This window comes from Agrobacterium leguminum, from assembly GCF_015704895.1.
Lineage (GTDB): Bacteria > Pseudomonadota > Alphaproteobacteria > Rhizobiales > Rhizobiaceae > Agrobacterium > Agrobacterium leguminum.
Genome location: NZ_JADQWB010000023.1, coordinates 1 through 57478, shown reverse-complemented (window position 1 = coordinate 57478; position 57478 = coordinate 1). Strand labels below are relative to the sequence as shown.

The following is a 57478-nucleotide window of genomic DNA, read 5'->3' as shown; positions in this document are numbered from 1 at the left end:
GGCAACGCCTGAACGACAACGGCAAGATTCTCGCCGATACGGACTGGCATATCCATGAGCTCTATGCCGGCCTTCTCGAGAATGCGACAACCGTAAGGGCGACCTTCCATCGTTATGTGATCGACGCCAACCGCGACCCGGCTGGGGTCAGCCTTTATCCGGGCCAGAACACAACCGGGCTTGTTCCGGAGACCGATTTCGACGGCGAGCCGATCTGGAATGGAGGACAGGAACCCGCAGCGGACGATATTGCGTACCGTCTGGAAAACTTCCACGCGCCTTATCACGCGGCCCTTGCGGCGGAAATCGAGCGGGTCAAATCCATCCACGGCATCGCCATTCTCTATGATTGCCATTCGATCCGTTCGCATATTCCCTTCCTGTTCGAAGGCAAGCTGCCGGATTTCAACATCGGCACGGATATGGGCAAGACCTGCGATCCGGCCATCGAAAAGATCGCCGTCGAGGTGACCGCCGCTGCAGAGGGTTACGACAGCATTCTGAACGGTCGTTTCAAGGGCGGCTGGACGACGCGCCATTACGGAAAACCGCAAAGCGGCGTGCACGCCATTCAGATGGAGCTGGCGCAAGCCACCCATCTTCAAAGCGAGACGCCGCCTTTTGCCTATGACACGGGCAAGGCCGAACGGCTTCGCTCCCATCTCAAAACCATTCTCACGCGCATGGAAAAATTTGCGCTCGACACGAAACGATAAGGGGAAAACACATGAACAATCCACGCCACAATATTCGCGATGTCCGCTCGCCGCAGGGCACTGACCTCAATGCCAAAAGCTGGATGACGGAAGCGCCGCTGCGCATGCTGATGAACAATCTCGACCCCGACGTGGCCGAGCGCCCGCATGAGCTGGTGGTTTATGGCGGCATCGGCCGCGCCGCCCGCACCTGGGACGATTTCGACCGTATCGTCGCGACGCTGAAGGATCTGAACGAGGATGAAACCCTCGTCGTGCAGTCCGGCAAGCCGGTCGGCGTGTTCCGCACCCATAAGGACGCGCCGCGCGTCCTGATCGCCAATTCCAACCTCGTGCCGCACTGGGCGAACTGGGATCATTTCAACGAGCTGGATAAGAAGGGCCTTGCCATGTACGGCCAGATGACGGCCGGTTCGTGGATCTATATCGGTACGCAGGGCATCGTGCAGGGTACCTATGAAACCTTTGTCGAGGCCGGCCGCCAGCATTATGAAGGCAACCTGAAGGGCAAGTGGATTCTCACCGGCGGTCTCGGCGGCATGGGTGGCGCACAGCCGCTCGCCGCCGTCATGGCCGGCGCCTGCTGCCTTGCCGTCGAATGCGATGAAACCCGCGTCGATTTCCGCCTGCGCACCCGTTATGTCGATGCGAAGGCGCATACGCTCGATGAGGCGCTGGCGCTGATCGACCAATGGACCAAAGCAGGCGAGGCGAAATCCGTCGGCCTGATCGGCAATGCGGCGGAAATCTTCCCGGAACTCGTCCGTCGCGGCGTTCGTCCCGATATCGTTACCGACCAGACCTCGGCGCACGATCCCGTCCATGGTTACCTTCCGGCCGGATGGACCGTTGCCGAATGGCGCGCCAAGCAGGAAAGCGACCCGAAGGCCGTTGCGGCTGCCGCTCGCGCCTCCATGAAGGTGCACGTGCAGGCCATGGTCGATTTCTGGAACGCCGGCGTTCCGACGCTCGATTACGGCAACAATATCCGCCAGGTCGCCAAGGATGAGGGCCTGGAAAACGCCTTCGCCTTTCCGGGCTTCGTACCGGCCTATATCCGCCCGCTATTTTGCCGCGGTATCGGCCCGTTCCGCTGGGCGGCCCTTTCCGGCGATCCGGAAGACATCTACAAGACCGACGCCAAGGTGAAGGAACTGCTGCCAGACAACAAGCACCTGCACAACTGGCTGGACATGGCGCGCGAGCGCATCGCATTTCAGGGCCTGCCGGCGCGTATTTGCTGGGTCGGCCTTGGCGACCGCCACCGTCTCGGCCTTGCCTTCAACGAAATGGTCAAGAACGGCGAGCTGAAGGCGCCGATCGTCATCGGACGCGACCATCTGGATTCCGGCTCCGTCGCCTCGCCCAACCGCGAGACGGAGGCCATGAAGGATGGCTCGGACGCCGTTTCCGACTGGCCGCTTCTCAATGCGCTGCTCAACACCGCATCCGGCGCGACCTGGGTGTCGTTGCACCACGGCGGCGGCGTCGGCATGGGCTTCTCGCAACATTCCGGCATGGTCATCTGCGCCGATGGCACCGACGATGCCGCTCGCCGGCTGGAGCGCGTGCTGTGGAATGACCCGGCAACCGGCGTCATGCGCCATGCCGATGCCGGTTACGACATCGCCGTGGAGTGCGCAAAGGAACAGGGCCTGCGCCTGCCCGGCATTCTCGGCAATTGATCCTCTTTCGGCCGGAAAGAGAAACACCTCTTTCCGGCCGATCCCTCTCAAAAGTGGAAAACCATGACCCTGCTGCGCGCAAGCGACTATAAGCGAATGCCCTGGAAAAACGGCGGCGGCGAAACGGTGGAAATCGCCATCTTTCCACCCGCGTCTTCCGTCGAGAATTTCGACTGGCGCATCAGCATGGCGACGGTGGCGAGCGACGGGCCGTTTTCGATCTTCCCCGGCATAGACCGCACCCTCTCCATTCTTGAGGGAAACGGCATGGCGCTGGCAATTGCGGCAGGCGATCCGCTGCTGCTGACAATGGAAAGCCCACCCCTGCCCTTTCCCGCCGATGTTCCCGTGAATGCGACCCTGCCCGATGGCGCGATCACCGATCTGAACGTCATGACCCGCCGCTCGCGCTTTCGTCATGTCGTTAAAAGGCATTCCAGCCCGTTTTCGGGAAAAGCCGCCGGAAACACGACGCTTGTGCTGGCACTCGACCCGCTGACGATTTTAACCGGTGAAAGCAAGGACCGATTGGGAAAGCTGGATGGTCTGCTGATCGAAGGCGGTTTACCGTTCACCGTCGAAGGAGATCAAAGCGAAAGCGCGTTTTTCCTGATCACCCTCGAGCGTCTCTGAAGCCTTCCGGAAAAGGCTTCACAAGTTCCGTCCAGATAATGCCCAAACCGCTGCCGCCTCAGTCGAGCCCCAGCGGATCGGCCACCCGTGGCCAAAGCTCAAGGCTCGCCTTGCGATAGGGCGTTTTCGCCGGATCGGTCGGATAGGATGTCGGGGCCGCGATATAAACAATCTCGGAGGCGACCGGCGCAAACCCCGCATGGAAATGGTTGGTGGACTTGACCAGCAGCACGTCTTTCTTCGCAAAATCGACGCCGAGATTGGAAAAGATATCCGGCTCATAAGTTTGCGTGCGGCTGGTGATGAGGATGATATCGATCTGCGTACCGAGCGGCCGGACGACAGCGGCACGGCCGAGCGTGACCCGGCTGTTGCGGAAACTCTGCCAGCCGGCCTCGGCCGTGCGCATAACCTTTATGCGGAAATCGAGCGGCTCGCCGCCTTCCGGGCTGGATTTGCCGCCGATGCGCAGATCGATCTCGGCCCCCTCGCCCGCAGCGTGACAGAAAGACACCGCAATCGGGTCCCAGATCGTCGCGACGGCGATGTTGTCCATGCCGCGCTCCACCATGCGCCGCAGAATATGAGTCGCGTCACCGGCGACACCGCCGCCCGGATTGTCCCAGATATCCGATACGACGACCGGCCTGTCCGGATTGTTGCTGCGAATGGCAAGAACCTGGTCGAGACCGGATTCCGTATCCAGCATCGGCATGGCGGTCAGTTTCCGCATGGCATAAAGCTCATGGCCAAGCTTTTCGGCCAGCGCATCGCCCTTTGCCCTGTCATTATCGGTCACGACAACGATGCGCGTTCCCATATCCGGCACATCGCCCGCCATGAAACCGTGAATGACGGAAATCGACAGGATGCCATCCTTGCCTTCCATCGCCTTCAGCCGGTCGACGTAAGAGCGCATCGGCTCACGGCTGGTGGGATAAATGGTGATCATGCGGCAATCGAAAGTGGAGATGACCGGCTTGATCTCCCCCCGAAGCGTGCGCAGCGCCATTTCCACCACATGCTCACCACGCTCTTCGAAATCCGTATGCGGAAACTCCAGAAACGTCGCCATGATATCGAGATTTTTGACCCGAAGCGCCGTCAGATGGCTGTGCGGATCGAATTCTGCCGCGACCAGCACATCCGGTCCGACCAATGCGCGGACGCGTGACAGGAAATCCCCTTCCGGATCGTCATAACCCTGCGCTACCATGGCGCCGTGCAGACCGAGCACCACGGCATCGACCGGCAGGGCGGCACTGAGTTCGGCAAGAATGGTGTCCCGCAGCGTTTCATAGGTCTGGCGCTGGATAAGGCCCGCCGGTTCCGCCCAGCAGGAAGTTCCTTCTATTACCGTAAACCCTTCCGCCTTACCGCGACGGCGCAAGATCGGCACTGGCGATGAGCAGAGCGTCGGCGTTTCGGGATGTTCCCCCGGCCCGGCATAAAAAGCCGCACGAAAGGCGTCCATATCCGTCGGGACGGGTGAAAACGTGTTGGTTTCGGTGGCGAGTGACGCCGTGAAGATGCGCATGTCTCTAGATTCTCGTTACCGCAATCTGCCCTTCGGCAGCTTTATTTCAGGATTTAATTAGCCGGGTAATTTTTACCAGACCGTACCGCGCGCCGCGACCTGCTCAACCCGCGTCACGACGCCGTTTCGATGAAAAACCATCCTGTCGAAAAGATTGCTGACGACACAGGTGTGGTTCGGAACGACCTTGACCACATCGCCGATTTCAGGCCGGCCCGAGGCACAGCCGGATAGATCGACAACCGCATGTTCTTCCGAAAGCGAGATGATTTTCGCACCTTCGTAGCCTTCGAGCAGCCCGTAATCGCTGAAACCCAAAAGATCCGAGGTCAGTGCCTTGGAGCCGCAATCCAGCACCGCCCGATCGGCTGTCGGTCGCGATACGACGGTGGCAAGAACATGCATGGCGAGATCGCCCGCCGTGCAATGTCCGGCGCGCAGCATGGCACGATCATTATAGACATAGGTGCCGGCCCGATGTTCGGTGGCGGAAGGAACAAGATGGGCGGCGTAAAAATCCGGAGAACCGCCGCTGGATCGTACCGGGCAATCCATGCCCTTTGCCGCCAGCAATACCATAGTCTCGCGAAGGAAGTTTTCCACCGTCGCGGCTCCGCCCGGTGCCGGATAAGTCAAAATGCCCTTGAATGTGAGGCCCGGTGCCGCAGCGATCTTTTCCGCAAGCGCCAGTGCCGCTTCCGGCGTCTGCACACCGCAGCGCTTGCCGCCCGTGTCGCATTCGACCAGTACGGCAAGCGGCCTTGCCGCATCGAATGTATCGGCAAGCCCAGCAATCGTGACCGCGCTATCGGCAACCACGCTCAACCGGCCGATCCGCGCATTCAGCGCCTTCAGCCGCGACAGCTTTGCTGCACCGAGAATATTATAGGTGATCAGAATATCGTCGAAACCGGCATCCGCAAAAACCTCCGCCTCACTGACTTTCTGGCAATTAATGCCGATGGCGCCGGCCTGAAGCTGCTGCTTTGCGACAGCGGGTATCTTGTGCGTCTTGATATGCGGCCGAAAGGCCTTGCCGTGATCATCCAGATAGGATTGCGCTCTGAGGATATTGGCGGCGAGCCTGTCCTCGTCGATGACAGGCATCGGCGTCGAAATCGCATTGAGGGGTGTGCCCGCATCAGGCCAGGGATAGGTCATCGTCTACTCTCAAACATCGGCAAATTGGGCTTCAGGCCAGCGGCTTATAGGCGATAACGTCCATTTCCACCTTGGCGTCGACCATCAGCGGAGATTGCACGGTGGAGCGTGCCGGCGGATGATCGATGAAATATTTCTGGAAGACAGCGTTGAAGCTCGAAAAATCCCGGGCATCGTCCAGCCAGACATTGACCTTGACGACATCCGCAAGCGTACAATCGGCGAGCGCCAGAACATCCTTGATATTCGCAACCACCTGCTCGGTCTGCGCCACGATTCCGCCAGTCACGACCTCGCCATCGACGGTTGGCACCTGCCCGGAAACATAAACGAAATCGCCGGCGCGGACGGCCTTGGCAAATGGTCGCCGCTGTCCGCCAGCCTGATTGTCCGCCGCCTCATATCGCATCAGTTTCGGCTTTTGCATGAATCCTCGCAAATTATTTTCATAATTTCAGAAATTTTCGCGATTTGTAGCCGATTTCATGACGCATTTCCATAAGCAATGTAAATTATTTAGCAATCGCGCACATTACCTGCGAAATCCGCTGCGGTGCTTACCGCCGATACATTATAGGGAAGTGTATGGCTCATGGTCGATATATGGCGTGATTCATTGGGGAACTGCATGCTTATAATGCGGTCCCCGTGGGCATTCGCGCTGCGTTCCACTCGCCAAATTCGGCATCCATGGAATTTCCAGCACATTATTCAGAGAACAAGTTTGCCGCGGCTAACCTCTTAGGAGAGGTACTGGACACGTCTCGCTTCGGCCGGTCCTTCAACCAGCTCACCCCCGTGCGGAAAGCCGATCGCTCGCTGTCACCCTATCCGTGATCTCTTGCGCGATCTTCTGCGCCTGCACACGAATATCCGGAACAGCGGTAATTTCCCAGAAGCGGCCCGCCGTCAGCGCACCGGCGGCGAAAAGACCGGGCCAGCTTCGTCCGTCCGTCCGCAGCAAACGAGACTGGCCGTCGACTTCCACCCCGAGCCCGAAGGGATCGAGCAAAATAACGCCGTCAGCGCGCATCGTTTCAAGAAGCCGCGAATGGCCGATGCCGGCCCGCTCCATTCCCGTGCAATTGATGACCCAATCGACCTGCAGTCCTTTCAATATCTGCGTATGCCTGCGGCGGTAACACACGACGATCCCCTCCTCTCCTTCTTCTATGGAGCGAAGGTAACCCGCATGAATTTCAAGAACACCATCTGAAAGCAACTTCCCGAAAGCGCCAGACACTTCAGGCGCGATACGGTGCCGATGGATGTTCCACCACGGCAAGGCATGTCGAAGGAACCGGCTGCGCTGCGCAGGTGTAAGACGTTGCCAAAGCGATTGGGTTTGCGGCCGCAAGCCATCCATGACGGTGCGCCACGGCGCACCATCGCGCACCTGCTTGCGCAGAGAGTGCACCAACCGGCTGATCTCCGTCGAGCCTTCGGGTAAATTCGGCCCCACAGGCTGTGACGGCGGGCTGACATGCGGATGCGGCACCAGACCACGACGGGACAGGACATGGATTGGCCCTTGATGTCCTTTTCCCCTCAGAGTCAAAACCTGATCGATCATCGTCAGGCCCGACCCCAGAATACAGATGCGATCCCCGGCTTTAATTTTGGACAACCATCCCGGCTGCCAGCAGTGGCCGATGACACGTTGTGGCCCCTCTTCTTCCTTTGCGACAGTTTGCACCGGCAAACTCGCCGCACCAACACCCAGACACAGAACGACATTCTGCGCGCGCAGCTGCTCACCATTTTCCAGCGTAAAAGAAAATCCGCCCGTGCCATCCGGCCGACAGGCCGAAGCCTTGGCCCGAACGAAGTCCACCCGGGCCCGTTGCTCCCTGCTTCTGAGCAGGCCGGCCAGCCTGTCGCGAAGATAAAGACCATAGTCACCGCGCGAGGCGAACAGCAGGGGATTGTCCGCGATCCCGTTTTCCGCCAACCAGTCGACAAAGTCATCAGGCCTGTCAGGGAAGACACTCATTCGCCCGGCTGGCACATTCAGACGATGATAGGGCAGTTCCGTGCGATAGGCGGTGCCCCGCCCGAAATCCGACTCATCGCCGACGATAGCGATAGAGGCTTCCGCAGGCAGGGACGATAAAAGATGGGCGGCGGTACAGATGGCCGAAAAACCCGACCCGACGAGAGCGACATCATAGGACATTCATTCCTCCAACCTGCGACAGCTTGAACAGCCAGACGACGGGTGTCGAACCCAACGATACTCTAGTCAACGAGTAGAGATTAAACAGATGCGAATGTCTACCCTTCACTTTCTGGCGCCGGAATTATCGGAGGCATAGAAGGTCAAGCACAAAAGTTAGCCGCGGCAAACTTCCGCACGAGGCGGATACTCCGCACGCCAAAAAGACACGATCACGCCCCTCAGTGTGATCGCCAAGACGAAGTTAGCCGCGGCTAACCGTCAAACTGTCACAAAAAGCAAATGTGATTCTTCCACAATGCTTTAGCGGCACTTTCCAACCTGAGAAAAAAGCCTATTGCGCCAAAAAGAGAATCGGCGCTTATATCTCAGTTGCGGAAAAAACCGCCTTTTTCGAAAAAAACCGCTACTGCAATTTCGAGCGAAAGAAGACCGATGACACAGAGTGCCGATTTAAGACGTGCCGCAGGAGCACCCGACCTGACGAGTCTTATACAACAGCATTCGGCTGCGTTGTCAGCCCAATTGCAGGCTCATAATGCAAATACATTTTCACCGCACACCGAAAAGAGCATGCGCCATTTTTCGCCGGCGGAAACCGCACGGTTGATCGGCATCGGCGAAGCCTATCTTCGCCAGATCGCCGCCGAGCGTCCGGAACTCGATGCGGCGCAGGCTTCCGGTCGTCGTTCCTATTCCGTCGAGGATATGGACGAAATCAGAAAATTCCTCGATCAGGGCGCGCGTGGCACACGCCGTTATCTGCCGCATCGCCGTGACGGCGAAGAGTTGCAGGTCATCGCGGTCATGAACTTCAAGGGCGGTTCTGGAAAAACCACGACATCGGCGCATCTGGCACAATATCTGGCGCTGCGCGGTTACCGGGTGCTTGCCATCGATCTCGATCCGCAGGCCAGTCTGTCCGCTCTCTTCGGTCATCAGCCGGAGATCGATGTCGGTCCGAATGAAACGCTTTATGGCGCGATCCGTTACGACGATGAACGCCGGCCGATCGCCGAGATCGTTCGTGGCACCTATATTCCCAATCTCCATATCGTTCCGGGCAATCTGGAGCTTATGGAATTCGAACACGACACGCCCCGCGCCCTGATGCGTCGCGCGCCGGGCGATACGTTGTTTTTTGCCCGCATCGGCCAGGCGATAGCCCAGGCGCAGAACTTTTATGACGTTGTGGTCATCGATTGCCCGCCGCAGCTTGGTTACCTGACGCTTTCAGCGCTGACGGCTGCCACATCGGTTCTCGTCACCGTTCATCCGCAAATGCTTGATGTGATGTCGATGAACCAGTTCCTTGCCATGACCGGCGATCTTCTCGCTGAAATCGGCAGGGCGGGAGCGCGTTCCGACTATAACTGGATGCGTTACCTGATCACCCGTTTTGAACCGAGCGATGGGCCGCAAAACCAGATGGTCGCGTTCCTGCGCTCGATTTTCGGCGAAAACGTCCTCATCCACCCGATGCTGAAGAGCACGGCCGTCTCGGATGCCGGACTGACCAACCAGACACTTTTCGAAGTGGAAAGAACCCAGTTCACCCGGTCCACCTATGACCGTGCGCTGGAAGCCATGAACAACGTAAACGCTGAAATCGAAGGACTGATTAAAAAAGCGTGGGGTAGGGCAGCATGAGCAGAAAACAGATCTTCGCCAATCTCGGTACGCCGGGCACCGACAGCAACGAGACTGCCACCGAGCGGTCGCGTCCGCGTATCAGGCCCATCCTCGGTTCTCCGGAACTCGTGACGGATGTTCTGAATTCCCCGGTCGGCATGATCGGCCAGTCGCTCAACGAAGTATCGGAACGCGCCAAGCGCGCAGAAGAGATCGAAAAGCAGCTCGCGGAAGGTCTTACGATCGTTTCGCTCAACCCTGCCGATATCGATCCCTCTTTCATACCCGATCGTATGCCAGCCTCGGAAGAGGCGGATGCAGGTCTGGTAGAGGCCATTCGTGAACAGGGCCAGCAGGTTCCCATTCTGGTGCGCCCGCATCCCGAATTCCCCGGCCGTTATCAGGTCGCCTTCGGCCATCGTCGCCTGCGCGCCGTCTCCAGCCTCGGTATTCCGGTCAAGGCGGTCGTTCGTGATCTTAGTGACGAGCAGCTCGTCGTTGCCCAGGGACAGGAAAATAACGAGCGTCGCGACCTCACCTATATCGAAAAGGCACGTTTTGCCCAGAAACTGCAGATGCGGTTTCCTCGGGATACGATCATGGCCGCCATGTCGCTGCACAAGGGCGATCTCTCCAACATGCTTTCGGTTGTCGGCCGCATTCCCGAAGATCTGGTCGATCTGATTGGCCCGGCTCCGACTGTTGGCCGTCGTAACTGGATGGATCTTGCCGATCAGCTTTCCTCCTCGCAGGTCAAGGAAGCAGCCCGCGCCTATGTCAAGGATGCATCGGTTGCCGCCCTGCCATCGGAAGAACGTTTCAAGTCGCTTCTGGATTTTCTGAAGCCCAAGGCGCAGGCGAAAAAAACCGGCGTCTGGTCATCGCAAACCGGCGGCCGACTGGCAAAGGTGGTCGAGAGCGACCGCAAGCTGGATATCTCCATCGACAAGAACGAAGCTCCGGAATTTGCCGAGTTCGTTCTGGAACATCTTCAAACGCTGTTTGCCGAATACCGGTCCAAGCAGTGATTTTTAACTCGAACGACTAACAGGAGACGCATCACAAAAGAAAAAAGCCCCCGAACGTTGCCGCGCGGAAGCCTTTCTTTGATTTAAGCACCCGAAGAATCTCATTTCCGCGAATCATAGTCAAGAGTCTTGGCATCGAATTTTTCGGTGAGCGATTTTCTTTTGCCTTGTGAAAGGTGAAAGACATGGACAGCACATGTGTAACGACGCCCTTTGGGCGGCGAGCGATGTCGTTTGGCGTCCTCGCAACCCAGTTCGCCGCGCAGAAAAACAAGAAAATCGAAGCGGTCGATAAATGGAAACTCTATCGTTCGGTCTGCGAAGCCAGGCCATTGCTCGGCGTGACTGATCGCTCACTTGCGGTCCTGAACGCGCTTTTGAGTTTTTATCCGAAGAACGAACTTTCCAACGAAGCCGGATTGGTTGTCTTCCCGTCGAATACGCAATTGTCACTCAGGGCCCATGGCATGGCCGAGCAGACATTGCGCCGGCATCTTTCGGCTCTTGTTGAGGCCGGTCTCATCATTCGCAAGGACAGCCCGAACGGAAAACGATACGCCCGCAAGCACAGGGGAGGGGAAATCAGCGAGGCTTACGGTTTTTCGCTGGCGCCGCTTCTTGCCCGCAAAGCGGAAATCGAGGAACTGGCCGAACGCATCGTCAGCGAGCGGCTCGATCTTCAGCGGCTTCGTGAAAATATCAGCCTTTGCCGCCGCGATATCCAGAAACTCTGCGAGATGATTGCCGCGAGCGGTGAAGTCGAAACCTTCGAAGGGTTTCAGACCCGCTACAATGCCATTGCCCGCTCTCTCGGCCGCAATTCCAAGCCTGCGGAGCTTCGGGAAATCGCCGGATTTTTGGCCTCTTTGCGCGCGGAAGTGACCAACTATCTGGAAAATATTGAAAAATCGGAAAAAACGGGCGGCAATGACTGCCAAAATGAGCGCCTCATAAAGAATTCAGAATCCGAATCCATATCTGAACGGCAAGATTTGCGCGAACCGGCAACCGTTGCACCTGCCAGCACGGCAAGCACCCAGCCGGCATATGTGGCACCCGTCAGTCCAAAAGCTTCGCCTCAGTCAGCAAAGCCTGTTCTTCATAAGCAATTTTTTGTTCCTGATATTGTTTTGGTTTTGAAGGCTTGCCCGGATATCTCGCTCTATGCCCCAGGCGGAGCGGTTACCGGATGGCGCGATCTTGAAGTGGCGACATCCGTCATCAAAACCATGTTCAACATCAGCCAGTCGGCGTATCAGGATGCGCTTGTCACATTCGGCCGACAGGGAACGGCAGCCATTCTCGCATGCCTTTTGCAGAAAGCGGACCAGATAAGCTCGCTTGGCGGATATCTGCGTAATCTGACCCGTAAGGCGCAGGACGGCGGCTTCGATGTGCAGACTATGCTTCTGGCGCAGTTGCGAGGACGTAAGGACACCATGGAGGCGAACATGCTTTCGTGAGTTCACACGGGCCTCGGGAAATGGTCATCGCTTGCGGAAAAAGCAGACGGAAGTTACATTAACGCCGTTTCCGCAAGTAGAAAGAGATTCGCATGAGGCTGCTGTAGCAACAGTGCAGCCGGTGGATTTCTATGGTTAATGCAAGGTAATGAAAACTAAGCTCGGTTTAGCTTTCGTTTGCGTTTTTCCGTGATTGGTTTCAATCGCTTGAGTCGAGGCTGTTTTTCGTCGAAATTGCGACGAGAAGAGCGGAAAAGCGCAATCTGTATGCACGGAGCACCTGGCAAAACAGGCGTGTGGTACTGAATAGAAGCGCATGCCCGGGCGCCGCAAGACCGAGATATGGCCATCGGAAGTGAATGCACGGTCGACAGACAAAGCCTCGCGCCGAGGCGACGAAGTTGAACTTTCTGCGAGGTCCTGCGTTTGCGCTCAATTGCTTGAACGGATGGCTGAGCTGATGAATTTTCCGGATGACATGGAACTGGCCGTCGCCCTCTACATGGCGGATAATGCCTTGCCTCGGGAAAGGGCTATCGAAAAGCTCCTGAGGGCGGAGCTCGAAAACACTGGCCATCTGCCCGGTGACGAAGGTCGGCCGCCGGAGATCGTCGGTGGGCAACCGAGCGCGGACTATGTTCAATATAGCTCCTACCTTGATGGGGATGGCTGACGAGCGGCGGAACCAAAGCGGGCGAGGGCTGTTTATGGCGCAGATAATTGTGCCAGGATATGCGTCCCATGTTTCCCAGATCATTTCTTCTTTCAGCCGCACTCGCCGCGATGACGAGCCTGCCGGCAATTGCCCAGCCTCTCGAGGTCAGCACGCTTGCGGTTTCCAGTGCCGACAGCATTCCGCTTTCGCCAGAGGCCGCGACCCCGAACTACATTACCGACGTCTCTGGGAAGAAAGTCCGTCTGGTTGGGCCGCGTTTTTATCCCGACAGTGCGCGGGCGCTGGAGTTTCCCGGCCGAAAGTCGAACCCGGTTGCATCGGGCAGCGAAGAGGCTTTGTCGCAACGGTGAGGGGCATGGTGAGAAGACCGGTCGAAATATTGCGGCGGAGGTGGAATGAGGACCAGGGGTGAGCTTCAAGGACGCAAAGCGGATGCGGAAAGCTGGATAAGGCAGGAGGGCCAGGACGCCGGCAAGGCCAGTTTTCCCGAATTGTTCTTCGATCTGGTCTTTGTTTTCGCGCTGATCCAGCTCTCCCACGCGCTGGCCAAGGATTTTGGGCCCACGGCGGCGCTTGAGGCCGGCATCCTGATATTGTCGCTCTGGTGGCTATGGATACACACCACCTGGATCACAAACCTGCTGAACACGGAAAAGGAGCCAGTCAGGATCCTGCTGTTCGTGCTGATGTTCGGCGGCGTTCTGCTGGCCATCGCGCTGCCGGAGGCTTTTGCGGAACAGGGCCTTGTCTTCGCCCTGATCTACAGCGTGATGCAGGTCGGTCGAAGCCTGTTCGCTCTCTATGCGTTCAGGGGTGAAGACCGGCAGTCCTTTCTGGTCTTCGTGCGCGTGACGATCTGGCTCGTGGTATCGAGCCTGTTCTGGCTGGCCGGTGGGCTCGTCGATCTGGCGGATCGCATTCTCCTGTGGGGCATCGCACTTGCAATTGAATATGCCGGCCCTGCCTGCCGTTATGTCGTGCCGGGCGTGGCCTCGAGCGACGAGGACAGGCTGCATCTTTCCGGTGAGCATCTGGCGGAGCGATGTGCGCTTTTCGTCATCATCTGCCTTGGCGAAACGATCCTGACCACGGGACGCACGGCCACCGAATATATGAATTCGGGCCTGACATTCATCGTCTTCTGCTCCGCTTTCGTCAGTACCGTGGCGATGTGGTGGATTTATTTCCATCACGGGCAGGAGGAGGCTTCGAGAAAAGCCGAGAATGCCGAAGAAAAGGCGAAGATCGCCCATAATCTTTTTAACTACGGGCATTTGCCCATCGTGGCCGGTATCATCCTGACGGCGGTGGGTGAGGATTTCAGCCTCTCCCATGCGCGGGATGGCGCAACGATGCGCGAAGCGCTCGCCATTCTCGGCGGTCCGGTCCTGTTTCTGGCCGGCAATATCGGCGTCAAGATCGCCGTCGCCTATCAGCGACCGGTTTCGCATTTTGCCGGCGTGGCGGCGCTCTGCCTGCTTTTGCCGGTGCCGGGTATTCCCCTCTTCGTGCTGCAACTGGCGAGCACGGCAATTCTTCTGCTTGTCGCCCTTTGGGAATATCTGGCGCTGAAAAGGGCGGTCGCCAATGCCTGACCCTTGATCAGGCGTTGACGAGATTGCGCGCCCTGTCGTTCCAGAGCCGAAGGCTGCGGGCATAGGCTTCCTCGAAGGGCAGAGCCATATCGTTGACCAGCATCAGCGCGATGGCCGTCGTGGAGATGATAGTGGTTTCTGCCCTTTCGTCCCTTGCGGCACCCGTCCAGACCGCCCGCCAATATTCGAAGGTTGTGAACATGGTCGGCATTTCGGCGGGCGGCGTTTCGCGTGCGGGAACGATGAATTCCACATCCCTGCCTTTCGAAAGACCGAAAATCCGGGTGCTGCGAAACGGCGTGAATTGCGCGAAATCCCGCGTATTGCCGAGAATGGCGAGGTTTTCCACCGAAAGCAGCCGCGCCGTGTCCCGATGAAGTTCCTGATAGGACGGGCGGGCGACGCCGATGATCGTGCTTCTGGCGCGAAGCGGATTGAGAAGATGCACGACCGTATTGAGCGGCAGGCGCATCTCCAGAATGCCGTACAGGCCAAGCAGGCTTTGAAACTGCAGGGACAGACCACCGATCGGCAGGTAGGCGATGCGTTCCGAGGCTGTGGCTTTCGCCGCCTGCGAAAGCGAGTGGCAAAGGGGAATGCCGCAGGCCTGTGCTGCAAGTTCAAGCTTGCCGCCGTTTTCTCCCTGCCCCACATGCCCGTGCAGCAGGACGCTATATCCCGCCATGGCGACAAGACGCGCGGAATGGAGGAACCACGGCGCATCGCGATGTTTCGGCGACATATAAGCGGGCCAGTCGAGATCCACCGATGCAGGTCCTTGCTGGTTCCTCTCTATATGTCGCCACATGGCTTCGATGAAACCGGCAAGCTCCGCCGCGGTCACGCCGCGATAATGCATGGTGGCGAGCAAGGCCCCGATCTGTATCGGGTCGGCATCGCCATCGAGAATAATCGAGAGCGCATCCATCGCTTCCACCTGGCTGAGCGGGCGGCTGTTGCCGATGCCCATCGCGCAGGTTGCGATATATTTGGCAAGCCTCTGCTGCGGATCGGCATTGTGGCCGATGCGCGCGAGACGGTCGGCGATGTTTTCCGGTGTCGGCTGACCTTCCAGAAGAACGCTGGGGCGAAGCGAAAGCGGCGGCGCCTTCATCAGCACAGGCCGCTCCCAGCCGCTTGCACTGGCGTTGGCCGGGGCGGCGGGTTTTTCCTGCGAATAGTCGATCAGGTTCTCGGCCTCCGCCGCCAGCGAACGAATGCGCAGCCGCATGTTTTCGGCAAAGGGGGTGGGACGCAGGCCCTGACCGGTGCGCAGAAAAAGCTGGTCGCCGTATCTTTCGCGCAGCTGCTGCAAGATGCGGCTCATGGAAGATGTCGGCAGTCCCATGCCCGCCGCCGCGCGGCTGACGCTGCCTTCCCGCAACAACGCATCGAAAGCGACAAGTAGTTTCAGCTGCCCAAGCCTGTCGGGTTTTGTCGTGGAGGCTGGTTCATCTTTTCTCTTGCCGGTTGTCATCTTGCGATTTTTTTACTCCGCCGCTTGTCCGGGGAGCCCTTTTTGCAATTTCTGGAATTTAGAACTGTTCGAAAACAAACGCGTTGCGCCCGCACTCCCTCCTAAATAAGTGGGGTTAAATTCTCAAGTTAAATGCGGGGGCGTAACATGGAATTGAAGTACCGCGGTCGAGATATGGCCGCGACGATAATAAAGGCCGGTCTTTCGGCAGCAATGGCGGGAACGGCTCTCAGCATTGCTCTGCCGGTTTTTGCGCAGCAGGCGTCTGAGGGGAACACGGTTCTTCAGCAGATCGTCGTCACCGCATCCGGTTTCGAGCAGAATGTAAAGGACGCTCCGGCTAGCATCACGGTTGTGACGCGGGAAGATCTGGAAAAGGGATCCTATCGCGATCTCACCGATGCCCTGCGGGAAGTTCAGGGCGTATCGGTCACCGGTATTGCCAATGAAAAGGATATTTTCATTCGCGGTCTGCCCGGCGCTTACACGCTGGTTCTGGTTGACGGCAAGCGGCAGAGCACGCGCGATGCCCGCACCAACGGCAATTCCGGCTTCGAACAGAGTTTCGTGCCGCCGGTTTCGGCGATCGAGCGCATCGAAGTGGTGCGCGGGCCGATGTCCTCGCTTTATGGTTCGGATGCCATGGGCGGTGTCATCAACATCATCACCCGCAAGGTCGGCGATGTCTGGTCAGGTTCCGTCACCACCGAAGGCACGGTTCAGCAGCATTCCAAATTCGGCAATAGCGGCCAGGTCTCCTGGTACGCCAACGGACCGATCCTGAAGGACCAGCTCGGTCTGCAGCTCTGGGGCAGGGGTTTCACACGCGGCGAAGACCGTATTCTGAGCGGCACCACGGGCGCCAAGGAATATGATTTCAACGGTCGTCTGACGTTTACGCCGAACGAAGATCACGACATCTATCTCGAAGGCGGCAAGACGCGGCTGCGCCGCAACGCCGAGCCCGGCGACACGCTGGCGGCGACGGACGCAAACGGCACCTACAATACCAATACGCGCGACCACTGGTCATTGTCGCATACCGGCCGCTGGGGGCCGACCACATCCGAATTTTCGTTCCAGCAGGAATGGGCGGAGCGCACCAACTTCACCAGAAATATCCGCACCGGCCGCGTGACAGAAAATCCGCGCTCGCCGGAAGTGCGCAACACCGTTCTCGATGGCAAGTTCACCACGCCGTTCGAATTGTTCGGCAACCACACGCTGGTCACGGGCGGACAATATTTCGAGGCGCGGCTGACCGACCAGAACCCGGGACGCCGCACCGGCCGCGACGAGACATTTTCGGCGACGCAATGGGCGCTCTTCCTCGAGGATGAATGGCGCATTGTCGATAATTTCGCGCTGACGGGCGGTCTTCGTCTCGATAATCACGAGAAATACGGCAATCATTTCAGCCCGCGCCTTTATGGCGTCTGGAGCGCGACCGAGGAACTGACCATCAAGGGCGGCGTCTCTACCGGTTTCCGCGCCCCGGAAATCCGTCAGATCGCACCGGGTTACGCCTATACGACGGGTGGCGGCGGTTGCACCTATGGCCCGAGCGGCACCTGCGGCGTGATCATCGGCGACCCCAACCTCGAAGCGGAAAAGAGCACGAGCTATGAAGTGGCCGCGCTTTGGGACAATGGCGACGTCGCTCTCGGCGCCACCTATTTCTACACCGATTTCAAGGACAAGATTTCCAATGCGCTGGTGCTCAATCCGGATGGAACGCCTGCTCGCTGGAGCGAAGACCGCAACTATCGTCTCTGGTACAATTACAACATCGACGATGCGGTCATTCAGGGTGTGGAACTGACGGCGACATGGTATGCGACGCCGGACCTGACGCTGCGCGGCAACTATACCTATACCCATTCCGAACAGAAAACCGGCGACTATGAAGGCTTCCCGCTGGCGCGCACGCCGGAGCATATGGCCAATCTGCGCGGCGACTGGGTGACCCCAATCGACGGTCTGGAAGCCTGGGCCTCGCTGAATTACCACGGATCGGAAATCAATGCCGGCCCGCGCATCGGCACCAACGGCACGCCTGTGACGATCAACGGCAAGGCCGGGCGTAAATATGACGCCTACACCACGCTGGATATCGGCGCGAAATATGCGGTCGCCGAAAATGTCGATCTCAACGCCGCCATTTACAATGTCTTCGACAAGGATGTCGGCACCGATGATTTCAACACCGTCATGGAAGGCCGCCGTTTCTGGATCAGCATGACAGCGAAGTTCTGATCCGTCGCCACATTCACGAAATTTGGAGGCGCCTTTGGGCGCCTCTTTTTTGGGCTATCGCCTATTGACCTCAACTATGGTTGAGGAATTATACCGGCTGCTCTTCACTATGTTTCCGCGTTTTCCGAGCGGAAATCGTTACGGAAGCAGGAGCCAGAATGGAAAATACCGTATTCAAGCACAGCCTGACGGTTGGGGAGGTTGCCCGCCGCAGCGGCATCGCCGTGTCCACCATCCATTTTTACGAGGCGAAGGGGCTGATTGAAGGCTGGCGAACCGCCGGTAACCAGCGCCGTTATCATCGCGCCGTCCTGCGGCGTATCGCCATCATCCGCATCGCGCAGCGGGCAGGTATACAGCTCAGCATCATCAGGGATGCGATGGCCGACCTGCCGCAGGATCGGGTGGCGACGACGGCCGATTGGCGCAGGTTTTCCCAATCCTGGCGGGAAATGCTGCAGCTTCGCATCAACAGCCTTATCATGCTGCGCGATCAGCTTACCGGCTGTATCGGTTGCGGGTGCCTTTCGCTGGATGATTGTCCGTTGCGCAATCCGAACGATGTTCTGGCCGATGACGGCGCAGGTCCGCGCCGCCTCGTGTCCGCGGAATGAACCGGATTTCCGAACCGGAACGATTGTTCCTCACTCGGAATCGGCTGCAACCCAGACGCTGACGCTGCCGCCATTGGTGGGAAAGACGCCCTTGCCGCTCTCATCGAGGGTAATCCGTTCTTCACGGTGCCCGAGAAAGTCATGCCAGACCGCCCCGGCGTGATCGGGACCGAGATCGATCTGCTTTTCCGCCGGCTCGCCATTCGACATCACCACCACGCAGCCCGGCGCATCGGCGGTGCCGTGGCGAATAAAGGCGATGCAGCTTGCATCGTCGAGAATATCCGTCTGGGCTCCGTTGGCGAAACGGCTGCGGGCTTCGATGAGTTTCGGCAGGCATTCAATGGCGGGCATATCGATTTTATATTCGTTGCCGTCATTGCCGGTGTCGGTATAGCTCGTGCCGAACAGATCGGGATAAAAGACGCAGGGCACACCCTCTTCGCGCAGCAGGATGATCGCATAGGCAAGAGGTTTGAACCAGGGTTCCACCGGCGCTTCCAGCGATTGCAGCGGCTGCGTGTCGTGATTGTCGACCAGCGTGACGGCATGGTCTGGAACGGCGGAGACAAGCGAACCATCGAAGATGCTGCGCATATCGAAATCGCCGCCCTGTTTCGAGGCATCGTGGAAGCTGTGATGAAGCGCGACATCGAAAAGCATCAGCTGCTTGTCGACGAGTTCTAGATAGCTTTTCAGCGCCTCGAGATCGGGGTGCCAATATTCCGCCACGACGAAAAGATCGGGATCGACCGTTTCGCGCATATGGCCGACCCAGTCGCGGAAGAACCAGGCCGGAATATGTTTGGCGGCATCGAGGCGGAAGCCATCGACCTGCACCTGCTCGGAGAGCCAGCGGCCCCAATATTTGAGCTCTTCGTAAACCGCCCGGTTCCTGAACTCGACATCGGCACCCATCAGATAATCGAAATTGCCGTTTTCCTGATCGACTTCCTCATTCCATTCCCCATCGCCATACTCATTGACGAGGCGGAATATGCCGTCTTCGGTCGGCTCTTCGATGTGGTCGACGCCGCTGAAGCACTTCAGGTCCCAGATGAATTTGGAGTGTTTGCCGCTGCGGCCGGGAAAGGTGAAGCGGGTAAAGGCCTGCGCCTGAAAGTCTTCATCGTCGATTTCGGTACGGTCTTCGGGATTGACGCGGCGAACCCGCACCTTCTCCTTTTCATCCGCACCCATCTTGTGATTGAGAACCACGTCATGAATGACGCGGATGCCGTTTTCCTTCAGCGTCCGGCCCGCATGTTCGAGGGCGGCGCGATCGCCATATTTGGTGGCGACGGTGCCCTTCTGGTCGAATTCACCGAGGTCGAAGAGATCGTAGGTATCGTAACCGACCGAATAGCCGCCGGCAGCACCCTTATAGGCCGGTGGCAGCCAGATATCGGTGATGCCCATTTTGGCAAGGCTTTCGGCCTTTTCGGCCACCTCGCTCCATAATTTCCCTCCGTCCGGATAATACCAATGGAAGAACTGAAGCAAGGTCCGTCCGGCCATATTTCCCTCACAGTCGTTAGCAGGTCGCGCCATAAACGGCCCGGCGGCGAAAGGGTTCCGCCGCCGGCCATACGCGATCTGCAATTGTGAGGCCGGCTGGCCGTTCGTATATTAGCCGGCTATGTCGAGAAGGGCTGCGCCCGCCTGCAGATAGTCGCCTTCCTTGACGATCAGGCGAACTTTGCCCGCCTTGGTGGCGACAATCTGCGTTTCCATCTTCATGGCTTCCATAACGGCCAGAAGATCGCCTTCGGAAACCAGGTCACCGTCTTTTACCTTGAAGGACTGCAGCGTGCCGGAAACCGGGGCGGTGATTTCGCCTTCCTTTTCCTTGGTGGCGGCGGTGCCGGGAACAGCCGTGCTACTGCCACTAACCGCACCGAGGCTGGAGAGCAGCAGACTGGGCAGACCGACCGATACACGCTTGCCGTCGATTTCCAGAAAAGTGCGGGTGACGGAAGGGTCTTCGGCCGGTGCCGGGCGCTCCATGGCATCCGGCATGGCGGCGAAATCGGTCTCGATCCAGCGGGTGTGAACCTTGAAGCCGTCGGTGCCGATGAAATCATCGGTTTCGATTGCGGCGCGATGGAAGGGCAACACCGTGGCGATGCCTTCGATACGGAACTCCTTCAGCGCGCGGCGGGCGCGGCGCAGGACCTGATCGCGGTCGGCACCCGTGACGATCAGCTTTGCCATCAGCGAGTCGAATACGCCCGGCACGCTGGAGCCGCTGACGACGCCGCTATCCACGCGAATGCCGGGACCGGAGGGGGCATCGAAAAGCGAGATCGAGCCGGGCGTCGGCAGGAAGCCTCGGCCGGGATCTTCGGCATTGATGCGGAATTCCATCGAATGTCCACGCGGTTCCGGCGTTTCGAGAACCCGCAGTCTATGGCCTTCGGCAATACGGAATTGCTCGATGACGAGATCGATACCGGTGGTTTCTTCGGTAACGGGATGTTCCACCTGCAGGCGCGTGTTGACCTCGAGGAAAGAAATCGTGCCATCGACGCCGAGCAGGAATTCGACGGTGCCGGCGCCGGAATAACCGGCAGCGGCGCAGATAGCTTTGGCAGCCGCATGGATTTTCTGCCGCTGTTCGGCGGAGAGGAAGGGGGCGGGAGCCTCTTCGATGAGCTTCTGGTTCCGGCGCTGCAGCGAGCAGTCGCGGGTGCCGAGGACAAGCACATTGCCATGCTTGTCGGCGAGAACCTGCGCCTCGATATGGCGCGGCCGGTCGAGGAAGCGCTCAAGGAAACATTCGCCGCGGCCAAAGGCGGCCGTCGCCTCGCGCACGGCGGATTCGTAGAGATCGGCGATCTCTTCCATCTTCCACGCAACCTTCAGGCCGCGACCGCCGCCGCCATGGGCCGCCTTGATAGCGACGGGCAGGCCGTGTTGTTCCGCGAAGGCGGTGACTTCGGCAGCGGAAGCGACCGGGCCGTCACTGCCGGCGACCAGCGGTGCGCCGACGCCGGTGGCAATGCGCCGTGCCTCGACCTTGTCACCCAGGGCCTCGATGACATGCGGATCGGGGCCGATCCAGACGAGGCCGGCATCGAGAACGGCACGCGCAAATTCAGCGCGCTCGGACAGGAAGCCGTAACCGGGATGAATGGCATCCGCACCGGCGCGTTTGGCAATCGCGATCAGCTTGGCGATGTCGAGATAGGTCTCGGCCGGGCGCACGCCCTCCAGCGCATAGGCCTCATCGGCCAGCCGGACGAAGAGCGCTTCCTGATCGGGATCGGCATAAACGGCGACCGATTGCACGCCGTAATCGCGACATGCGCGGATGATGCGCACCGCGATCTCGCCGCGATTGGCAATCAGCACTTTTTTCATCGCTCTTCTCCTCGGAATTATGTGTTCTTGGCCGCGATTTCGGCGAAGGGGCCGATCGGGCGGAATTTGATTTTGGCGTTGACGGGGATTTGCCCGGCAAGATCGAGATGATATTCGGCGACAGCACCGATGACGGGATAACCGCCGGTCAGCGGATGGTCGGCAAGGAACAGAACCGGCTGGCCGCTATGGGGAATCTGGATCGCTCCCGTCGCCGTGCCTTCGCTCGGCAATTCGGCGCTGTCCTTGCGCTCTACCGGCACTTCGCCGGCAAGGCGGATGCCGACCCTGTTCGATTGCGGTGTGACCTGCCAGAGCTGGCCGGTCAGCGTCTCGATGCCCTTTTGCGTGAACCAGTCCGTTCGCGGTCCGAGAACGACGTCCAGCGTGACGACCTCGCCGGTTGCCGGCGCTTCGAAGGCCTGAACCTCGTCGATCGATACGCTGGAAAGGCCAGTCTTCTCGCCCTTGAGGGAAAGGATGGCGCCCGCGCCCACCGGCTCGGGACCGACGATAGCAAGCGTGTCGGTGGCGAAGCTGCCCAGCACCGGCTCGACCTCAAAACCGCCGCGCACCGCAAGATAACAGCGCATGCCCTTTGGCGGCTGACCGAAAGTGACCACATCACCAGGTTCGAGCGACACCGGGCCATGGGTCTTGGCCGCGAAACTGCGATCTGCCGTGGTGATGGTGACGGGGCAGGGCGCACCTGCAATGCCGATGACGGCGCGGCTCGTGCTCTTAAAGGAAAATCCGCCGAGCGTCAGTTCGAGACAGGGCGTGTTGACGGGGTTGCCGACGATGCGGTTTGCGGCATTGAACGCGCCGCGATCCAGTGCGCCTGAGGCAGAAACGCCCTGTCCCGTCTGGCCGAAGCGGCCGAGATCCTGGAAGATGGCGGGCATGGGGGCGGCGAGCACCTTGAAATGCGGGCCTGCTTTTGCCCGGTCTTTCCCGGCGCTGCGCGGTGCTGAGACGGGGATGTCGACCGTTTTGCCGGCCTTGTCCATGTCGAAGAAACGCACGCGGTAACCCGGCTGAAAAAGCGCGCCGGGATCGCGGTCTATGTCCCACATCTTCACCGGCGTGGTGCCGATGATCTGCCAGCCGCCGGGGCTGTTTTGCGGGTAGACGCCGCTGAAGGCGCCGGCCAGCGCCACCGAACCTGCCGGAATGCGGGTGCGTGGGCTTTGCCGACGCGGCACATGCAGCGCCGGATCGCCACCGACCAGATAACCGAAGCCGGGAGCGAAGCCGCAAAAGGCCACGGTGAATTCGCTTTCGGTGTGGCGGCGGATGACCTCTTCGATGCTCATGCCGGTCAATTCGGCAACATCGGCGAGGTCCTCACCATTGTAGTGGACGGGAATTTCCACGAGATTGTCCGAAGGCGCGATTTTTGCGGAGAGATCGCGGCTTGCCAGCCGCGCGGCCAGCGCTTCGGCACCGATCTTCTCAGGGCGAAAGCGGATCATCAGGGTGCGGGCAGCCGGCACCGTCTCTTCGATGCCTTCGACCGGATCGTTCTGAAGCGAGGCGAAAAGCGCCAGCGTTTCATCGAGATCGGCGAGTTCGACAAGAATGGTGGTGAGGCTGACGGGGAGAAAACGCATCATGTCCTCACGCGTGATAGGCTGAATCGGGAATATCGGTGATGAACATGTGTCCCGGCGCATGGGTGATCGCAAAGGGCACGCCCGACGCCATCACGGCGGCCTGGGGTGTGACGCCGCAGGCCCAGAACACCGGAACCTCGCCCGGCTCGATCCGCACCGCATCGCCGAAATCAGGCTTCGAAAGATCGGTAATGCCGATCTCTTCCGGTGCGCCGACATGTACGGGTGACCCGTGTACGGCCGGAAAACGTCCCGAAATGGTCGCAGCATCGGCCACGCGCGAGGCCGGGATCGGCCGCATGGAAACGACCATATTGCCCTTCAGCCGACCGGCCGGGCGGCAGGGCCGATTGGTAAGATACATCGGCACATTGCTCTTGTCGGTCATATGGCGGATTTCGATGCCCGCTTCCACCATCGGCGTTTCGAAGGTGAAGCTGCAGCCGATCAGGAAAGCGACGAGATCGTCACGCTCCGCCCAGGCGGCGGTGGCGTCAGCCGTTTCCTCGACGAGCTTGCCGTCCCGCCAGATGCGGTAGAGCGGCAGGTCGGTTCTCAGATCAGCGCCGGGCGCCAGAAGCGTGGTGGGCGAACCGGGATCGGAGACATCCAGCACCGGGCAGGGTTTGGGATTGCGCTGCGCATAAAGCAGGAAATCGAAGGCCCAGTCGCGCGGCAGCACGATCATGTTCGCCTGCGTGAAGCCGGGTGCAATGCCGGAAGTTGGGGCGACGAGGCCGCCGCGATAGGTGGCGCGGGCTTTGCGCGCGGCGTCCGCGTCCGTGTGGTTGAGATAGGATGTCGGTATCGTCATCGGCTATCCTTTCAGCGATTGGATGCGAAAGAGCGGATGTCGATGCCATCAGCCTCGAAACGGCGGCGGATTTCCTGGGCTATGGCGACCGCGCCGGGGCTGTCGCCGTGCACGCAGATGGATTGCGCTTCGATTTTTATGATGCTGCCATCTATCGCCTCCAGCGTGCCCTCGCGGGCAAGCTGTACCATGCGGTCGGCGATTTTGGCTGCGTCGTGCAGCACGGCACCGGCCTCGCGGCGGGAGACGAGCTGGCCCTGAGGCGTATAGGCGCGATCCGCGAAAGCTTCGGCGACGACGGCGAGACCCGCCTTGCGGGCGAGATCGAGAATGGGCGCGTTGGCGAGGCCCATCAGCACCAGCGAAGGATCGATGGCCTTGATGCCGTCGATCACGGCCTGCCCCTGTTTCGCGTCATTGGCGATGCGGTTGTAAAGCGCGCCATGCGGCTTGACGTAACGCACCGTTGTGCCGGCAGCGGCCGCGATGCCTTTCAGCGCGCCGATCTGGTAGATGACATCGGCAATCAGTTCTTCCGAGGTCGCGTCCAGATCGCGGCGGCCGAAGCCGACGCGGTCCGGATAGGAGACATGGGCGCCGATGACCACGCCTTTTTCGGCGGCGGCCTTGACGGTGCGGTAGATACCGGCCGGATCGCCGGCATGAAATCCGCAGGCGATGTTGGCGCTGGAAACGATAGCGAGCATCGCTTCGTCGTCTCCCATGCGCCATGCGCCGTAACTTTCGCCAAGATCGCTGTTGAGATCGATAGCGGCCATGTTTGCCTCCCTTTAGAGCATTTCCAGCAAAAGTGCGTAGCGGTTTTGCGTTCGGAAAATGCGTAAAAACACTAGTTTATTACAGGCCGAGCAGGCCGAAGATGGTGCCGGCGGACTTGTAGCCCATGTACCATGTCAATGCGCAGGTCAGAACGCCAAGCACAAGCAGGATGCGCGGGTAACGATAGCCGCCCATCAGGTCTTCGCGCTTCCATGCGGCGAACAGGAAGATGCTGAGGCCGATGGGCAGGATGAGACCGTTCAGGCCGCCGACGAAGACCAGCATGGCGGCGGGTGGCGTGGTGATCAGCAGGTAGCAGACGAGCGAGACGGCGATGAAAACGATCGTCGCCATGTTGCGGGCGCGTTCGGTCATGTCCTGCTTGAAGACGGGCAGGAATGAAACCGACGTATAGGCCGCGCCGATGACGCTGGTGATGGCCGCTGCCCAGAAGATGATGCCGAAGAGCCGGAAGCCGAGATCGCCCGCAGCCGAACGGAAGGCCTGTGCGGCAGGGTTGGCGGCCTGGCCCGACGTATCGATGATGACGCCGCTGGCGACGACGCCGAGAATGGCGAGGAACAGCACGTAGCGCATGACGCCGGTGACGGCGATGCCGGTTAGCGCGGCGCGGTTGACGGCAGGCAGGTTTTCGATGCCGACCATGCCCCGGTCAAGCAGCCGGTGGGCGCCGGAATAGGTGATGTAACCGCCGACGGTGCCGCCGACGATGGTGGTGATGGTTGCGAAATTGATCGTGTCCGGCAGGAAGGTCTGGCGGAAGGCGTCACCCACCGGCGGTGCGGAAACGAAGGCCACATAAAGCGTCAGTACGATCATCAATATACCGGCGAAAATGATGAACCGGTCGACGGCAAGGCCCGCGCGTTTGGAAACGAAGATGGCGATGGAAAAGACCGCGCTAATCGCGCCACCGATTTTCGGGTCCAGCCCGAAAATGGCGTTCAGGCCAAGGCCGGTGCCGCCAATATTACCGATGTTGAAGAACAGACCGCCGATGATGACGAGAATGGCCAGAAGATAACCGGAGCCGGGAATGGCGGCATTGGCGATGTCGGATGCGCGCATGCGCGTCAGCGTCACGATACGCCAGATGTTGAGCTGGACGACGAAGTCGATAAGGATGGAGGCGAGGATGCCGAAGGCGAAGGCGGCACCGAGCTGGGTGGTGAATGTCGCCGTCTGCGTGATGAAGCCGGGACCGATGGCGGATGTCGCCATCAGGAAGATCGCCCCCATCAGGGATGCGCGTTTTGACATTTTCATATCGGCAGTCGGGGTGAGCTTTTTCTGCTCCATGGATTTTCTCCGCTCCTGTCGCAATCCGCCCCTCGCGGATGCTTTATGCCGCCGATCTTGTCGTGTTCTGCGAAATTGTCAACTTTGTTCAACAATATAAAGTTATCGTTCTTTCATTTTGTCCATTTGTTGGACGTAATGAGCAGGATTTAATCACGTTTTTTTCGTGCTTTGCTAATGCTTTGTGCTATGGGCAATCATGCCGTGCCCGAACTTGCCTGTCACGGAATTCCCGATGCTGCATTGCCTTAAGGAAAGAAGCGCCATGACGGAAACGATAGAAGGTCTTCCGCTTGCGGATCGATTGGCCAAGGGTATCCGCACCCTGCTGATCTCCGGCGAGTTGATGCCGGGACAGCGTTTATCGGAGGCAGCCTTCAGCGAGCGCTTTGATGTCTCCCGCAATTCCCTGCGCGAAGCCTTCCGTCTGCTGACAAAGGATGGACTCTTGCGCCACGAGGCCAATCGCGGGGTCTTCGTTGCTGTTCCCACGATGGCATCCGTGATCGACATCTATCGCGTGCGACGCATGGTGGAATGCGGCGCACTTCGCCAGGCCTGGCACAAGCATCCCGCAATCAAGACGATGCGGGCAGCGGTCGAGGATGCCAAGGTCAAGCGTGAAGATGCCGACTGGCTGGGTGTGGGCAGCGCCAACATGAAATTTCACGCCGCCGTCGTCGATCTTCTCGACAGCGCCCGCCTCAGCGATTTTTACGAGCGTATCGCCGCTGAACTCAGGCTTTGTTTCGGCTTGCTGAAAGATCCCGAACAGCTTCATTCCCCCTTTGTGGACATGAACAGCAAGATCCTGTCGCTGATGGAAGAAGGCAAGGCGCAAGAGGCCGGCGACGAGATGGAAATTTATCTCAATCTGTCCGAGCGGACGGTTCTGAAGGCGCTTGAACGCGCCGTCGAACACGCTTCCTGACATGACGGGCGGCAGGGTAGGAAACGACCCTTGCCGCTCCCGCCATTTTTTGCAGCCGCAGCCGATTGCCAAGTTTGCTGCGCTGCGTCATCAATGCTGACATGACGCTTCGCGACCTGACCATTCTCGTTATCGACGAAAACGCGATCCGCGCCTCCATCATCGAGGAGGGGCTGCGCGAGGCCGGCTATCATCGCGTCACGGTCATCCATGAGGTGAACGGGGTGGCGCGCACCATCGAGACGCTGCAGCCCGATGTCATCTTCATCGATCTTGAAAATCCCAATCGTGACATGATGGAGCATCTGTTCCAGCTTACCCGCACGGTCGGCCGGCCGATCGCCATGTTTGTCGATCGCTCCGATACCGCGTCCATCGAGGCGGCCGTCGAGGCGGGCGTTTCCGCCTATGTGGTGGACGGGCTGAAGAAGGAGCGGGTCAAGCCCATTCTCGATATGGCGGTCAGCCGCTTCAATGCCTTCAGCCGTCTTCAGCGGGAACTTGCCGAAGCGAAATCGGCGCTCGAGGAACGCAAGGTCATCGAGCGTGCCAAGGGCATTCTGATGAAGATGCGCGGCCTTTCCGAAGAGGAGGCCTTTGCGCTTTTGCGGCAAACCGCGATGAACGAGAAAAAGAAGATTTCCGAGATCGCGCAAAGCGTGGTCACCGCGGCCGGTCTGTTGATGTGACGAACCGCCGGTCGGACAGTGTGGAGTGAATGATATGGCGGCACCGGAAAAAACGGCCGGATCAGACGGCGGAGTAACGCAAGCACCGGCAATCGTCGGCAGCGAGCGGCAGAAAATCCTGCGCGCCGGCTTTATTCCCCTTGTCGACGCATCCGTCCTGATTGCTGCGGCCGAATTCGGTTTCGCAGAACGCGAAGGCCTTTCGCTCGATCTCGTCAAGGATGTTTCCTGGGCGAATGTGCGCGACCGGCTGGCGTTTCGGCAATTCGATATCGCCCACATGCTGTCGCCGATGCCCGTCGCCTCCATGCTCGGGCTCGGCTCCAACCCGTCGCCGACCATCACGCCCTTTTCACTCGGACGCGGCGGCAATGCTATCACGCTTTCGACCCGGCTGTTTGCACGGATGAAGGCTTTGACCGGGCTTTCCGAAACGGCGGGAGCGCTCGAAAATGCCGAGGCGTTGAAGCGGGTGCTCGATGATATGCGCGCCCGCGGCGAACCGCCGCCGACGCTTGGCATGACCTATCCGTTTTCATCGCATAATTACGAGTTTCGCTACTGGCTTGCCGCCGGCGGCATTCACCCCGATCACGATGTCAAGCTTGTGGTGGTGCCGCCGCCATTGACCTCGGATGCGCTTGCCGCAGGGGCCATTGACGGTTTCTGCGTCGGAGCGCCGTGGAACATCGTCGCCGCCGAGCGCGGTGTCGGTCGCATCGTTGCGGCCAAGCAGGATTTGTGGCCTTCCGCACCGGAAAAGGTCATCGGCATGCGACCCGAATGGGCGGAAAACCAGCAGGAAACGGTGGGACGGCTGCTGACGGCGCTCGATGCCGCCGCGCGCTGGTGCGACCTTGCCGAAAATCACGATGATCTCAGCGCAGCGCTTGCCGATCCCCGCTATATCGGCGCACCGGAAGGCATCATCCGTCGTGTGCTTGCCGGTGAATTCAGCATCGACAGCCAGGGCAACCGCCGGGTAATCGACAATTATTTCATCTTCCACGGCGGTCACGCCAATTATCCGCGCCAGAGCCAGGCATTGTGGATCTACAGCCAGATGATCCGCTGGGGGCAGGCCGAGTTTTCACAGGTCGGTGTGGAGGCCGCCCTGTCTGCCTACCGGCCGGATATTTATCGGGCGGCGCTGGGCGACGCCAATGCACCTGACGATGCCGATATCCGCATCGAAGGGCAGGAAGAGCATGACCGTTTCGTGGATGGCCTCGTATTCGATCCCGCCGACATTACAGGCTACGTGAACGCCTTTTCCGTGCGCACCGCCGCGCCGTTTTCTCCGACTTCAGGCGAGACGTAAGCGGCGTCATGCTTTACAGGCTGCGCAAATTTCAAGCGCAGGATTCTTCTCTTTGCACAAATGGAAGACAGAAAACGCGCTGGTTAAAATTTAATCAGTAGATCGATTTTCAAAAATACTCCTTTATTTTCAATAATATAATCTGTTTTTTATAAACTGGCACGCCTCTTGCTTCTTGTTTTTTGCACCGGTCAACGGCGATCGGGGCGAGCAAGGCGCGGCATAGGCGCTTTCACAAGACACAGACGTCGCAAGGTTTTGCTGCCCGGAACACCTCCCGTTCCGCAGGCGCAAACACCGAGCGGCGTTTTTTTATTTTCAGGTTTTTTCGCAAGCGAAAACGTCACCCGCAGAGGTGGCCCAATAAGGGGAACATGCGAATGAAAAAGATATTCTCCGGCGATGTCAGCCGCCGCACGATACTGAAGACGACAGCCACCGCCGCCCTTGTCAGCGCCGTGCGCGTGGCCTTTCCGTCCGGTGCTTTCGCAGCCACCGCTGAGCCCGAAGTGAAAGGCGCGAAAATCGGCTTTATCGCGCTCACCGATGCCGCTCCGCTCATCATTGCGGCGGAAAAGGGCCTGTTCGCCAAACACGGCATGCCGGATGTCGAGGTTCTGAAACAGGCCTCCTGGGGTGCGACGCGCGACAATCTCGTGCTCGGCGGCGCATCGAACGGCATCGACGGCGCACACATCCTGACGCCGATGCCCTATCTCATGCATACCGGCAAGGTGACCCAGAACAATGTGCCGGTGCCGATGACCATCCTCGCCCGCCTCAACCTCGACAGCCAGGGCATTTCCGTCGCCAAGGAATATGCCGAAACCGGCGTTCAGCTGGATGCCTCCAAGCTGAAGGCGGCTTTCGAGAAAAAGAAGGCCGAGGGCAAGGAAATCAAGGCCGCCATGACCTTCCCCGGCGGCACGCATGATCTGTGGATCCGCTACTGGCTTGCCGCCGGCGGCATCGATCCGGACAAGGACGTCTCCACCATCGTCGTTCCGCCGCCGCAGATGGTCGCCAATATGAAGGTCGGCAATATGGACGTCTTCTGTGTGGGCGAACCCTGGAACGAGCAGCTCGTCAATCAGGGCATCGGTTTCACCGCCTGTACCACCGGCGAACTCTGGAAGGGCCATCCGGAAAAGGCGCTCGGCATGCGTGCGGACTGGGTGGAGAAGAACCCCAACGCCACCAAGGCGCTGCTGATGGCTGTCATGGAAGCGCAGCAATGGTGCGATGAGATGGCGAACAAGGAGGAAATGTCCACCATCCTCGGCAAACGCCAATGGTTCAACGTGCCGCCGAAGGACGTGCTTGGTCGCCTGAAGGGCAATATCAATTACGGCAACGGGCGTGTGCTCGAAAATACCGGCCTGCAGATGAAGTTCTGGCAGGACCATGCCTCCTATCCCTTCCGCAGCCACGACAGCTGGTTCATCGCGGAAAACATCCGCTGGGGCAAATTCGCGCCCGATACGGATGTGAAGGCGCTGGTGGAGAAGGTGAACCGCGAGGATATCTGGCGCGCGGCGGCCAAGGATCTCGGCGTTGCCGATCTTCCCGCCTCCACCTCGCGCGGCAAGGAAACCTTCTTCGACGGCAAGGTCTTCGACCCGGAAAACCCGTCGGCCTATCTCGAAAGCCTGTCCATCAAGGCGGCCTCCTGAGGAGGAGACCCGGGGTGTCGCCCCTCATCCGCCAGATGCGCTGCCCAACCGGCGCGACTGAAGACCGGATGAGGGGCGAGCCCCAGACCGCAACCGAAATCAAGAGGAAATGCCCATGTCCGCATTGGCCCGAAAATTCAACGAAGAGCCGCAGCAGCCGGTAGCGCAGAAGGCAAACGTCGTGGCACTTGCGCCGAAACAGTCGCCGCGGATCGATCTGCGCAAATGGGGTGCGGCGGCGGCCCGCAACATCGTACCGCCGTTCATCGTCCTCGCCATTCTGCTGGGCGTCTGGCAATTGCTCTGTTCCGCCCCCGGCTCATCGCTGCCGCCGCCGAGCCAGGTTTTCGAGGAGAGCTACGATCTCATCGTATCGCCGTTCTTCCATAACGGTTCGCAGGATATCGGCCTTGGCTGGCGCGTTCTGGTCTCGCTGGAGCGTGTGGCCTATGGTTTCGGCCTCGCCGCCATTGCCGGCATCATCCTCGGCGCGGTGATAGGCCAGTCGGTCTGGGCCATGCGCGGTCTCGATCCGATCTTTCAGGTTCTGCGCACCGTGCCGCCGCTTGCCTGGCTGCCGCTTTCGCTGGCCGCCTTTCAGGATAGCAACCCTTCCGCCATTTTCGTGATCTTCATCACTTCCATCTGGCCGGTCATCATCAATACCGCAGTCGGCGTGCGCAATATTCCGCAGGATTACCGCAACGTGGCGCAGGTGCTGCGGCTCAACCAGCTGGAATTCTTCTTCAAGATCATGCTGCCTTCGGCGGCACCCTACATCTTCACCGGCCTGCGTATCGGTATCGGCCTTTCTTGGCTCGCAATCGTCGCGGCGGAAATGCTGACCGGCGGCGTCGGCATCGGTTTCTTCATCTGGGATGCGTGGAACTCCTCCCGCCTGCCCGACATCATCGTGGCGCTCGTCTACATCGGCGTCGTCGGCTTCGTGCTCGACAAGCTGGTGGCGGCGCTCGGCAAGGTCATCACCCGCGGCGCTGCGGCAAATTAAGAGGGCGACGATAATGAACGCTTATTTGAAGCTCGATCACATCGACAAATATTTCGACAAGGGCGGTTCGCGCGCCGAGGTGCTGAAAGGCATCAACCTCACCATCGAAAAAGGCGAATTCGTCTCCGTCATCGGCCATTCCGGCTGCGGCAAATCCACCATGCTCAACCTCATCGCGGGGCTGACGAAAGTGTCTGCCGGCGCCGTTCTGCTCGAAAACCGCGAGGTCAACGAGCCGGGTCCGGAGCGCGCCGTCGTGTTCCAGAACCACAGCCTGCTGCCCTGGCTTTCGGTCTATGAAAACGTCAATCTCGCCGTCGAGAAGGTCTTCCGTAACACCAAGACCCGGGCCGAGCGGCATGACTGGGTCATGCGCAATCTCGATCTCGTGCAGATGGCCCATGCCAAGGACAAAAAGCCTTCGGAAATTTCCGGCGGCATGAAACAGCGTGTCGGCATCGCCCGCGCGCTCGCCATGGAGCCGAAGATCCTGCTGCTCGACGAGCCTTTCGGTGCGCTGGACGCGCTGACCCGTGCCCATCTCCAGGATGCGGTGATGGAAATCCACGCCCGGCTCGGCAACACCATGGTCATGATCACCCATGATGTCGATGAGGCGGTGCTGCTTTCCGACCGCATCGTGATGATGACCAACGGGCCCGCCGCCCATATCGGCGAAGTGCTTGACGTACCGCTGGCACGCCCGCGCAACCGCATCGAGCTCGCATCCGACAAGACCTACCTCAAATGCCGCGAGGCCGTGCTGAAGTTCCTTTACGAACGTCACCGCTTCGTCGAAGCTGCGGAGTAACGACCATGACGCAAAAACTCGTCATCATCGGCAATGGCATGGCGCCGGGGCGCATGCTGGAGAACCTGTTCGAAACCGCTCCCGGCCTTTATGACGTCACCATTTTCAACGCCGAGCCGCGCGTCAATTACGACCGCATCATGCTCTCGCCGGTGCTCTCGGGCGAAAAGAGCTATGAAGACATCGTCATTCATAATGACGAATGGTATGCGGCTAACAATGTCACACTGCACAAGGGCGCGAAGGTCACCGGCATCGACCGCGACAGAAAGACTGTGACCAGCGAAAACGGCATCACGGTTTCCTACGACAAGCTGGTGATAGCCACCGGTTCGTCGCCCTTCATCATCCCTGTTCCCGGCCATCAATTGCCGGGCGTGCTCGCTTATCGCGATCTCGACGATGTGACGAAGATGCTGGAGATTGCTGAGGGCAAGGGCCGCGCCATCGTCATCGGCGCCGGCCTTCTCGGGCTGGAAGCAGCTTATGGTCTCAAGCGCCAGGGCATGGATGTCACCGTTATCCACCTGATGCCGACGATCATGGAGCGCCAGCTCGATCCGGCAGCGGCTTACCTTCTGGAAAAAGCGCTCAATGAGCGCGGAATCGACATCATCACTAAGGCCAACACCAAATGCATTCTGGGTGAGGAGAAGGTCGAGGGCATTGAGCTGGAAGACGGCCGGGTCATCAAGGGCGACATGGTGGTGATGGCGGTCGGCATCCGTCCTGCCTCGGGTCTCGCCAAGGAGGCGGGTATCGCTGTCAATCGCGGCATCGTGGTAGATGACGGCATGATGACCTCGGACGCCTCGATCTACGCGCTTGGCGAATGCGCCGAACATCGCGGCATGTGCTACGGACTGGTCGCGCCGCTTTATGAATCAGCGCGGGTGCTGGCGGACCGGCTGTGCGGCGGTTCGGCCGAATATCACGGCTCCGTCACCAATACCAAGCTGAAGGTCACCGGCATCAACCTGTTTTCCGCCGGCGATTTCGCAGAAGGCGACGACCGCGAGGAAATCGTGCTGCGCGATGCCACGGCTGGTGTCTACAAGCGCCTGATCCTCAAGGAAAACCGCATCATCGGTGCGGTTCTCTATGGCGAGACGGCGGATGGCTCGTGGTTCTTCGACCTGATGAAGAAATCGACCGATATTTCCGCCATGCGCGAAACCCTGATCTTCGGCCAGGCCTATCAGGGAGGGTCGCCGCTGGACCCTATGGCGGCCGTTGCAGCCTTGCCGGATGATGCGGAAATCTGCGGCTGCAACGGCGTCTGCAAGGGCAAGATCACATCGGCCATCACGTCCAAGGGGCTGACTTCGCTGGACGATGTGCGCGCCCACACCAAGGCGTCGGCCTCCTGCGGAAATTGCACCGGCCTTGTCGAGCAGCTGATGACGATAACGCTCGGCGACAGCTACAATCCCGCTGCCGTGCAGCCCATGTGCAAATGCACCGATCTCGGCCACGACGATGTGCGCCGTCTCATCAAGGCGAAGGGGCTGAAGACCATTCCCGCCGTGATGCAGGAACTGGAATGGAAGACCTCCTGCGGCTGCGCCAAATGCCGGCCGGCGCTCAATTATTACCTCGTCTGCGACTGGCCGGATGAATATGCCGACGACTACCAGTCGCGTTTCATCAATGAGCGCGTCCACGCCAATATCCAGAAGGACGGCACCTATTCCGTCGTGCCGCGCATGTGGGGCGGCGTTACCTCTTCCTCTGAACTCCGGGCGATTGCGGATGTGGTCGACAAGTTCGAAATCCCGATGGTGAAGGTAACGGGCGGCCAGCGCATCGATCTTCTCGGCATCGAGAAGGAGGATTTGCCCGCCGTCTGGGCCGATCTCGGCAAGGCCGGTTTCATTTCCGGCCAGGCCTACGCCAAAGGTTTGCGCACGGTCAAAACCTGCGTCGGCCAGCAATGGTGCCGCTTCGGCACGCAGGATTCCACCGGTCTTGGCATCCGTATCGAAAAATTCATGTGGGGCTCGTGGACGCCCGCCAAGCTGAAACTTGCCGTTTCCGGCTGTCCGCGCAACTGCGCGGAGGCGACCTGCAAGGATATCGGCGTCATCTGCGTCGATTCCGGTTTCGAGATTCATTTTGCCGGTGCCGCCGGTCTTGATATCAAGGGCACGGAAGTTCTGGGTCTCGTCAAAACCGAGGATGAGGCGCTGGAACATATCGTGGCGCTGACGCAGATGTATCGCGAACAGGCGCGCTATCTCGAGCGTATCTACAAATGGGCAAAGCGCATCGGTTACGACGAAATCCGCCGCCAGATCATGGACGATGCGGAAAAGCGCAAGGCCTATTTCGACCGCTTCGTCTTCAGCCAGAAATTCGCGCAGGTCGATCCCTGGTCGGAACGCGTATCCGGCCACGACAAGCACGAATTCAGGCCCATGGCGGCAATCGGTTTCAGTGAGGCGGCGGAGTGATAACGATGGACAGCAACTGGATCGATATTGGCGATATCTCCGACATTCCCCTGCGCGGCGCGCGTTGCGTAAAAACGCCGATGGGCAAGATCGCCGTGTTCCGCACGGCGGAAAATCAGGTCTTCGCCATCGAGGACCATTGCCCGCACAAGGGCGGGCCTCTGAGCCAGGGCATCGTGCATGGGGCTTCGGTGACGTGTCCCTTGCATAATTGGGTCATTTCGCTGGAAACCGGTAAGGCCTTGGGGGCGGATGAGGGTGAGGTAAGGACCATTCCGGTGCGCAATCTGGATGGGAGGCTTTCGATAGCGCTTGAAACCCTGATGATTGCGGCGGAGTGAATTGCGATGGCGGTGGCGTTACCCCCCTCTGTCCTGCCGGACATCTCCCCCTCAGGGGGGGAGATCGACAAGCGGAAAGCTACTCGTTCCCTCTCCACCGGCGACGACGCCAGTTGTGAATGGAAGTTTGTGCCGCGATTGATCTCCCCCCCTGAGGGGGAGATGTCCGGCAGGACAGAGAGGGGTAAACGCCACGCACCGAGAGGGCAAACCCATGCCCACTGAAACAAAAACCACCTGTCCCTATTGCGGCGTCGGCTGCGGCGTCATCGCCACTGTCAACGACGATGGCGCGGTGTCCGTCAGAGGCGATCAGGACCACCCCGCCAATTTCGGAAGACTGTGTTCCAAAGGTTCGGCTCTGGCCGAAACCATCGACCTCGACGGGCGCCTGCTCCACCCCGAAATCAGCGGCAGGCGGGCGGCATGGGACGAAGCGCTCGATCTCGTCGCTTCCCGGTTCTCTCAAGCCATTGCCAAACACGGCCCGGATTCGGTCGCCTTCTACGTCTCCGGCCAATTGCTGACCGAGGATTATTACCTCGCCAACAAGCTGATGAAGGGTTTCATCGGCTCGGCCAATATCGATACGAATTCAAGGCTCTGCATGTCGTCCTCGGTTGCCGGCCATCGCCGTGCCTTCGGGGCCGATACGGTGCCGGGCACCTATGAGGATATGGAGCTTGCCGATCTGGTGATCCTCACCGGTTCCAATCTCGCCTGGTGCCATCCGGTGCTTTACCAAAGGCTTGCGGCGGCAAAGGCCGCGCGGCCGGAAATGAAAGTCGTTGTCATCGATCCGCGCCGGACGATGAGCGCAGATATTGCCGACATGCACCTCGCCATCCGCCCGGATGGAGATGTGGCGCTGTTTACCGGCTTGCTGGCGCATCTTTCCGATAGTCCTGCAATCGATCGCGGTTATGTGGACAATCACACGGTCGGTTTTGATGCTGCGATGCAGGCAGCAACCGCACATAGCCTGCCGGAGATCGCCGAGGCCACCGGCCTGACAGTCGCCGAACTGATTTCCTTTTACGAATTGTTCGAACGCACCGAAAAAACCGTCACCTGTTACAGTCAGGGCGTCAACCAGTCACAAAGCGGCACGGACAAGGTCAACGCGATCATCAATTGCCACCTCGCCACCGGCCGCATCGGCAAACCGGGCATGGGGCCGTTTTCGCTGACTGGCCAACCGAACGCCATGGGCGGGCGCGAGGTCGGCGGGCTGGCCAATATGCTGGCCGCCCATATGGCTATCGAAAATGCCGAGGATCGCGACCGCGTGCGGCGTTTCTGGGCCTCGCCCGCCATTGCGGAAAAACCCGGCCTGAAGGCGGTGGACATGTTCAGGGCCGTGGCTGACGGCCGCATCAAGGCGCTGTGGATCATGGCGACCAACCCGGTGGTTTCCATGCCAGATGCCGGCGCCGTCGAGGCGGCCATCAAGGCCTGTCCTTTCGTCGTGGTGTCCGATGTCATGGCCAATACCGATACGGCCCGCCATGCCCATGTGCTTCTGCCATCGCTCGGCTGGGGTGAGAAGGACGGCACCGTCACCAATTCCGAGCGGCGCATTTCCCGTCAGCGCGGTTTTCTGGATGCGCCCGGCGAAGCGAAAGCGGACTGGTGGCAAATGGCGGAAGTGGGCCGGCGCATGGGTTTCGGCACGGCCTTCGCCTATGGCCAGCCATCGGAGATTTTTGCCGAACATGCCGCTCTTTCCGGCTTTGAGAATATGGGCAGTCGCGATTTCGACATCAGCGGGATAGAGCCCGAATCCTACGACACGATGGCGTCCTTCCAATGGCCGAAAGTGGAACGGGGCAATGGCGTCGTCACCCGGTTTTTCGCGGATGGACGGTTTTATCACGCCGATGGCAAGGCGCGCTTCATTGCCACGGCCTTGCCGGAGACGTGCAGGACATCGGCGGATTATCCGCTGACACTGAATACCGGCCGCATCCGCGATCAATGGCACACCATGACCCGCACCGGCAAAAGCGCACGCCTCACCGCCCATATCGCCGAACCCTTCGCCGAGCTTCATCCGCGCGATGCGCAAGCGCTGGGAGTCGAAAGCGCCGATCTGGTGGAGCTGGAAAGCCCCCATGGCAAGGTGTTGCTGCGGGCGCTGGTGAGCGAAAGGCAGGCGCGCGGCTCGGTGTTTGCGCCGATGCACTGGAACGACCAGTTCGCCTCGCAGGCGCGCATCGATGTCGTGGTTGCCCCGGTGACGGACCCGCATTCCGGTCAGCCCGCTTCGAAAAATGTGGCGGTAAGGGCAAGGCGCTTCGAAGCGAAGGCCTATGGTTTCGCCATCTCCCGCATCCGGCCGGATGCGCCGGACTGTGCTTACTGGGCCACGGCCAAAGCGGATGGCGGCTATCGCATGGAGCTTGCCTTTACCGAGGAGCCGCAGGACTGGACACTCTGGGCGCGACAGGTCTTCGGCATCGAGGCCAGGGTTGAGCCGCTGGGTTACAGCGACCGGCAGACGGGCGACCTGCGCCTTGCCTTCTTCGACGGCGATATCCTGCTGGCGGCGCTGTTCATCGCCAGGCAGCCGGTTGCCGTTGCCCGTAACTGGGCGATCTCGCAATTGACCGAACGTCATGAGGATCTGCGCATGCGTTTTGCGCTGGTTGCCGGTCGCCCCGGTGCCGGCCGCGCCGATCCGGGCGCCACCGTCTGCTCCTGCTTCAACGTCGGAGTGAATCAGATTACCGCGGCCATCCGCGAAGGCTGCCACAGCGTCGAAGCCATCGGCAAGGCGTTGAATGCCGGAACCAATTGCGGCTCCTGCCGCGCCGAGATCAGGGGGATCATCGATGGATGCCTTAAAACCGCAGCGGAATGAACCGGCCCGCATGGAAAGATTAGCCAAGTTGCCGGTCTTCTGGGGGCTTGAGGGCAAGCGCGTGGTGCTGGCGGGCGGATCGGATGGAGCCGCCTGGAAAGCGGAACTGCTGCTCGCCTGCGGTGCGGAATTGCATCTTTATTGCGAGGCAAGCGAGCTTTCGGAAAGCTTTGCAGCGCTTGTCGCAAAAGGCCAGATGCTGAGATGGCATGACCGTCCGTGGGGTCCGGATATCTTTGGCGGCGCGGAACTGGCGCTGGCGGATTGCGAGACCGATGCGGAAGCTGAGAGCTTCTACGATGCCGCGCGCGGGGCCGGCGTTCCCGTCAATGTCATCGACAAGCCGGAATTCTGCCAGTTCCAGTTCGGCTCCATCGTCAATCGCTCGCCGGTGGTGGTGTCTATCTCCACCGATGGCGCCGCACCCATTCTGGCGCAGGCCATCCGCCGGCGCATCGAGACATTGCTGCCGCTTTCGCTGAAGGACTGGGGCGGGCTTGCCCAGACAATCCGCGAGCGCGTCAATCTGCGGCTCGCTCCCGGTGCGTCGCGGCGCTCTTTCTGGGAAAAATTCGTCGATCGGGCTTTTACCGAAAGGCTGGGTGAGGGCAGCGAGGAACGGCTGCTTGCGGATATCGGAATGCAGGCCGCGCGGGCAGGATCGGGGCGCGGCCTTGTAACGCTTGTGGGCGCCGGGCCGGGCGATGCCGAACTGCTGACGCTGAAAGCGGTGCGCGCTTTGCAGGCGGCCGATGTCATCCTGTTCGACGATCTTGTCTCGGCCGAGGTGCTGGAACTGGCGCGGCGGGAGGCGAAGCGCATGCTGGTCGGCAAGCGCGGCGGCCGGGAAAGCTGCAGGCAGGAAGATATCAATGACATGATGATCCGTCTCGCCAAGGCCGGCAAACGGGTGGTGCGGTTGAAATCCGGCGATCCAATGATTTTCGGGCGCGCCGGCGAGGAGATCGCCGCGCTGGAGGCTGAAAATATCCCGGTCGAGATCGTGCCCGGCATCACCGCCGCAAGCGCCATGGCCTCGCGCCTGGGTATTTCCCTGACCCATCGCGACCACGCTCAGTCGGTACGCTTCATCACCGGCCATTCCCGGCAGGGAAAGCTGCCGGAGAATATCGACTGGCAATCCCTGTCGAACCCCTCCGTGACCACGGTTTTTTATATGGGCGGGCGAACCGCAGCCAGCATAGAGGCTTGCCTGCTCGCTCACGGCATGCCCGCTTCAACGCCCGTTGCGGTCATGATTTCCGTCAGCCGTGCGAATGAGCAGCGCTGGTGCGGCCCCCTGATGGAACTTGGTGCTGCCGTCGAGAGACTGGGCGTGAACGAACCTGTGCTGATCGGTATCGGCGATGTGTTCAGCGCCGCATCCTCGAAAGCTCTTGAATGGCAGCCCGCACGAACCGCAATCTGAGACAGGCAGGGCGCAAAACCCCGTTCTAGTCTCCGGGCATTGTGGCACGATGCCGTAAAGCTCGCCCGCCTCTTCGCGCGGTCCGGGCAAATGCCCATCCAAATCACAGATTGATATCGCGGTCCTCGATGGTTCTGGCCATGGAGGCCTTCCTGCATTGTTTTTGATGTTGCATTCAGTGCAATATATTTTACTGTACGTAATAAGAGGTGGATAGGGCGATTTCGATACCGGGATGAGGAGATGCTCCCGGCCTCAAGCGCCGCCGCAGAAGACGACAGGGAGGAACGAAACCGTGCAGAGCGAAACGAAAAGCAACATGATGGTGCCGGATGACACGCCGGAGCTTCGCCAGCTTTATGCGGATTTCGAAGCGGAACATCTAAAACCGCTCTGGACCCAGATAGACGACCTGATGCCGGTGGTGCCCAATCCCAAGGCCGTGGCGCATGTGTGGAAGTGGTCCAGGCTCTATCCGCTTGCGAAACGGTCGGGCGATCTCGTTCCGGTCGGGCGTGGCGGGGAGCGGCGGGCGATCGGGCTTGCCAATCCGGGTCTTGGCGGCAGGGCCTATATCAGTCCCACGCTCTGGGCCGCGATCCAGTATCTCGGGCCGCGCGAAACGGCGCCGGAACATCGCCACGCACAGAATGCCTTCCGCTTCGTCGTCGAAGGCGAAGGGGTCTGGACCGTGGTGAATGGCGACCCGGTTCGGATGAGCCGGGGTGATTTTCTGCTGACGCCGGGCTGGCATTTTCATGGCCATCACAACGATACCGACCACCCCATGGCCTGGATCGACGGGCTCGACATCCCCTTTTCCTACCAGAACGATGTCGGCTTTTTCGAATTCGGGTCGGACCGCGTCACCGATTATGCGACGCCGAAATTTTCGCGCGGCGAAAGGCTCTGGTGTCACCCGGGCCTGCGGCCGCTTTCCGGCCTTGCGGCAACCGTATCCTCGCCGATCGGCGCCTATCGCTGGGAACATACCGACCGCGCCCTGACAGAGCAGCTTCTGCTGGAGGAGGAGGGGCAGCCGGCCACCATGGGGCCGGGGCATGCGGCGGTGCGCTACATCAACCCCACCACCGGCGGCGACGTCATGCCGACCATCCGGGCGGAGTTTCATCGGTTGCGGGAAGGCGCCGTCACGCCCGGCCGGCGCGAGGTGGGCTCGTCGGTTTTTCAGGTATTCGATGGCAGGGGCTCCGTCGTGCTCAACGGCAAGGAACACAGGCTCGAAAAGGGCGATATGTTCGTCGTGCCGTCCTGGGTGCAATGGTCGCTGCGGGCGGAAAGCCAGTTCGATCTTTTCCGTTTTTCGGATGCGCCGATCATGGAGCGGCTTCATTTCGCCCGCACCCATGTGGAAGAGCGGGACCGGTGACGCGACCGGGAGTAATGGACGATGTCTTCTGATCTCACCGACGCCCGTTTGGAACTGCGTCAACGTCTGGGGGCTGGCGCCCGTTACGATTCGTCTGCGGCGCCGGCCGCCGAATTGCGATATGCACGGCTGGGGACTGCTTATTTCGCGAGAAAATTGAACGAACTCTCCGATGGCGAGCTCGCTCTTCCTTCGCTCGTTCCCGGCTGGACCAGGCGACACGTGATTGCCCATGTCGGTTTTCAGGCACGGGCGCTTGCTCGGCTGGTCGAGGCGGCGCGCCTTGGGCGGCGACGGGAAATGCTGGAAGAGCCGGAAGCGCAGAACGAGGATATCGCCTTCGGCGCAAGCCTGCCGGCCCATGCGCTGCGGTACCTTTTCAAACATTCGCAGGTGCATCTGGATGTCGAGTGGCGCGATCTCGATGGGGCGGGGTGGCGGGCGCAGGTGGAGCCCCTGAATGGCGGTCTTGTCGAGATCGCTCAGACACCCTGGCTGCGGACCCGGGAAATATGGCTCTGCGCCGTCGATCTCGACAATGGGGCCTCCCTGCTGGATGTTCCGTCCGAAGTGGTGGATCGCCTTCTTCGAGAGGCGGCGCAGGCGCTGGACATGCGCGGCCAGCCGTTCTCATTGACGCTGAAGCCGACGGACAGGGTGGGCTCCATCGTCATCGGCTCAGGCAAAAACTCGGTCAGCGGGCCGGCCGTTGACCTGCTTCGGTGGCTGACGGGACGTGGCCCGCGCTGCAGCCTTGTTTTCAACGGCGAAATTGCAGATCCGCCCTTCTGGCCGGAGAGGCCCTAATGCATGTCGCCCGAAGTGTGCAGCGGTTTCGGGATAACGACATGCATGAAAACAAAGAGATTAAGCGCGACGCGCTTTAGGCCTTCGACGAAGGCCATTGCCGCCGGCTGGATATGGCTGTTGTAAAATCAAGCAGCTGGCGCACGGCGGGATTATCCGCCGACAGGATCTGCTCGGAGTTGCTGATTAAGGTAACGGCAGCTTCCGCCTCGCCCTGCCAGTTGATGACGGGCGCCGCCACCGCCCGAAGGCCGGGGACGTAGCGGCCGTCGACGCTGGCAAAACCATCGGCGCGAATGGTTTCCGCCAGCCGGTCGATGCTTGCGCCGCTAAGATCGAGATCAGGCCAGGAGAGGCCTGCATCCATCGCGCGTTCGACCTCGAGATAAAGCCGGGCGGCGGTGACGTGGCGTGGCAGAAAGGCGAGAAAGACCCGGCCGCTGGAGGAAGTGAGAAGCGGCAGGCTGCTGCCGAGGCCGAAGGATGTCACCATCGGGCTCGGCGCCCGGCACCAGCGGATCACGGTCGCGCCCTGGCTGCCCCATACGGTGAGCAGCACCGTCAGGCCCGTCTGTTCCACGAGGTCCGGCAGCGCATCGGCGGCCTGATTGACGAAATCGCTGCGGCCGAGCGCGGCGATGCCGAGAGAAGCCGCAAACGGCCCCAGCTCGTAACGGCCGGATCGCTGGGTCTGCCGGACAAAACCGGCATGGATGAAACTGGCGAGATAACGATGGACCTTGCTGGATGGCATGGATACCGCCCGGGCGATGTCGATCAATGCGGCAGGCCCTTCGAAATCGGCAAGCGCATGCAGCACGGTCAGAGCCGCATCGAGAGCCTGAATGCCGCCGCGGGCATTGCCGTTGCCCGAAGCCTCGTTGTCGACATCGTCCTCGCCGTTCATTGTAGTCGCCTCCTGAATTCCGCGGATATGGGCGCGCCCTTGAGACCATTATCCGTCATGGTTGCCCATGCCCGAACCTCATAACCCTCCGCGATGATCTTTTCACCGGAAAAAATGCGATAGGCGATGCGGAACCTGCGTTCCTGCCATTCCGCAATAGTGGCCTCGATGCGAAGCGTATCGTCATAGCGGGCCGGCGCCTTGAACTGCAGGCCGACATCCACAAGCGGCGTCACCGCGCCGAATTCCGCCCTGTTCTGCCGTTGCCCCAGATTTTGCGAACGCAGCAGCCTCTGGAAGGTGCAATCTAGCCAATAGAAATAGTTCGGATAAAAAACGATGCCCGCCTCGTCGCAATCCCCCCATTCCACTGTGATTTCCGTTGCGAAGGTTTTCATTCGTTGCGCTCCATAAAATCTATTGCACTATACGTAATATCCGCTAGATTGATGAAAAGCAATTGCGTGAGGGAGGATGCGCATGAAGCGGGTGGCTGTTATCGGCGGTGGGCCGGGAGGGCTTTATTTCGCCGGTCTGTGGAAAAGGCGGCATCCGGCCGACGTCGTGAAGGTGTTCGAGCACAATCCGGAAGGGGCGACTTTCGGTTTCGGTGTCGTGTTTTCGGCAAAGGCCATGGATTTCCTGCGTACCGACGATCCGGAAACGGCGGACCTTGTCACGGCCCGCATGGAGACCTGGTCGGATATCACCCTCGTCCATCGTGGTGAGAGTGTTGCGCTGGATGGCGTCGGGTTTTCGGCCATCGGCCGCCTCGACCTTATCCTGCTGTTGACGGAAAGGGCGCGCGCCGCAGGTGTGGAGCTTTCGTTTTCAACGACAGTGCAGTCGGTGTCGGAACTCGATGGTTACGACCTTGTCGTTGCCGCCGATGGCGTCAATTCGCTGGTGCGCCGCGCCTTTGAAGGCGATTTCCAGACGTCGCTTACCTATCTCGATGAGAAATTCGTCTGGTTCGGCACCACCAAGCGCTTCGAAACGCTGACACAGACTTTTGTCGAGACAGAATTCGGCGCTTTCAATGCCCACCACTATCGTTATTCGCCAACCATGAGCACTTTCATCGTCGAGTGCGATCGTGAAAGTTGGCTGAAAGCAGGCTTCGATCGGCTCGGCCCCGAAGACAGCAAGGCGCGCTGCGAGGCGATTTTCGCCGAAACGCTCGATGGCCACGGGCTCGTCGCCAACAAGTCCACCTGGCGCAATTTCCCGTGGATATGGAACGGGCGCTGGTCGCATCGCAACATGGTGTTGATCGGCGACGCCTTGCACACCGCGCATTATTCCATCGGATCCGGCACCCGGCTGGCGCTCGAGGATGTTCTGGCGCTGGTAAAGGCGCTCGAAGCGCATCCTGGCGATGTGCGCGATGCCCTTGAGCACTATCAGGCCGAAAGGCAGCCGGTGGTGGAAAAGCTGGTGCGGGCCGCGCGTGAAAGCGCCGGCTGGTATGCGGATGTTCCAAAACATATGCGCCTTTCGCCGGTCGATTTCGCCCATAGTTACATCACTCGCTCCGGCCGTATCGACGATGAGCGGCTGCGGTCGATGTCCCCGCGTTTCATGCAGCGCTACGACGCCTCGCGTCCGCGCCCGGCCGCCTGAAGGAGGAAGATATGATCGTTCAGGCCAAGCTTTACGAAACCCTGCCGCAGCCGCCCGAAGACGGGGTGCCGCGCAATGCCGCCGGCAGTCTCGAAATCGGCTTTTCCATGCCGGAAATCTACAATGCCAGCACCATCCTTTTCGATAATCTGGAAAGGGGCCGAGGCGATCATCCGGCCGTGATCGGCCCAGCCGGAACCCGCACCTATGCCGAGCTCTGCGCCGATGCCTGCCGTTTCGGCAATGCCTTGATTGAAGCCGGTCTTGGCCATGGCGAAAGGGTGCTGCTGTTTCTCGATGACACGCCCGCCTGTCCGGCGGCTTTGTTCGGTGCGCTTCGGGCCGGCCTCGTGCCGCTGCTCATCAATACGCTGACGCCGCCCGACCTTTTGAATTTCTATCTGCAGGATTCCTCGGCGCGTATCGCCATCGTCGATGCCGCTTTCGCCTCCCGTTTCGACACTGTCGCCTGCACCGATACGCTGCTGGAAAAGGTGGTCGTGACGAACGGCCCGGTTCCGGCCGATTGCCCGGTGCCGGCGGTCGAAGCCTGGACATTCCTCGCCGATGCCGGCACGGAGCTTGAAGCGGCGCCGACGCGGCGTGACGATATGGCCTTCTGGCAATATTCCTCCGGTTCCACCGGGCGTCCGAAGGGCATTGTCCATCTGCAGCACGACATGGCTTTTACGGCGCAATCCTTCGGGCATCATGTTCTGGATATCTCGCCCGACGATATCTGTTTTTCGGTTCCGAAGATTTTCTTCGCTTATGGTCTCGGCAATTCGCTGACCTTTCCCTTTTCGGTCGGGGCGACCAGCGTTCTTGTTCCGGGGCAGCCGAAGGCCGATGTGGTCTTCGATGCGATCCGGCGTTATCGGCCGACGCATTTCTTCGGGCTGCCGACGCTCTATACGTCGCTTATCAATGCGCCGGAGGCGGCCGGAGCCGATCTTTCCAGCCTGAAACTCTGCCTTTCGGCGGCGGAAGTGCTGGCCAATGAGGTGGCGGAAGCCTGGCGGGCACTGTCGGGTCACGACATTGTCGAAGGTCTCGGTTCCACCGAGGTGCTGCATATCTATCTTTCGAATACGAAAGAGATGCGGCGGCCTGGCGCTGCCGGGCTGCGTGTGCCGGGTTACGAGATTTCGCTGCGCGATCCCGACGGTAACGAGGTGCCGGATGGCGAAAGCGGTGTCCTATGGGTGCGCGGCGATTCCAACGCGCCGTTTTACTGGAACCGACCCGACAAAACCGCTGAAACCATGCGCGGCGATGGCTGGATCTACACCTCCGACCGCATGAAGCGCGATGCCGACGGGTTCTATTATTTCCTCGGCCGCGCCGATGAATTCATCAAGGTTTCGGGCCAGTGGGTCTATCCGCTGGAAGTGGAGCTTTGCCTCGCTGACCATCCGCTGGTGCGCGAATGCGCGGTGCTGGCGGTGGAAATGGCCGACCGGCGGATGACGCTTCAGGCTTTTGTCGTTCTAGAACAGCCGGATGCGGATGAGGCGAGCGCCGCCGAGACGCTCAAGCAACACGTCAAGAAGACGCTGCTGCCCTACAAATATCCCCGCAGCGTCATTTTCTTCCAGGAATTGCCGAAGACGGGAACCGGCAAGATCGATCGGCAGACCCTGCGGAAAATCGATCTGAGCGCTGAGCGCGTCCATTGAGGACACGCTGGCCCCGACAGGAACACGAGATGGTCTGACGCCGCTTTTGCGGCTTTCAGACCCGGATAAAGGACAGATTGGAAAACCCATGAGCGATTTCGAATTCGATCCCCCGGCCCCGGCATCCATTGCCATCCATGACAGCGAGAGCCGTTTCCCGGTGCGGCGCATATTCTGCGTCGGCCGAAACTACGCCGCCCATGCCCGTGAAATGGGCAAGGATCCGGACCGCGAACCGCCGTTCTTTTTCACCAAGCCGGCGGACGCCGTGGTCGATAATGGCAGCACGATACCCTATCCGCCGGAGACCGAGGATTTCCACTACGAGATCGAGCTTGTCGTGGCGATCGGCCAGGATTGCGTGGATGTGCCGCAGGAAGCGGCCCTCGATATGGTCTGGGGTTATGGCGTGGGCATCGACCTTACCCGCCGCGATCTGCAACTGGCGGCGCGCGACAAGGGACGGCCCTGGGATTGGGGCAAGGCCTTCGATCTTTCCGCTCCCATCGCGCCCCTCCGCCGCGCCGCGCAGGTGGGTCATCCGTCGCAGGGGCGGATCTGGCTTGCGGTCAACGGTGCGAGCCGGCAGGAAGCCGATATTGCCGAGCTGATCTGGGATGTGCCGGAAATCGTTTCCATCCTGTCGCGCTCCATGTCGCTGAAGCGCGGCGATATCATCATGACGGGAACGCCTGCGGGTGTCGGCGCGATTGTGCCGGGAGACAGGGTGACCGGCGGCATCGACGGGCTGGGTGAGATCGCCATCGAGATCGTGGAGCCCGCATCCGCCGCCCGGCGCGCGGGGAAGGCCGCATGAGCCGGCCGATCCTGCATAATTATTTCAGAAGCTCCACCTCCTATCGCGTCAGGATCGCGCTGGCGCTCAAGGGTGTGGACTATGATTACGAAGCGTTCCACCTGCGCAAGGGCGAGCAGCGGTCCGACCGTTTTCTCAGGCTCAACCCGCAGGGTCTCGTGCCGGCGCTCACCTGGACCGATGGCGAAACCTATACGCAGTCGCTCGCGATCATCGAATTTCTGGAGGAGAAAATTCCGGAGCCGGCTTTGTTGCCGAAGGATGCCGAAGGGCGTCAGCGCGTGCGCAGCCTCGCGCAGATGATCGCCCTCGAGATCCATCCGATCAACAATCTCAGGGTTCTGGCCTATCTCAGGGAGCATTTTGGCGCCGATGAAAAAGCGCAGGCCGCGTGGTTCCGGCATTGGGTGGCCGAGACCTTCGCGGCGCTGGAGCAACGGCTTGCGACAGAGCCGGAAACCGGCCGGTTCTGCCATGGCGACAGCGTGACGCTGGCGGATATCTGCCTTGCGGCGCAGCTCGTCAACAACAGGCGTTTCGATGTGGATATGGAGGCCTATCCGCATATCGGCAGGATCGGGCAGGCGCTTTCGGAACTGGAGGCTTTCCGCAAGGCGGCGCCGGTCAATCAGCCGGATAACGAATAACGAAATTATGTTTTCAGGGAGGGAGAACACAATGAAACGTTTCGTAGCAGCGGCCCTGTCCGCCTTGCTCATGAGCGGAACGGCGGGCGCACAGGAGCCGATCAAGATCGGTTTCATCACCACGCTGACCACGCCCGCCGCATCCATCGGCAACGATATGGTCGATGCCGTCAAGCTCGCGGTCGAACATTCCGGCGGCAAGATCGCCGGCCATCCGATCGAGGTCGTTTTCGAAGATGACGGGCTGAAGCCGGAACTCGGCCGCCAGAAGGCGGAGAAGCTGGTGCGCCAGGACGGCGTCGATATCGTCGCGGGTTTCATCTGGTCCAACGTGCTGATGGCGGCGCGCAAATCGGTGCTCGATTCCGGCAAATTTCTGATCAGCACCAATGCCGGGCCTTCCGAGCTTGCCGGCAAGCTTTGCAGCCCCAATTTCTTTTCGCTGCGCGGCCAGAACGACATGGTGCCGATTGCGCTCGGCAAGGTCATGAACGAGCGCGGGGTGAAGAAGCTTTATGTGATGGCGCCCAACTATACCGCCGGCAAGGACATGGCCGCCGGGGTGGAAAGCAGTTTTGGCGGGGAAGTGGCTGGTCGCGATTTCACCAAATGGGGCGATGATCCGCAGCTCGATTTTTCGGCGGAATTCGCCAAGGTGGCGGCATCGGGCGCGGACGCGCTTTTCGCCTTCTATCCCGGCCGCGCCGCGATTTTCGCGCGCCAGTTCGAACAATCGGGACTGAGCAAGAAGGTCAAGCTTTACAGCGTCTATACCATGGACCAGATCGCGCTGCCGAAGCTTCAGGAAGCGAAGATCGATGCGGTTCTGGGGTCAAGCTCGGCGGATTACTGGTCGCCGGATCTTGCAACACCCGCCAACCAGCGCTTCGTTGCCGATTTCAAGGCGAAATATAACCGCGTGCCTTCGAATTACGCGGCGGCCGCCTATGATCTTATCCCGTATGTCAAAGCGGCGGTGGAGCAGGCGGGCGGCGATATCTCCGCGACCGATGCGGTGCGTGCGGCGCTCGCCAAGGCTGACTACGACTCCGTGCGTGGCCGCTACAAGCTTGCCCGCAATCATTTCCCCATCGATCGCTATCTCAGCCTTGAAGTGGCACCGGATGCGAACGGTGTCTGGAGCCTCAGGTCGGACGGTCTCGAAATGAAAGACCTGACCGATCCCTATGTGGAAGCTTGCCGCAACGAGGGGTGAGAAAACATCGTTCGGCGGTACGGCTCTGGGAGGAGAAAATGGATATTATCCTGTTTGCCAATCAACTTCTGAACGGGGTTCAGCTTGGACTGATCCTGTTTCTGCTGGCCGCCGGCCTGTCGCTGGTCTTCGGCATCATGGACTTCATCAATCTGGCGCATGGCGTTTTTTACATGATCGGCGCCTATATCTGCGCCACCGTCGCCATCGCGCTCGATTCCTTTGTGCTCGGCATGCTCATCGCCCTGCCGGCGACGCTGGCGGCCGGTTTTATCGCCGAATGGCTGATTGCCCGGCATTTCTACAAGCGCGATCATCTCGACCAGGTTCTGGCGACATTCGGCCTTGTGCTCTGCGCGGATACGGCGGTGAAATATCTCTGGGGCCCGGAAGGACTGTCGGTTCCCCTGCCGGCCTGGCTCAGCGGGCAGATCGCGCTTGGCGGCATCACCCTGCCGTCTTACCGGCTGTTCATCGTGGTCGTCGCGGCTCTCGTGGCGATTGCGCTCTGGCAGGTCATCACCCGCACGAGGGTCGGAATGATGGTGCGGGCATCCGCCTCCAACGAGGAAATGGCACGGGCGCTGGGCATAGAAACGCGCATGGTCTTCGCATTGGTGTTCGCAATCGGCGCGGTTCTGGCCGGCATCGGCGGCATCATGGTGGCCCCCATCACCGGCGCTTCTATCGGCATGGGCAACCAGATCGTCATATTGGCGCTGGTGGTGATCATCATCGGCGGCATCGGTTCGATCATCGGCGCCTTTATCGCCTCTCTCGGGGTCGGGCTGATCGATACGCTTGGGCGGGCCTATCTGCCGTCGCTGCTGAATGCGGTGTTTCCGCCGGAAGTCGCCTCTTCGGCGGGTCCGTCGCTCGCCTCCATCCTGATCTATCTCACCATGACACTGGTGTTGATCTTCCGGCCCGAGGGCCTCTTCCCGCCAGCAAGCAGGTGATGTGATGACAGAAACCACTTCGGTAATCGCTCCATCAGTGCAGCCGGCTTCAAAGCGGGAGACTGCAGCGGGCAGGGCGGTGGATCGCGATCTGCTGACGGCGATTGCCGTCCTTCTCCTGCTGGCGGTGGCGCCATCAGTGCTTGCGGCGCTCGGCCATGACTTCTGGGTGGAAGTCCTGCTGCGGGCAATGATCCTCGGCATCGCCGCCGTCAGCCTTAATTTTATCATCGGCCTCGGTGGGCTGGTCAGTCTCGGTCACGCGGCCTTTCTCGGCATCGGCGCTTACTCCGTCGGCATCCTCGCCGATTTCGACATCGACAACGGTGTCATCCAGTTGCTGGTCACGGTAGGCGTCAGCGGGCTCTTCGCCTGTCTGACCGGCCTCGTCGCGCTTAGAACGCGCGGTGTGCATTTCATCATGATCACGCTCGCCTTCGCGCAGATGGTCTATTTCACCATGATCGGCCTCAGGCAGTTCGGCGGCGATGACGGGCTGACGATCAATTATCCGAGCAGCTTCGGCACGGTGGTCGATCTCGGCGACAGGTCCGTACTTTATTACGTGGTGCTGGCGGTGCTGGCGCTTGTGATGCTTGGTTTTGCCCGCATCCGCCAATCCGATTTCGGCCTGCTCCTCAAGGCGGCGAAGGGCAATGAGCGGCGGGTGAAGGCGGTCGGGTTCGATCCCTATCGCTATCGCCTCGCCGCCTATATCGCCGCCGGCGTGATCTGTGGCCTTGCCGGCTTCCTCGATGCGAATTTCACGAGTTTCGTGACACCGGAATCGATGAGCTGGACAAGTTCCGCCGAGCTTATCTTCATGGTCATCGTCGGCGGCGTGTCCACGGTCGCCGGTCCCGTCGTCGGGGCGCTGGTCTTTCTCCTGATCGAGGAATTTCTCGGCGGATTGACGGTCTACTGGCACTTCTGGTTCGGTCTTTTCCTGATCGCCGTCGTGCTTTTCGCCAAGGGTGGCCTCGTCGGTCTCATCTGTTCGGGGAGGCGCGCATGAACGCGGTGCTCGAGGTTCGCAATCTGCAAAAATTTTTCGGCGGCCTGCACGCCACCCGCAATCTCTCCATGTCGCTCGCCAAGGGCGAGCTTCATGCGGTGATCGGCCCCAATGGCGCGGGCAAGACGACGCTGATCAGCCAGCTTTTCGGAGAAATCCTGCCGACATCCGGTGCCGTGCTCATCAACGGTGTCGATGTCACCAACCGCCCCTCGCATGAGCGGGCGAGGCTCGGCATGGCGCGGTCGTTCCAGATCACGACGCTGGTTCGAGACCTCAGCGTCGGGGAAAACCTCATCCTGGCGCTTCTGGCAAGCGATGGCCATGCATTCCGCTTCTGGCGTCGGGTCGACCGCAATGCGGATTTGCAGGCGCGTGCGGCGCAGATGCTCGCGCTCATCGGCCTGAACGGCATGGATATGTCGCGAAAAGTGGCCGATCTCAGCCATGGCGAGCAGCGCATGCTGGAGCTTGCCATCGCGCTTGCCGGCAATCCGGCCCTTGTTCTGCTCGACGAACCGATGGCCGGGCTGGGCTCGGAGGAAAGTCGGGCGATGACGCGGTTTCTCGCCGGCCTCAAGGGCCTCATCACCATACTTCTGGTCGAGCATGACATGGAGGCCGTGTTCGAACTGGCCGACCGGGTGACCGTGCTCGTGCGCGGCGAGATCGTCGCCGTTGGAACGCCCGAAGACATCCGCAACGATGCGCGGGTCCGGGAAGCCTATCTCGGGGAGGATGCCTGATGCTGAAAGTCCGCAATTTGACGAGCGGTTACGACCGCAGCCAGATTCTGTTCGACATGTCCTTTGAGGTCGATGCCGGTGAGGTGGTCTGCCTCATGGGCCGCAACGGCATGGGCAAGACGACCACCGTGCGGGCGCTGATGGGCCTGCTGCCGGCATGGGACGGCGCGATCGAGTTCGAAGGCAAAAGGCTCGATGGCCTTTCGACCGCCCGCGTCGCCCGGACGGGGTTGGGTCTGGTGCCGGAGGGGCGGCAGGTTTTTCCAAACCTCACGGTGCATGAAAACCTGAAGGTGGCGGCCGCCAACCGCCGGGCGGAGCCGCAATGCTGGACGGTGGAGCGCATATATGAGCTTTTTCCGGGGCTTTCCGAGCGAAACGGTTCCTATGCCAATCTTCTTTCCGGAGGAGAGCAGCAGATGCTGGCAATCGGTCGGGCGCTGATGACCAATCCACGGCTGCTTATTCTCGATGAGGCGACGGAGGGACTGGCACCCGTCGTGCGCGATCAGATATGGCACTGCATCGCCCGTCTGCGGGAGTTGGGGCAATCCATCGTCGTCATCGACAAACACATCAAGCGGCTGCTTGGCGTCGCCGACAGGTTCTATGTGGTGGAAAAGGGTCGCGTCGTCTGGACGGGCGCACCGGAGAAGCTGCGCGCCGAGGAAGAAACGGTCAAGCAATATCTGAGCGTCTGATCCGTTCCGGCATCCGGGTCGAATGCCGGCGAAATTCGCTTCCGGCCATCTCAATGCGAATGGCCCACAATTATCCCTTGAGCGCGGCCGCCGTCTTGCGCCGCGCCGCCCGATCCGCGCACCAGGCATCCAGCAATGGCGCATAGGCCGCATCGCCGCTTTTCCAGATTTTATTGACGGCCATTCCCCGGATGAGATTGAGCGTTAAAGCGAGTTCCTCTTCCGCTTCGGACGGTGTGTAACCGGTCGCCACGAATGTCTCGATCCATGTCGCTTTCATGGCGCCGTGGAAATTTTCGAGAACCGGGCGCAGGCGTTCCATCAACACCTCGTCGGTCCGCGCGGTGATGACGACCTCAAGCGCGGCGATGAACGGCCAGTCGAAATAGATCGACAGGCAATCCTTCACATATTCCCGGAGAGGCTCCGGCGAGTTGCGCGCAGAAAGCGCCCGCTGGCGGCCGAGTTGTGCGGCAAGCTCGTAAGTATGACCGGTCGCGGCCACGACCAGATCGATCTTGGCGGGATAATGATGCACCCGCGCGCCGCTCGAGACGCCGGCCCGCTCATCGACCAGCGCCGTCGTCAGCCGTGCATTGCCCTGTTCGAAGAGCAGGTCGATCGTCGCCTGCAGGATTTTCTCCTTCGTTTCGGCGCTTCGTTCAGCCTGTGTGCGTCGCTTTTTCTGCATTGCCTGATGCCACTATCCTGTTGCGCCCCTGCGGGGCTCTTGCTTTCGCCATCTTCGCACTCTGCTCCACCGCAAATTCCGGAGCTATTCCCGTATTCAATAGACGAAACTTTCCATAGCAGAGAATCTTTTTGTTGAAAACATACCGATTAAGCGGTATGTAAATGAAGCCGGAGAGGAGCCGGCACGGAGGGGAAAATGACAATCAAATATCTCGCGGCCGTTGCCGCCCTATTCAGCCTCACAGAGCCATTATCCGCACAGGAGCCAATCAAGATCGGCCTCGTTACCACGCTGACGACGCCGGCTGCCGTCATCGGGCGGGATGTCGAAGATGCGATCCGGCTGTCGGTCGATCATGCGGGCGGCAAGATCGCCGGCAGGCCCATCGCACTCGTGGTCGAGGACGATGCCCTGAAGCCCGATGTCGGCCGCCAGAAGACCGAGAAGCTCGTGCGCCAGGACAAGGTCGATTTCATCACGGGCTATATCTGGTCGAATGTTCTGCTTGCCTCGCGCAAAAGCGCGCTCGATTCCGGCACGATCGTCATCAGCACGAATGCGGCGCCGTCCGACATGGCCGGAAAGCTGTGCAATCCGAATTTTTACAGCATGCGCGGGCAGGGCGACGTGATGTCCATGGCGCTCGGTGAAGAACTCAACAAGCGCGGTGTCAACGCGATCTATACCATGGCGCCGAATTACGCCGCCGGGCAGGATGTCGTCAAAGGTCTGCTGAATACCTTCAAGGGCAAGGTCGTCGGCCAGGATTTCACCAAATGGGGTGACGATCCGCAGCTCGATTTCTCCGCCGAGTTCAGCAAGGTGGCCGCGAGCGGCGCGGAAGCGCTCTTTGCTTTCTATCCCGGTCGTTCTGCCGCTTTCATGACCCAGTTCGAGCAATCCGGCCTCAAGGGCAAGGTAAAGCTCTATACCGTCTATACGCTCGACCAGATCGCCCTGCCGGCGCTTCAGAAAGGCAATGCGACGGGTGCGCTTGGCTCCGTGTTGACGGACTATTGGTATCCCGATCTCGATACGCCCGAAAACCGGCGTTTCGTCGCCGACTTCCGGCAGAAATACGGACGGGATCCCTCGAATTATGCGGCTGCCGCCTATGACGCCATCCAGCTTATCAAATCCGCCGTGGAAACCGCCAAGGGAGACCTTGAGAACAAGGCTGCCCTTCGCACCGCGCTGGAGGCGGCGGATTTCAAGTCCGTTCGCGGCAAGCTGACTTTTGGCAAGAACCATATGCCGCTCGACAATTATTACGCCCTTGAGGTGGAAGCGGGGCCGGAAGGCAAATGGCGCATGGGTTCGCCGCGGATCGCAATGGAGCGGGGCGAGGACCCTTACGTCTCCGCCTGCGACATGCCCGCCGTGAAGTAATCGCCGGCATTCCAGCATGACTGAAACCGCCCCGGCCGTAGCGCCGGTCCGGGTCGGAGCGGCGGAGCCTACGCAATTTTCCCGCCTGCGCCAGAACCGCCTGCACTTGCGCGGCAACCCTATCAAGCATCATGAACAGGAAGGCTGATACCATGAAAAATCTGCAAGAACTGATCGATTCGAAACAGAACCTGGTCGACTATTTCTATAACGATACGATTTCCCAGTATCACAAATCGCGGACCAGCCTTTTTGCGACGCTGATTGCGCCGGAATATAGCAACTGGCGCGAAGAGCAGAGGGCCTGGCGTGAAAGCGCCGTTCTCTTCAACCAATCGCATCATATGCCGGTTCTTTATGTGAAAGGTCCGGACGCGCAAAAGCTTCTGAGCGACCTTTCCCCCTGCTCGTTCGCCAATCTTTCCACCGGTCGCGCCAAGCAATATATCGCCTGCACGCCGCGCGGCCATCATATCGGCGATTGCATCCTGAACTATTACGGCGAGGATGAAGGTTTCGAACTCATCAGCGGCATGCCGGTTCTGAACTGGGTTCGCTATAATGGCGAGACCGGCGGTTATAATGTCGAATTCCGTTTCGATCCGACCACACCCTACAGCCCGGACGGCAAACGCACGAAATATCGTTTCCAGATCGAAGGGCCGAACGCCCGCGATATTCTTGAAGAAATCTGCGAAGGCGGTTGGCCGGAAATCAAGTTCTTCCATACGGCCTATGTCACCATTGCCGGATGCAGGGTGCATGTGCTGCGCCACGGCATGGCGGGCCATGCCGGCGCTGAAATATCCGGCGCTTTTGCGGAAATGGATATCGTCCGCGACGCTATCCTCAAGGCGGGCGAAAAATACGGCCTGCTTCAGGCGGGCACCCGAACCTATTACAGCACGCCGCTCGAGGATGGCTGGATACCCTATCCGCTGCCCGGCATCTACTCCGGCGAGGAACTGCGTTCCTACCGCGAATGGCTTCCGGCCGATAGCTGGGAAGCGAATATGCAGCTCGGCGGCAGCCTCTACACCAGCAATATCGAGGATTATTACTGGACTCCCTGGGCGCTCGGTTATGAGCGGCTGGTGAAATTCGACCATGATTTTATCGGCCGGGAGGCGCTGGAAGCGCAGCTCAAGCAGCCGCGCCGGGTCAAGCGCGCGCTGCAATGGAACAAGGAAGATGTTCTCAAGATATTCGCCTCTCAACTGGGGGATGGCCCGATCTATAAGGCGATCGATATGCCGACCGCCTATTTCGGCTGGCCGCAGGCCGATGAAGTCCGTGCGAAAGATGGCAGGCTGATCGGCATGTCGCAATATTGCGGTTACAACATCAATGAGCGCGACATGACCTCGCTTTGCGGCATAGACGAGGCCTATGCGGATGTCGGCACCGAGGTCGTGCTGACATGGGGAGAAGTGAACGGCGGTTCGCGCAAGCCGCATGTGGAACGCCACGCGCAAACGACGATCAGGGCGAAGGTTTCGTCCATTCCATACTCCAAGGCGGCGCAGGAAAAGCTGCGTGCGGTGATCTAGCCCCGGGCGGCTTCGCCCGCGCCTGTGTGGACCTTGAAATCGTGACCTCTTTCATTGCGGCGTGCCCGATGAAAGAGGTCGCCGGATATCAAAATTTTTCAATAATTCATGGAGTTAGGCATGCGCTGGCGGGTCCGGCAAGCCTGCCGCATTCTCTTCAGACCTCCCGGAGGACACATGGTGGCACTACTGGACCTGTTGAAAGGTAGACGCGGGGAGAAATCTCCCGATACAGCCCATCTGAAGGATATCGTTTCCGGATATTCCATTGAAGTGATGCCGAGAACGGCGGCAAAGATCGATGATTTCAAGGCTCTGCTGCCGGCCGGCACGCGCGTTTACGTCGCCCATATAGAGGGAACGCCGATCGATGACATGGTGGCGACGGCAAGGCGTCTTCGTGAGGCCGGTTTTCCGGTCATGCCGCATTTTCCATCCCGCCTCATTGCGGATGTGGCGACGCTGGAAGAATGGATCACGCGCTATAAAAATGAGGCCGGTGTGGAGGAGGCCCTGCTTCTCGGCGGCGGTGTTACCACGCCGGCGGGAGATTTCGACAGTTCCATCCAGCTTCTCGAGACCGGCCTGTTCGACCGTCACGGTTTCAGGCGGCTGCATGTCGCCGGGCACCCGGAAGGCAATGGAGCGATTGACAGGGACGGTTCCACCCGCATCGTCGATAAAGCCTTGGCCCTCAAACAGGACTATTGCGAGCGCACGGATGCGGACATGGCCATCGTAACACAATTCGCCTTCGCCGCCCGCCCCGTGATCGCCTGGGCGGAGCGCATAGCCGCAGCCGGTATTGGCTTGCCGATCCATGTCGGCATTGCCGGCCCGACCAAATTGCAGACGTTGATCAGATTTGCGATAGCCTGCGGCGTTGGCCCATCGCTTGCCGTGCTGCAAAGGCGTGCGCTCGATCTCAGCCAGCTTCTGAAGCCTTACGAACCGGCGGAAGTCCTGGCGGATATAGCGGATTATAAGGCGGCCCATCCAGAAAGCCGCATTGCGCAGATACACGTCTTTCCGCTCGGCGGTATCGCTGCCGGTGCCGACTGGATGAACGGCCAGTTGAGCGAGGAGGCGCGTGTCGCGACCTGATCTGCAGAGATTCCTCACACAATCCAATGAACCTGCTTCAACAACGGAAAAACGAATGACATCCTATGTTCTGACCGTAGCCTGCAAATCGACCCGTGGCATTGTGGCTGCGATTTCCGGTTATCTGGCGGAAAAAGGCTGCAACATCGTCGACAGTTCGCAGTTCGACGAC

Annotated in this window: 49 protein-coding genes and 1 pseudogene (1 of these 50 cut by a window edge); 36 read left to right on the top strand and 14 right to left on the bottom strand. The window is 60.0% G+C overall.

Annotation, left to right across the window (positions count from 1 at the left end; all coding sequences use genetic code 11):
• The 3 genes from hutG to I3J13_RS23225 all read left to right on the top strand — a co-directional run.
• Positions 1–716 carry the 3' portion of an N-formylglutamate deformylase gene (gene hutG / locus I3J13_RS23235; protein ID WP_196380386.1) on the top strand. It extends 85 nt beyond the left edge of the window, so 716 of the gene's 801 nt are visible here — the last part of the coding sequence; its start codon lies off the left edge, out of view; its stop codon occupies positions 714–716.
• 11 nt (positions 717–727) lie between these two features.
• On the top strand, positions 728–2401 hold the full coding sequence (gene hutU, locus I3J13_RS23230; RefSeq protein ID WP_196380385.1) for a urocanate hydratase: 1674 nt from the start codon (positions 728–730) through the stop codon (positions 2399–2401).
• Between the two features lie 63 nt (positions 2402–2464).
• Positions 2465–3034, top strand: a complete 570-nt coding sequence (locus tag I3J13_RS23225) for a HutD/Ves family protein (RefSeq protein ID WP_059758290.1) — start codon at positions 2465–2467, stop codon at positions 3032–3034.
• 58 nt (positions 3035–3092) lie between these two features.
• On the opposite strand, the gene I3J13_RS23220 is transcribed toward I3J13_RS23225, so the two are convergent.
• From I3J13_RS23220 to I3J13_RS23205, 4 genes are all read right to left on the bottom strand, one after another.
• Positions 3093–4571 carry a M81 family metallopeptidase gene (locus tag I3J13_RS23220; protein WP_020809627.1) on the bottom strand — a complete coding sequence of 493 codons (1479 nt, stop codon included), beginning with the start codon at positions 4569–4571 and terminating at the stop codon, positions 3093–3095.
• 72 nt (positions 4572–4643) lie between these two features.
• Complete coding sequence (locus tag I3J13_RS23215) at positions 4644–5732, bottom strand: D-TA family PLP-dependent enzyme (RefSeq protein ID WP_196380384.1); 1089 nt, start codon at positions 5730–5732, stop codon at positions 4644–4646.
• 31 nt (positions 5733–5763) lie between these two features.
• Positions 5764–6159 carry a RidA family protein gene (locus I3J13_RS23210; RefSeq protein WP_196380383.1) on the bottom strand — a complete coding sequence of 132 codons (396 nt, stop codon included), beginning with the start codon at positions 6157–6159 and terminating at the stop codon, positions 5764–5766.
• 363 nt (positions 6160–6522) lie between these two features.
• Positions 6523–7908 (bottom strand): FAD/NAD(P)-binding protein, encoded by a 1386-nt coding sequence (locus I3J13_RS23205; RefSeq protein ID WP_196380382.1) that lies wholly within the window; start codon positions 7906–7908, stop codon positions 6523–6525.
• Positions 7909–8343: 435 nt separating this feature from the next.
• Between I3J13_RS23205 and repA the strand changes: the two genes are divergently transcribed.
• The 6 genes from repA to I3J13_RS23175 all read left to right on the top strand — a co-directional run bounded on the left by repA (position 8344) and on the right by I3J13_RS23175 (position 14302).
• Positions 8344–9558, top strand: coding sequence for a plasmid partitioning protein RepA (gene repA, locus I3J13_RS23200; protein WP_026363408.1), 1215 nt, complete (start codon positions 8344–8346; stop codon positions 9556–9558).
• The gene (repB, locus tag I3J13_RS23195) at positions 9555–10568 is read left to right on the top strand and encodes a plasmid partitioning protein RepB (RefSeq protein WP_059758299.1); all 1014 of its coding nucleotides are present in this window, start codon (positions 9555–9557) and stop codon (positions 10566–10568) included. Before repA ends, repB begins: the two co-directional genes overlap by 4 nt.
• A 185-nt stretch (positions 10569–10753) precedes the next feature.
• Positions 10754–12031 carry a plasmid replication protein RepC gene (gene repC, locus I3J13_RS23190; RefSeq protein WP_196380395.1) on the top strand — a complete coding sequence of 426 codons (1278 nt, stop codon included), beginning with the start codon at positions 10754–10756 and terminating at the stop codon, positions 12029–12031.
• A 460-nt stretch (positions 12032–12491) separates the two neighbouring features.
• Positions 12492–12704, top strand: a complete 213-nt coding sequence (locus tag I3J13_RS23185; RefSeq protein WP_196380394.1) for a hypothetical protein — start codon at positions 12492–12494, stop codon at positions 12702–12704.
• 68 nt (positions 12705–12772) lie between these two features.
• Entirely contained in the window at positions 12773–13057 is a 285-nt protein-coding gene (locus I3J13_RS23180) for a hypothetical protein (RefSeq protein ID WP_196380381.1), read from the top strand.
• 45 nt (positions 13058–13102) lie between these two features.
• Positions 13103–14302, top strand: a complete 1200-nt coding sequence (locus tag I3J13_RS23175; RefSeq protein WP_196380380.1) for a low temperature requirement protein A — start codon at positions 13103–13105, stop codon at positions 14300–14302.
• A gap of 7 nt (positions 14303–14309) precedes the next feature.
• Here I3J13_RS23175 and I3J13_RS23170 read toward each other — a convergent pair whose 3' ends face one another.
• Positions 14310–15779 carry a glycosyl transferase family protein gene (locus I3J13_RS23170; RefSeq protein ID WP_196380379.1) on the bottom strand — a complete coding sequence of 490 codons (1470 nt, stop codon included), beginning with the start codon at positions 15777–15779 and terminating at the stop codon, positions 14310–14312.
• Positions 15780–15926: 147 nt separating this feature from the next.
• Here I3J13_RS23170 and I3J13_RS23165 point away from each other — a divergent pair, with 147 nt between their 5' ends.
• Positions 15927–18035 (top strand): TonB-dependent receptor plug domain-containing protein, encoded by a 2109-nt coding sequence (locus I3J13_RS23165; RefSeq protein ID WP_196380378.1) that lies wholly within the window; start codon positions 15927–15929, stop codon positions 18033–18035.
• Between the two features lie 158 nt (positions 18036–18193).
• The gene (gene soxR, locus I3J13_RS23160) at positions 18194–18649 is read left to right on the top strand and encodes a redox-sensitive transcriptional activator SoxR (protein WP_003519761.1); all 456 of its coding nucleotides are present in this window, start codon (positions 18194–18196) and stop codon (positions 18647–18649) included.
• A gap of 30 nt (positions 18650–18679) precedes the next feature.
• On the opposite strand, the gene amyA is transcribed toward soxR, so the two are convergent.
• The 6 genes from amyA to I3J13_RS23130 all read right to left on the bottom strand — a co-directional run bounded on the left by amyA (position 18680) and on the right by I3J13_RS23130 (position 26542).
• Positions 18680–20167 (bottom strand): alpha-amylase, encoded by a 1488-nt coding sequence (amyA, locus tag I3J13_RS23155; protein WP_196380377.1) that lies wholly within the window; start codon positions 20165–20167, stop codon positions 18680–18682.
• Positions 20168–20278: 111 nt separating this feature from the next.
• Entirely contained in the window at positions 20279–22012 is a 1734-nt protein-coding gene (locus I3J13_RS23150) for an acetyl/propionyl/methylcrotonyl-CoA carboxylase subunit alpha (RefSeq protein WP_196380376.1), read from the bottom strand.
• 17 nt (positions 22013–22029) lie between these two features.
• Positions 22030–23625 (bottom strand): 5-oxoprolinase subunit B/C family protein, encoded by a 1596-nt coding sequence (locus I3J13_RS23145; protein WP_196380393.1) that lies wholly within the window; start codon positions 23623–23625, stop codon positions 22030–22032.
• Positions 23626–23632: 7 nt separating this feature from the next.
• Positions 23633–24442 carry a putative hydro-lyase gene (locus I3J13_RS23140; RefSeq protein WP_196380375.1) on the bottom strand — a complete coding sequence of 270 codons (810 nt, stop codon included), beginning with the start codon at positions 24440–24442 and terminating at the stop codon, positions 23633–23635.
• Positions 24443–24453: 11 nt separating this feature from the next.
• Positions 24454–25221: a LamB/YcsF family protein gene (locus I3J13_RS23135; protein ID WP_196380374.1), complete on the bottom strand. Its 768-nt coding sequence runs from the start codon at positions 25219–25221 to the stop codon at positions 24454–24456.
• 79 nt (positions 25222–25300) lie between these two features.
• The gene (locus I3J13_RS23130) at positions 25301–26542 is read right to left on the bottom strand and encodes an NRAMP family divalent metal transporter (RefSeq protein ID WP_059758322.1); all 1242 of its coding nucleotides are present in this window, start codon (positions 26540–26542) and stop codon (positions 25301–25303) included.
• Between the two features lie 265 nt (positions 26543–26807).
• On the opposite strand from I3J13_RS23130, the gene I3J13_RS23125 reads away from it, so the two are divergent.
• From I3J13_RS23125 to I3J13_RS23070, 12 genes are all read left to right on the top strand, one after another.
• Positions 26808–27473, top strand: coding sequence for a GntR family transcriptional regulator (locus tag I3J13_RS23125; protein WP_035260455.1), 666 nt, complete (start codon positions 26808–26810; stop codon positions 27471–27473).
• A 101-nt stretch (positions 27474–27574) separates the two neighbouring features.
• A complete protein-coding gene (locus I3J13_RS23120) occupies positions 27575–28162 on the top strand; it encodes an ANTAR domain-containing response regulator (protein WP_003519752.1) in 588 nt (195 codons plus the stop codon).
• A gap of 34 nt (positions 28163–28196) precedes the next feature.
• On the top strand, positions 28197–29483 hold the full coding sequence (locus I3J13_RS23115) for a CmpA/NrtA family ABC transporter substrate-binding protein (protein WP_196380373.1): 1287 nt from the start codon (positions 28197–28199) through the stop codon (positions 29481–29483).
• A 380-nt stretch (positions 29484–29863) separates the two neighbouring features.
• Complete coding sequence (locus I3J13_RS23110; RefSeq protein ID WP_035263483.1) at positions 29864–31156, top strand: CmpA/NrtA family ABC transporter substrate-binding protein; 1293 nt, start codon at positions 29864–29866, stop codon at positions 31154–31156.
• 115 nt (positions 31157–31271) lie between these two features.
• Positions 31272–32165 (top strand): nitrate ABC transporter permease, encoded by an 894-nt coding sequence (gene ntrB / locus I3J13_RS23105; RefSeq protein ID WP_196380372.1) that lies wholly within the window; start codon positions 31272–31274, stop codon positions 32163–32165.
• Positions 32166–32178: 13 nt separating this feature from the next.
• A complete protein-coding gene (locus I3J13_RS23100; RefSeq protein ID WP_035225183.1) occupies positions 32179–32976 on the top strand; it encodes an ABC transporter ATP-binding protein in 798 nt (265 codons plus the stop codon).
• Positions 32977–32981: 5 nt separating this feature from the next.
• On the top strand, positions 32982–35429 hold the full coding sequence (nirB, locus tag I3J13_RS23095; protein ID WP_196380371.1) for a nitrite reductase large subunit NirB: 2448 nt from the start codon (positions 32982–32984) through the stop codon (positions 35427–35429).
• 5 nt (positions 35430–35434) lie between these two features.
• Positions 35435–35770: a nitrite reductase small subunit NirD gene (gene nirD / locus I3J13_RS23090; RefSeq protein WP_003519747.1), complete on the top strand. Its 336-nt coding sequence runs from the start codon at positions 35435–35437 to the stop codon at positions 35768–35770.
• 214 nt (positions 35771–35984) lie between these two features.
• Complete coding sequence (locus I3J13_RS23085; RefSeq protein ID WP_196380370.1) at positions 35985–38633, top strand: nitrate reductase; 2649 nt, start codon at positions 35985–35987, stop codon at positions 38631–38633.
• Positions 38605–40062: a siroheme synthase CysG gene (gene cysG / locus I3J13_RS23080; RefSeq protein WP_196380369.1), complete on the top strand. Its 1458-nt coding sequence runs from the start codon at positions 38605–38607 to the stop codon at positions 40060–40062. Before I3J13_RS23085 ends, cysG begins: the two co-directional genes overlap by 29 nt.
• A gap of 295 nt (positions 40063–40357) precedes the next feature.
• Entirely contained in the window at positions 40358–41452 is a 1095-nt protein-coding gene (locus tag I3J13_RS23075; protein WP_035263467.1) for a cupin domain-containing protein, read from the top strand.
• A 21-nt stretch (positions 41453–41473) separates the two neighbouring features.
• Positions 41474–42259 carry a maleylpyruvate isomerase family mycothiol-dependent enzyme gene (locus I3J13_RS23070; RefSeq protein ID WP_196380368.1) on the top strand — a complete coding sequence of 262 codons (786 nt, stop codon included), beginning with the start codon at positions 41474–41476 and terminating at the stop codon, positions 42257–42259.
• A gap of 76 nt (positions 42260–42335) precedes the next feature.
• Here I3J13_RS23070 and I3J13_RS23065 read toward each other — a convergent pair whose 3' ends face one another.
• Positions 42336–43166 carry an IclR family transcriptional regulator gene (locus I3J13_RS23065; RefSeq protein WP_035263466.1) on the bottom strand — a complete coding sequence of 277 codons (831 nt, stop codon included), beginning with the start codon at positions 43164–43166 and terminating at the stop codon, positions 42336–42338.
• Positions 43163–43564 carry an acyl-CoA thioesterase gene (locus tag I3J13_RS23060; RefSeq protein ID WP_196380367.1) on the bottom strand — a complete coding sequence of 134 codons (402 nt, stop codon included), beginning with the start codon at positions 43562–43564 and terminating at the stop codon, positions 43163–43165. The genes I3J13_RS23065 and I3J13_RS23060 overlap by 4 nt, the downstream gene beginning before the upstream one ends.
• A gap of 82 nt (positions 43565–43646) precedes the next feature.
• Here I3J13_RS23060 and I3J13_RS23055 point away from each other — a divergent pair, with 82 nt between their 5' ends.
• The 9 genes from I3J13_RS23055 to I3J13_RS23015 all read left to right on the top strand — a co-directional run bounded on the left by I3J13_RS23055 (position 43647) and on the right by I3J13_RS23015 (position 52569).
• The gene (locus I3J13_RS23055) at positions 43647–44789 is read left to right on the top strand and encodes an FAD-dependent monooxygenase (RefSeq protein ID WP_196380366.1); all 1143 of its coding nucleotides are present in this window, start codon (positions 43647–43649) and stop codon (positions 44787–44789) included.
• An 11-nt stretch (positions 44790–44800) separates the two neighbouring features.
• Entirely contained in the window at positions 44801–46468 is a 1668-nt protein-coding gene (locus tag I3J13_RS23050) for a benzoate-CoA ligase family protein (RefSeq protein WP_196380365.1), read from the top strand.
• Between the two features lie 88 nt (positions 46469–46556).
• Positions 46557–47285: a fumarylacetoacetate hydrolase family protein gene (locus I3J13_RS23045; protein ID WP_196380364.1), complete on the top strand. Its 729-nt coding sequence runs from the start codon at positions 46557–46559 to the stop codon at positions 47283–47285.
• Positions 47282–47932: a maleylacetoacetate isomerase gene (gene maiA, locus I3J13_RS23040; RefSeq protein ID WP_196380363.1), complete on the top strand. Its 651-nt coding sequence runs from the start codon at positions 47282–47284 to the stop codon at positions 47930–47932. The genes I3J13_RS23045 and maiA overlap by 4 nt, the downstream gene beginning before the upstream one ends.
• A gap of 31 nt (positions 47933–47963) precedes the next feature.
• A complete protein-coding gene (locus I3J13_RS23035) occupies positions 47964–49148 on the top strand; it encodes an ABC transporter substrate-binding protein (RefSeq protein WP_059758349.1) in 1185 nt (394 codons plus the stop codon).
• A 44-nt stretch (positions 49149–49192) separates the two neighbouring features.
• A complete protein-coding gene (locus I3J13_RS23030) occupies positions 49193–50107 on the top strand; it encodes an ABC transporter permease subunit (RefSeq protein ID WP_196380392.1) in 915 nt (304 codons plus the stop codon).
• Positions 50108–50111: 4 nt separating this feature from the next.
• Positions 50112–51122, top strand: a complete 1011-nt coding sequence (locus I3J13_RS23025) for a branched-chain amino acid ABC transporter permease (RefSeq protein WP_196380362.1) — start codon at positions 50112–50114, stop codon at positions 51120–51122.
• The gene (locus tag I3J13_RS23020; RefSeq protein WP_196380361.1) at positions 51119–51868 is read left to right on the top strand and encodes an ABC transporter ATP-binding protein; all 750 of its coding nucleotides are present in this window, start codon (positions 51119–51121) and stop codon (positions 51866–51868) included. The genes I3J13_RS23025 and I3J13_RS23020 overlap by 4 nt, the downstream gene beginning before the upstream one ends.
• Positions 51868–52569 carry an ABC transporter ATP-binding protein gene (locus I3J13_RS23015; protein WP_196380360.1) on the top strand — a complete coding sequence of 234 codons (702 nt, stop codon included), beginning with the start codon at positions 51868–51870 and terminating at the stop codon, positions 52567–52569. The genes I3J13_RS23020 and I3J13_RS23015 overlap by 1 nt, the downstream gene beginning before the upstream one ends.
• A 70-nt stretch (positions 52570–52639) precedes the next feature.
• On the opposite strand, the gene I3J13_RS23010 is transcribed toward I3J13_RS23015, so the two are convergent.
• Positions 52640–53260: a TetR/AcrR family transcriptional regulator gene (locus I3J13_RS23010; RefSeq protein WP_142780896.1), complete on the bottom strand. Its 621-nt coding sequence runs from the start codon at positions 53258–53260 to the stop codon at positions 52640–52642.
• A gap of 198 nt (positions 53261–53458) precedes the next feature.
• Between I3J13_RS23010 and I3J13_RS23005 the strand changes: the two genes are divergently transcribed.
• The 4 genes and pseudogenes from I3J13_RS23005 to purU all read left to right on the top strand — a co-directional run.
• Positions 53459–54652, top strand: a complete 1194-nt coding sequence (locus tag I3J13_RS23005; RefSeq protein WP_196380359.1) for an ABC transporter substrate-binding protein — start codon at positions 53459–53461, stop codon at positions 54650–54652.
• Positions 54653–54804: 152 nt separating this feature from the next.
• Positions 54805–56202: an aminomethyl transferase family protein gene (locus I3J13_RS23000; protein ID WP_236001122.1), complete on the top strand. Its 1398-nt coding sequence runs from the start codon at positions 54805–54807 to the stop codon at positions 56200–56202.
• A gap of 177 nt (positions 56203–56379) precedes the next feature.
• Positions 56380–57306, top strand: coding sequence for a methylenetetrahydrofolate reductase (locus tag I3J13_RS22995; protein WP_206696293.1), 927 nt, complete (start codon positions 56380–56382; stop codon positions 57304–57306).
• A gap of 55 nt (positions 57307–57361) precedes the next feature.
• Positions 57362–57478, top strand: a pseudogene (gene purU, locus I3J13_RS22990) (formyltetrahydrofolate deformylase); the annotation flags it as partial.

What these genes read in the sequence shown, in the direction of transcription:
- hutU (WP_196380385.1), top strand. Translation starts at nt 728, where the DNA reads ATGAACAATCCACGCCACAATATTCGCGATGTCCGCTCGCCGCAGGGC.
- I3J13_RS23225 (WP_059758290.1), top strand. Translation starts at nt 2,465, where the DNA reads ATGACCCTGCTGCGCGCAAGCGACTATAAGCGAATGCCCTGGAAAAAC.
- I3J13_RS23220 (WP_020809627.1), bottom strand. Translation starts at nt 4,571, where the DNA reads ATGCGCATCTTCACGGCGTCACTCGCCACCGAAACCAACACGTTTTCA.
- I3J13_RS23215 (WP_196380384.1), bottom strand. Translation starts at nt 5,732, where the DNA reads ATGACCTATCCCTGGCCTGATGCGGGCACACCCCTCAATGCGATTTCG.
- I3J13_RS23210 (WP_196380383.1), bottom strand. Translation starts at nt 6,159, where the DNA reads ATGCAAAAGCCGAAACTGATGCGATATGAGGCGGCGGACAATCAGGCT.
- I3J13_RS23205 (WP_196380382.1), bottom strand. Translation starts at nt 7,908, where the DNA reads ATGTCCTATGATGTCGCTCTCGTCGGGTCGGGTTTTTCGGCCATCTGT.
- repA (WP_026363408.1), top strand. Translation starts at nt 8,344, where the DNA reads ATGACACAGAGTGCCGATTTAAGACGTGCCGCAGGAGCACCCGACCTG.
- repB (WP_059758299.1), top strand. Translation starts at nt 9,555, where the DNA reads ATGAGCAGAAAACAGATCTTCGCCAATCTCGGTACGCCGGGCACCGAC.
- repC (WP_196380395.1), top strand. Translation starts at nt 10,754, where the DNA reads ATGGACAGCACATGTGTAACGACGCCCTTTGGGCGGCGAGCGATGTCG.
- I3J13_RS23185 (WP_196380394.1), top strand. Translation starts at nt 12,492, where the DNA reads ATGAATTTTCCGGATGACATGGAACTGGCCGTCGCCCTCTACATGGCG.
- I3J13_RS23180 (WP_196380381.1), top strand. Translation starts at nt 12,773, where the DNA reads ATGTTTCCCAGATCATTTCTTCTTTCAGCCGCACTCGCCGCGATGACG.
- I3J13_RS23175 (WP_196380380.1), top strand. Translation starts at nt 13,103, where the DNA reads ATGAGGACCAGGGGTGAGCTTCAAGGACGCAAAGCGGATGCGGAAAGC.
- I3J13_RS23170 (WP_196380379.1), bottom strand. Translation starts at nt 15,779, where the DNA reads ATGACAACCGGCAAGAGAAAAGATGAACCAGCCTCCACGACAAAACCC.
- I3J13_RS23165 (WP_196380378.1), top strand. Translation starts at nt 15,927, where the DNA reads ATGGAATTGAAGTACCGCGGTCGAGATATGGCCGCGACGATAATAAAG.
- soxR (WP_003519761.1), top strand. Translation starts at nt 18,194, where the DNA reads ATGGAAAATACCGTATTCAAGCACAGCCTGACGGTTGGGGAGGTTGCC.
- amyA (WP_196380377.1), bottom strand. Translation starts at nt 20,167, where the DNA reads ATGGCCGGACGGACCTTGCTTCAGTTCTTCCATTGGTATTATCCGGAC.
- I3J13_RS23150 (WP_196380376.1), bottom strand. Translation starts at nt 22,012, where the DNA reads ATGAAAAAAGTGCTGATTGCCAATCGCGGCGAGATCGCGGTGCGCATC.
- I3J13_RS23145 (WP_196380393.1), bottom strand. Translation starts at nt 23,625, where the DNA reads ATGCGTTTTCTCCCCGTCAGCCTCACCACCATTCTTGTCGAACTCGCC.
- I3J13_RS23140 (WP_196380375.1), bottom strand. Translation starts at nt 24,442, where the DNA reads ATGACGATACCGACATCCTATCTCAACCACACGGACGCGGACGCCGCG.
- I3J13_RS23135 (WP_196380374.1), bottom strand. Translation starts at nt 25,221, where the DNA reads ATGGCCGCTATCGATCTCAACAGCGATCTTGGCGAAAGTTACGGCGCA.
- I3J13_RS23130 (WP_059758322.1), bottom strand. Translation starts at nt 26,542, where the DNA reads ATGGAGCAGAAAAAGCTCACCCCGACTGCCGATATGAAAATGTCAAAA.
- I3J13_RS23125 (WP_035260455.1), top strand. Translation starts at nt 26,808, where the DNA reads ATGACGGAAACGATAGAAGGTCTTCCGCTTGCGGATCGATTGGCCAAG.
- I3J13_RS23120 (WP_003519752.1), top strand. Translation starts at nt 27,575, where the DNA reads ATGACGCTTCGCGACCTGACCATTCTCGTTATCGACGAAAACGCGATC.
- I3J13_RS23115 (WP_196380373.1), top strand. Translation starts at nt 28,197, where the DNA reads ATGGCGGCACCGGAAAAAACGGCCGGATCAGACGGCGGAGTAACGCAA.
- I3J13_RS23110 (WP_035263483.1), top strand. Translation starts at nt 29,864, where the DNA reads ATGAAAAAGATATTCTCCGGCGATGTCAGCCGCCGCACGATACTGAAG.
- ntrB (WP_196380372.1), top strand. Translation starts at nt 31,272, where the DNA reads ATGTCCGCATTGGCCCGAAAATTCAACGAAGAGCCGCAGCAGCCGGTA.
- I3J13_RS23100 (WP_035225183.1), top strand. Translation starts at nt 32,179, where the DNA reads ATGAACGCTTATTTGAAGCTCGATCACATCGACAAATATTTCGACAAG.
- nirB (WP_196380371.1), top strand. Translation starts at nt 32,982, where the DNA reads ATGACGCAAAAACTCGTCATCATCGGCAATGGCATGGCGCCGGGGCGC.
- nirD (WP_003519747.1), top strand. Translation starts at nt 35,435, where the DNA reads ATGGACAGCAACTGGATCGATATTGGCGATATCTCCGACATTCCCCTG.
- I3J13_RS23085 (WP_196380370.1), top strand. Translation starts at nt 35,985, where the DNA reads ATGCCCACTGAAACAAAAACCACCTGTCCCTATTGCGGCGTCGGCTGC.
- cysG (WP_196380369.1), top strand. Translation starts at nt 38,605, where the DNA reads ATGGATGCCTTAAAACCGCAGCGGAATGAACCGGCCCGCATGGAAAGA.
- I3J13_RS23070 (WP_196380368.1), top strand. Translation starts at nt 41,474, where the DNA reads ATGTCTTCTGATCTCACCGACGCCCGTTTGGAACTGCGTCAACGTCTG.
- I3J13_RS23065 (WP_035263466.1), bottom strand. Translation starts at nt 43,166, where the DNA reads ATGAACGGCGAGGACGATGTCGACAACGAGGCTTCGGGCAACGGCAAT.
- I3J13_RS23060 (WP_196380367.1), bottom strand. Translation starts at nt 43,564, where the DNA reads ATGAAAACCTTCGCAACGGAAATCACAGTGGAATGGGGGGATTGCGAC.
- I3J13_RS23055 (WP_196380366.1), top strand. Translation starts at nt 43,647, where the DNA reads ATGAAGCGGGTGGCTGTTATCGGCGGTGGGCCGGGAGGGCTTTATTTC.
- I3J13_RS23050 (WP_196380365.1), top strand. Translation starts at nt 44,801, where the DNA reads ATGATCGTTCAGGCCAAGCTTTACGAAACCCTGCCGCAGCCGCCCGAA.
- I3J13_RS23045 (WP_196380364.1), top strand. Translation starts at nt 46,557, where the DNA reads ATGAGCGATTTCGAATTCGATCCCCCGGCCCCGGCATCCATTGCCATC.
- maiA (WP_196380363.1), top strand. Translation starts at nt 47,282, where the DNA reads ATGAGCCGGCCGATCCTGCATAATTATTTCAGAAGCTCCACCTCCTAT.
- I3J13_RS23035 (WP_059758349.1), top strand. Translation starts at nt 47,964, where the DNA reads ATGAAACGTTTCGTAGCAGCGGCCCTGTCCGCCTTGCTCATGAGCGGA.
- I3J13_RS23025 (WP_196380362.1), top strand. Translation starts at nt 50,112, where the DNA reads ATGACAGAAACCACTTCGGTAATCGCTCCATCAGTGCAGCCGGCTTCA.
- I3J13_RS23020 (WP_196380361.1), top strand. Translation starts at nt 51,119, where the DNA reads ATGAACGCGGTGCTCGAGGTTCGCAATCTGCAAAAATTTTTCGGCGGC.
- I3J13_RS23015 (WP_196380360.1), top strand. Translation starts at nt 51,868, where the DNA reads ATGCTGAAAGTCCGCAATTTGACGAGCGGTTACGACCGCAGCCAGATT.
- I3J13_RS23010 (WP_142780896.1), bottom strand. Translation starts at nt 53,260, where the DNA reads ATGCAGAAAAAGCGACGCACACAGGCTGAACGAAGCGCCGAAACGAAG.
- I3J13_RS23005 (WP_196380359.1), top strand. Translation starts at nt 53,459, where the DNA reads ATGACAATCAAATATCTCGCGGCCGTTGCCGCCCTATTCAGCCTCACA.
- I3J13_RS23000 (WP_236001122.1), top strand. Translation starts at nt 54,805, where the DNA reads ATGAAAAATCTGCAAGAACTGATCGATTCGAAACAGAACCTGGTCGAC.
- I3J13_RS22995 (WP_206696293.1), top strand. Translation starts at nt 56,380, where the DNA reads ATGGTGGCACTACTGGACCTGTTGAAAGGTAGACGCGGGGAGAAATCT.